We start from the raw sequence: 43,803 nt of genomic DNA, 5'->3' as shown, positions 1-43,803 counted from the left end.
AGCGTTCTAGCCCACTGGCGCAGAATGACTGCGCGGCGTGGGCTACGCCTCGTCTTGCCGCCCATAGTCAATTTTATTGAGCGCTTGGCGCGGGCTCGCATGAAACGGCAACAGGCCCTAGACACGAAAAAGCCGGCACGCGGCCGGCTCAATCGTTGCACGCTTTGACGTGGATCAGCTCATCAGGTGCGCCACGGCCTCGCGCTCTTCGCGCAGCTCGTTTTCGGTGGCCTGCATGCGCTCACGGGCGAAGTCGCTGATCTCCAGGCCTTCGACGATCCTATAGCCGCCGTTTTCACAGATCACCGGGTAGGAGTACATGATGCCCGGGGCGATGTCGTAGCTGCCGTCGGAGGGAATGGCCATGGACACGATCTGGCCGTTGGAGCCGGCTACCCAATTGCGCATGTGATCAAGCGCGGCACTGGCCGCCGAGGCCGCCGACGAGGCGCCGCGGGCTTCGATGATCGCGGCACCGCGCTTCTGCACGGTCGGGATGAAGTCGTTGGCGTACCAGTCCTGGTCGACCAGATCGAGCGCGGCCTTGCCGGCCACCTTGGCATGCGACAGGTCCGGGAACTGGGTCGAGCTGTGGTTGCCCCAGATCGCCAGCCCTTCGATATCGGTGACCTGGCGATCGGTCTTCTGTGCCAGCTGCGTCATCGCGCGGTTGTGATCCAGACGGGTCATGGCGGTGAACTGGCCGTCGTCCAGATCGGGCGCGTTGTTGGCCGCGATCAGGGCGTTGGTGTTGGCCGGGTTGCCGACCACCAGTACTTTCACGTCTTTCGAGGCATGGTCGTTCAGCGCCTTGCCCTGGACCGAGAAGATATCGCCGTTGGCCTTGATCAGATCGGCGCGCTCCATGCCCTTGCCACGCGGCTTGGAGCCGACCAGCAGCGCATAGTCGACGTCCTTGAAGGCTTCTTCAGGCTTGTCCGAGCCGTGGATCTCGGTGACCAGCGGGAAGGCACAGTCATTGATCTCCATGATCACGCCCTTGAGCGCGTCCATGGCCGGCGGGATCTCCAGCAGCTGGAGGATGATCGGCTGATCGTGGCCCAGCATTTCGCCGGTGGCGATACGGAAGATCAGGGAATAGCTGATCTGACCGGCACCGCCGGTGACGGCGACGCGAACGGGATCTTTCATGACAGCTCCTCGTGAAGAACCAGATAAAGGACGACGCAGCCCATTGAGCGTCAATCGGCGACGTCCGTGTGAAAACGCGGAGCCGAGCATAGCCCAAACATAAAAACCGACACAAAGTCTTTTCCTATGGCGTGTGCAGACAACGCGACCGTGCTGCGCGTGGCAACATGGGCTGGATTTGTATTCAAACGAGTGTGCGACATGTCGCGAATCGCGATCATCGGTGGCGGCATCGCCGGGTTGGGGGCGGCCTGGCTGCTGCGTGATGCCCACGAGGTCACGCTGTTCGAGGCCGAGCCGCGCCTGGGCGGTCACGTCGTGACGATCATGGACGGCGAGCAGGCCGTGGATACCGGCTTCATCGTCCTGAACGATCGTAACTACCCGAATTTCAGCGCTTTTCTGGATGCGCTCGGTGTGCCTACCCAGGCCAGCGACATGTCCTTCGGCGTGACCATCGGCGCCGGCAAGATCGAATGGGCCGGAGATTCGTTGACCAAGCTCTTCGCCCAGCCGAAGCTGGCAGCCAGCGGGGCCCACTGGCGCATGATCGCCGATATCGCGCGCTTCAACCGTCAGGCCAAGAAGCTCATCGCGCGTGATGTCTTCGTCGACCAGACGATCGGGGCGTTTCTTGATGACAACCGCTACGGCCAAACCTTTCGCGCGCGTTATCTGTTGCCCATGGCGGCCGCGATCTGGTCCACGCCGACCGCCGGCATCCTGGATTTCCCGCTGGCCTCGTTCCTGCGGTTTTTCGATAACCACGGCCTGCTGGATATCAAGAACCGCCCGCAGTGGCGCACGGTCACCGGCGGCAGCCATACCTATGTCAACGCAGTGGCCGCGGTGCTGGGAGATCGGGTACGCGTGGCCGATCCCGTGGCCCGCGTACGGCGAGAAAACGAGGGCATCACGCTGATCACCGAGCGCGGCACCACCGAGCACTACGATCAGGTGATATTCGCCTGTCATGCCGATACCACCCGCGCGCTGCTGATCGATGCCGACGACGCTGAAACCGACGTGCTCTCGGCCTTCGACTACCAGCCCAACCGGGCCGTGCTGCATTCCGATCCGCGCTTGATGCCGCAGCGCCGCCGCGTCTGGTCATCCTGGAACTATGCCGCCGATCGCGCGGATATCAGCAATCAGCGGGTGGCGGTGACTTACTGGATGAACCGGCTACAGGCGATACCGGGCGATAAATCGTATTTCGTCAGCCTCAACCCGCTCTACGAGCCGTTGCCCGAACATGTGATCGCCGAGATCCATTATGCCCATCCGGTATTCACCCGCCGGGCGATGCACGCGCAGGGCGCGCTGGCTGATATCCAGGGCCGTGGCGGGGTTTTCTATTGCGGTGCCTGGACAGGTTACGGCTTTCATGAAGACGGGCTGAAAAGTGCGGTACGCGTGGCCGAGCGTCTGGGAGTGAGCCCGCCGTGGGCGGGTTAGACGTCGGCACCTGTCTCTATCGTGCTCGGGTGACCCATCGTCGGCCCGGGGCACCGGCCTATCGGTTTGCCTATCGCGCGTATTACCTGCTCTTCGAGCTGGATGCGATCGATACCGCCTGCGCGCGTTCATGGCTTGTCTCGCGCAACCGGTTCAATGTGTTGTCGTTTCGTGACGCGGATCATGGCCCGCACGACGGGCGCGATCTGCGCGGCTGGGTGGACGGCGTTCTCGCCGAGCACGACATCGATCTGGGTGGCGGGCAGGTATGGCTGCTCTCCATGCCGCGGGTGCTGGGCTATGGCTTCAACCCGATCAGCCTGTATTACTGTCTTGACGTACACGGCGCGTTGATGGCGGTGCTGGCCGAGGTGCACAACACCTTTGGTGAGCATCATGTCTATGTCGTGCACGAAAACGGCGGCGCCATGACCTGGCAACGGGCCATGACCAAGACCAAGCGCTTTCATGTCTCGCCGTTTTTTGATCGCTCCGGACGGTATCGCTTTCATTTTCTTGCCCCGGAGCATCGGCTGGGGCTTGGCATACGTTTATACGACGAGGCCGGGGCCTTGCGTATCGCCACGGCCCTGGCCGGCGAGCGCCGTGCACTGACCACGGTCGAGATCATCAAGGCCGTCATCGCCGTGCCTTGGATGAGTGTGAAAGTGACCGCAGCAATTCACTGGGAGGCGGTCAAACTCTGGCTGCGCGGGGCGGTGTTTCACCGCAAGCCGACACCGTCGCGGCCGAACCGGTCGTAGTATGCTAACGAATAACAGACAGGGATCATCTTTGCGGGCGATCAATTCGAGTCAGGACAGCGAGGCAAGCAGCGTGGGGGCAACGATCACAGCGGGCAGTCCCGGCGATCTGAGAACCCGGATGCTCGTGCGCCAGCTCGACCGGCTGGAATACGGGCGGGTGGTGCTGAAACTGCCGAACGCCAGCCAGGCTGTCTTTGAAGGCCCGTACGAGGGCCCGGCGGCCGAGGTGCACCTGCACAACGCGCATCTGCTCGACCGTTTGACCAAAAGCGGCGCGCTGGGCCTGGCCGAGAGTTACATGGCCGGCGAGTGGGACAGCCCGGATCCGGCCACCGCCCTGCGCCTGTTCTTGTTGAACTACGACGCGGTGGCGCCGCGGCTAACGCACCACAAGTGGGTGTTTCGCGTACTCACCAAGCTGCGCCATCGCCTGCGCGAGAACAATCGCCGGGGCGCCAAGCGCAACATCGCCTATCACTACGATCTGGGCAACAGCTTCTATGCGCTTTGGCTGGATACGACCTGGACCTACTCCTCGGCGATCTTCGCTCGCGCCGATCAGTCGCTGGCCGAGGCCCAGGGGGCCAAGTACCAGCGCCTGCTTGACCGGCTGGACGTCAAGCCCGGCGACCATATCCTGGAGATCGGCTGTGGCTGGGGCGGATTTGCCCGGCATGCGGCCACACATGCTGATGTATCGGTCACCGGTATCACACTGTCTGAAGAACAGCTGCGTTTTGCGCGCTCGATGGCAGCCGAGGCCGGCCTGGCTGACCGGGTGCACTTCGAGCTGCGCGATTATCGCGATGTGCGCCAGCAATATGATCATGTGGTCTCGATCGAGATGTACGAGGCCGTGGGCGAGGCCTACTGGCCGGATTACTTCGGTGCGATCCAGGCCTGTCTGAAACCCGGCGGCCGGGCAGCCATTCAGGCCATCACCATTGATGAATCGCGCTACGCCGCCTATCGCCAGGACGTGGATTTCATCCAGCGTTATATCTTTCCCGGCGGCATGCTGGCCTCGCCCACGGTGTTCGGCCAGCAGGCCGGCGCGGCCGGTCTGGCCGAGCGTGAGCGGGCGTTCTTTGGCAGCCACTATGCCCGTACGCTGGCGCGCTGGGACGCGCGCGTGGTCGCGCAGCAAGCCCCGATCGTGGCTGAGCGGGGCGAGCGTTTCTATCGTATGTGGCGCTATTATCTGGCCTACTGCGAGGCCGGTTTCGCCGGTGGCAATATCGATCTGATGCAGATCGTGCTCGAGCGGCCCGTTGGCTAGCCCGCGCTATCCGCTGAAACAACTCCTGCCCTATGGCGCGCTGGGCCTGCCGCTGGCCGCGCTGGGCCTGCCGTTGACGGTCTTTTTGCCGCCGTTCTATGCCGCCATGCCCGGCCTGAACACGGCCATCGTGGGCATCATGATCTTTGCAGCGCGCTTGTTCGACGTGCTGACCGATCCCGTGATTGGCACGTTGTCCGATCGCACCACGGCCCGCGCGGGCCGGCGCCGGCCTTATATCGCGCTCGGCACGCCGATCCTGATGATCGCGGCCTGGTTTCTGTTCGTGCCCGGCCCATCGGCCAGCGCGGCGTATCTGCTGCTCTGGAGCGTGGTGGCTTATCTGGGCTGGACGTTGATCTATCTGCCCTATACGACGATGGGCGCAGAGATGTCGGCCGACTACGACGAGCGCAGCCGTATCACCGCCTGGCGCGAGGGGTTTTTCGTGCTGGGCACGATGGTGGCTATTCTGGTGCCCGCTGGCGTATCGAAAATGGCCGACGGCCAGGCCGCGGGACTCGAAGCCATTGCCTGGTTTCTGATTGTGGCCTTGCCGGTGGCGGTGGCCTGGTTTCTCTGGGCCGTGCCCGAGCCGGCCGGTCAGGCATCCAAAATTCGTTGGAAAGACAGCGCGAAGCTTCTGGCCGCCAACCAGCCGTTTCGCAAGCTGCTGCTGGCGTATCTGCTCAACGGCGCGGCCAACGGTTTGCCGGCGGCACTGTTCCTGTTCTTCGTGCAAGCCATTCTGGGCGCGGATCAAGCCACGGCCGGGCTGTTTCTGGTGGTGTATTTTCTCTCGGCCGTGGCCGGCCTGCCGGTGTGGTTCTGGATCGGCCGGGCCTGGTCCAAGCATCGGCTGTGGTGTGCCTCGATGGCGATGGTCGCGGCGGTGTTCATCTTCACCGTCACGCTATCGGATTCCACTTACGGCTACGTCGGCTATACGCTGATCTGTGTCCTGGGCGGCTCTTGCCTGGGCGTGGATCAGGCCACCGCGGCCTCGATCCAGGCCGACGTGATCGATGAAGACACCGCCGCCGGCGGCGATGGCCGCGCCGGGCTGTATTTCGGGCTCTGGGGCATGGCCACCAAGCTGGCTTTCACGCTGGCTATCGGTATCGCTTACCCGGTGCTCTGGCTGGCCGGTTTCGATGCCGGGGCCGACAATGACGCCACGGCACGTTGGACGCTGATTGCTCTCTATGGCCTGGTGCCGGTGATCATCAAGATCGGCGTGATCTGGATGATGTGGGATTTTCCCCTGGATCGGAATCGTCACGCACGGCTCCAGAACGCGCTGTCGCGCGCTGATGGGCAAAGGCAAAGCGCATGATCACGAGCGTGCCGATCACGCTCATCATCGCCGGCGGTATCCAGGTTAAGAGCCCGCCGATCTGTTGATCGATGGCCGCGGAGACGCCGTGGGCGCGCTCGGCCACTGCGTAGCCCGGATACAGGCCCACCGGCGATAACGTGATCATGGCGCCAATGGCGATCTGGGGCGGCATGACCGCCCAGAGCACGACGATTCGTGTCCCGAAACCGTGGGTCGTGGTTGAGGCGCCCGGAGGGCGCGGATCGAGCATGAACCACCAGAACGCCAGCCCCTCCACGGCCATCGAGCCGTTCATGAGCCAGTAGCCGGCGCGGCTGGCCATCGCCCAGTGATGCACGGCCGGCGTTAGCCAGAGCGCAATCAGGCCCACGAACAACGCGCCACCGACCACCGGTTGTTGTACCGTGCGATAAGACAGGCGCAAGAGTCGCGGCGCCGATGCGCGGGCCAGCCTGCGTCGTAGGCCCGCGGGCAGCCCCGCGGCCAACACCGCCGAGGGCAGCGCCAGGGCGATCAGAAACGGCGCCAGATGATGCAGTACGAGATGCTGCAGGCGGTGGACGAAAAACAGCCGCCGCCCGAGGCCGTCCAACCCGGTCTGGGTGAACAGATACAGGCCGATCAGGCCGCCCATGAACGCGATGGCCGGGGCGATATCGGTGCGACGTCGACGCCGGATCACCCCGCGAGCATAGACGATCACGACCAGCGCGTAGACCGCCAGCAGCGCGATTAACGGGTCGACCGGTACGAAAAAGCCGGCGATATCGACAAGCCAGGCCGGCGTGTTCTCAATCACCGTTTGCCGAGTGGGCGCCAAGATCGGCAAAGCGCGTGGCCGAATGATTTGGATCCTGAAGTGCGGCCACGGCCCGATCCTTTTCAGTCCACAGCTCGCCCAGCCATGCCTTGAATTGATCGCGATAGGCATCGTCGGCGGTGTAGTCGCCGCGCGCCAGCTCGGGCGGCACGGATATATAGCGGATCCGTACCACCACCTCGGGGATTCGCCCACACAAGAGATCCCAGAACGCGGGCTCGGGCGTATTCACGTAGGCCATGGTGACGTCGAGAATACCGTCCAGCACGTCGGCCATGGCGTTGACGGCAAACGCGGTACCGCCGGCCTTGGGCGGTAGCAGCGTGTCGTACGGGCTGTTCGCAAGCGCGCGTTTGTCCGGCGTCGAGCGTGTGCCCTCGGCGTAATTGACGATCGAGACCGGTACGTCTCGAAACACGGCACACACCCGCTGGATCGTGTCCATATCGTCACGGCGCAGCTGGGGGTTGGCCGCAAGAGCCGCCCGGCTGTGGCGCTTCATGAACGGAAAATCCAGCGCCCAGCAGGCCAGGCCGATTACCGGCAGCCAGCGCAGTGGTTCCTTGATGAAAAACCGCGGGAAGGGCAGCTGCGGATAGATCGCGGCGATCAGCAGCATGATATCCGCCCAGCTCTGATGGTTTGCGATGAGCACATAGCGCCCACCCGGATCATCGGCCATGTCCTGGGCCACGATCACGCGGGTGCCTGAAATCCGCCGGATCAGGGTATGCGTGGCCTTGGCCCAGGTAGAGGACACCCAATAGACCACACGCCCGGCCGCGCGTCGGGCGCCGCCCGCCGGCAGGGCGATCTTCACCACGGCGGCCGGTATCAGCGGAATCGCGCCGGCGATCGTGACCAGTACCACGCTGAGGATGATCGTGACGGCGCGCGCTATGCCCATATTCGATTAACGCGCCGAGAACTCGTGCACGGCCTCCACCAGCGCCTCGACGTGCTCGGGCGGCACCTGCGGCGTCACCCCGTGGCCCAGGTTGAAGATATGGCCGGGCGTATCGCCAAAGCGCGTGAGAATATCGGCCACCTCGGTCCGGATACGCTCCGGCTTGGCATAGAGGATCGCCGGGTCGGCGTTGCCTTGCAGGGCAACGCGATCGCCCACACGAGCCACGGCCTCGTCGATGTTGATGGTCCAGTCCAGACCGATCGCCGTGGGCCCGGCATCGGCGATCGTCTCTAGCCAGGCACCGCCGCCTTTGGTGAATACGATGGTCGGCACATGGCCGTCCGGGCCGGGTTTCAGATCGGCGATGATGCGCTGCATGTAATTCAGCGAGAACTCACGATAATTGGCCGGCGAGAGCACGCCGCCCCAGGTATCGAAGATCTGTACCGCCTGCGCGCCAGCCGCGATCTGGGCGTTGAGATAAGCCGCGGTCGAGCGGGCCAGCACGTCCAGCAGCTGATGCATGGCGGCCGGTTCGTTGAACATCAGAGCTTTCAAGTGCTCGTAGTTCTTCGACGGCCCGCCCTCGACGATATAGGTCGCCAACGTCCAGGGGCTGCCGGCAAACCCGATCAGCGGTGTCTTGCCGTCCAGCTCGCGCCGGATGAGCTTGATCGCGGCCGGCACATAGCCCAGCTCGTCCTCGATATCCGGCACGGCCAGCTTGGCGATTGCCTCGGGCGTGCGCACCGGGTGCTCGAACTTCGGGCCTTCGCCGGCCACGAAATGCAGGCCCAGGCCCATCGCCTCGGGAATGGTCAGGATATCCGAGAACAGGATCGCGGCATCGAGATTGAAGCGCCGCAGGGGCTGGAGCGTGACCTCGCAGGCCAGCTCCGGGTTCTGGCAGAGACTGAGGAAGCTGCCGGCTTTTTCACGCAGCGCGCGGTATTCCGGCAGATAGCGCCCGGCCTGGCGCATCAGCCAGACCGGGGTCGCGTCGACAGGTTCGCGCGAAAGTGCGCGCAGGAAACGATCGTGGGCCATGAGCGGCGTATCGCCGGGGGTTAAGTGTTGCCCGCGATTCTACCGGCTGGCCAAGCGCTCTGCGACAGCGGCCGCGATCTCGGTCTGGATCGCCTCGGCCGCGGCTTTTGGATCGGCGGCCTGACGGATCGGCCGGCCCACGACGAGATGATCGGCACCGGCGAGAATCGCCCGGCGCGGACTCATTACTCGCTTCTGGTCATCCGGCGGTGCATCGTTATCGACCGGGCGAATGCCCGGCGTGACCGTCACCAGCGTGTCGGGGGCTTCAGCGCGCAGGCGCTCCAGTTCCAGCCCGGATGACACGACGCCGTCGCAGCCGGCGGCCAGCGCGCGTCGGGCGCGCGAGAGCACCAGATCGCCGATATCGCAATCAAAGCCCAGATCCGTCATGTCGCCCCGGTCCAGGCTGGTCAGGGCGGTGACCGCCAGAATGCGGGTATCGCCCGTGCGCGCTGCCGCGGCGGCTTCCATGATCGACTGGTTGCCGTGGACGGTCACGAAATCCACGTCGCGGGCGTTCAAGCGTTTGACGGCCGCGGCCACCGTGGCCGGCACATCAAAAAGCTTCACATCGACGAAGACCTTCTTGCTACGCGCCTTGAGCCAATCGATCAGCTCGAAGTAACCGGGCGCCATGGCCAGTTCCAGGCCCACCTTGTAAAAGGTCACCGCATCATCCAGCTGGACGACGAGCGCACGGGCCGCATCGGCATCCGCAACGTCGAGGGCAAAGATCAACCGGTCGCGGTCGTTATCGATACGGGCCATGACACTCCTGTCAAAAAATAATGAAACGGTTAACGGCCAAGCCGTGCCGCGGCTCTCGAGACGAGCGGCGCACGATGGGCCCAGCCCTGAAACGCCCCGCGTGGCAAGGCACGAGTCAGCGGGTTGCGCGCCAGACGCGCCATGCCCTTGGCCTGGGGCTCGGCGTACCAACACGCCGCGGCCCAGAACAGTGCCAGCAACCCCGAAAACTCGGGCTCGGGATAAAGCCGGTACTCACGATTGGCGGCCCGCAGACGGGCCAGCCAGGCCTCGGCCCAATCGAGATACGCCTCATCCGGCCGGTCGCCGGCTTTCTTCAGCCGGCGCAAACGATAATGGCCGTTCAGATCGGCATCGGTGTAATGGATGCCCAGCGCATCGAGCTGCCAGGCAAAGATACGGCACCGAAAATACCGATCGCGGGCCACGTTCTCGGTCGTGGCCTGCTCGGCGTGTGCCCGCCGGTCGACCAACAGATGCGGCAGGCTGGCCACCGGATGATCTCGGGCGATACGTGCCCACAGGTCGTAGTCCGAGCCCACCACCAATGATTCATCGTGCGGATAAGCGCGCAGCACCTCGGTGCGGGCCATCGCCGTGGAGTTCTCGATGCCGGATCGAAACAGCCGCTCGGCCGCGATCATGCGATACGTGCGCGGCTTGCGCTTGATGCGCGACAGCCGCTTGCCGTCGTCATCGATCCAGCCGATCCAGGCCCCTACGCCGGCATGATCGGGCCGGGCGTTGAGAAACGCATGCTGTGCGGCCAGCCGCTCGGGCCGGGCCACATCATCGCTATCCAGAAACGCCGTATAGGCCCCGCGGGCGGCGGCGATCCCGCGGTTGCGCGCCGAGGCGATACCGCCGTTCGCCTTGGCCTCGAGCACCCGTATGCGTGAATCGCCCAGGGCGGCCACGCGGGCCAGCGAGTCATCGGTCGAGCCATCGTCGACGATCAGCACCTCGAAATCCGGCGCCCCGCGCTGATCCAGCACACTCCGAACCGCGCTCGTCACATAGGCCGCGCGGTTATAGACCGGAATGAGGACAGAGATTTCAGGCATCGGGCAGGGTCGAAAGGATATCAGTCTGCGAACGAACGCGACGATACGCTAATCAAGACAGTTTATCCGCAGATGAACGCAGAAAACGCAGATGGCGGTCGCGCCTGTGCGACATGGCAGGATCGGTGGCGCCACGATTACGATTGGCCAGGGGTAGGCTTTAAAAAATTAATAAAAGACCATCGAAAAGAAAATTTTCCGCAAATGAACGCCAATGCACGCGAATAAAGAATTGTTGTCCGTAGACAGGCGTCGTTGAGCGCGGTTAGTTGGAATAAACCAGTTTTGGAGAGTTCGTAATGGAATGGTTAGTTGTCGCAGCACTCGCATCGCTGGTAGGGCTCTAGTTTTAGCTGTACGAGCGTAAAAAACCTAAAGAATTCTTGGCGCGAACCGCCCAAAACGCCGTCATGGTTCATGGCGGCGCCACAGACTGCTGCCGTTCCGGCGGCGATTGAGCTTCGGCGATAGACGACAGATAAAGCGTATTTTGGCGCACCTTCCGCCATAGCTCACGCAACCCGGCAATCGTTTTCAGCCGGAAGGCGGCGACGTATCGCCCAGCCCACATCTGCGTAATCTGCGCCCATCGGCGGACAAACCGTCTTCATTCGCGCTTATTTGCGTTCATTCGCGGACAAAAGTTTTCTTTGGGAAACGACGCCCGAGTCTTGCCTGTAATCAAAAGCAGCTTTCACAGCCTGTCTTTTCGGCTCACGCAACCCGGCGAGCGTTTTTAGCCGCGATACGTCGGCGCATCGCCCAGCCCACATCTGCGAAATCGGCGCCCATCTGCGGATTGTCTTAAACAAGATCCGAATCGTTCCCGGGCCCAGAAATGACGAAGCCCGGCAAGCGCCGGGCCTCGATTTACACGGTCGGGCGTAAGGTTTAGACGCCCAGGTAGTCCAGGATGCCTTTACCGGCTTCGCGGCCTTCGAAGACGGCGGTGACCACGAGATCGGAGCCGCGGACCATGTCGCCGCCGGCAAAGATCTTGGGGTTGGTGGTTTGGTGCTTGAAGCGCCCTTTTTCCGGGGCGATCACGCGACCGCCGTCGTCGCAGTCCACGCTTTGCGTATCGAACCAGTCCTGCGGATCGGGGCGAAAACCAAAGGCGATGATCACGCGATCGGCGGGGATGACTTCTTCCGTGCCGGGCACCGGCTCGGGCCGGCGACGGCCACGCTCGTCGGGCTCGCCGAGCTGTGTGGTGACCATCTTGATGCCCTCGACCTTGTCGTCGCCGACGATCTCGACCGGCTGGCGATTGAACAGGAACTGCACGCCTTCTTCCTTGGCGTTTTCGACCTCGCGGGCCGAGCCGGGCATGTTGTCTTCGTCGCGACGATAGGCACAGATGACCTCGGTCGCGCCGTGGCGCAGCGACGTGCGGTTACAGTCCATGGCCGTATCGCCACCGCCGAGAACCACCACGCGCTGATCCTTCATGTCCACAAAGGAGTGGGGTTGATCGGTCAGGCCGATTTCGCGATTGATGTTGCCAACCAGGAACGGCAAGGCTTCATAGACGCCTTCGAGATCTTCACCCGGGAAGCCGCCCTTCATGTAGGTATAGGTGCCCATGCCCATGAAGACCGCGTCGTATTCTTCCATCAGGTCTTCGATCTGGATATCGCGGCCGACCTCCACGCCCAGACGAAATTCCACGCCCATGCCTTCCATGACCTCGCGACGCGTCTCGACCACGTCTTTTTCGAGCTTGAAGGGCGGGATGCCGAAGGTCAGCAGGCCACCGATACGCGGATATTTGTCGAAGACCACGGCCTGTACGCCGCTACGCACCAGGATATCGGCGGCACCCAGACCGGCGGGGCCGGCGCCGATGACGGCAACCTTCTTGTCCGTCCAGACCACGTTGGAGACATCCGGACGCCAGCCCTGCTTGAAGGCCTCGTCGGTGATGTATTTCTCGACCGAGCCGATCGTGATCGCGCCCAGGCCGTCGTTCATGGTGCAAGCACCTTCACACAGCCGGTCCTGCGGGCAGATCCGGCCACAGATCTCCGGCAGGGTGTTGGTGGCGTGCGACAGCTCGGCGGCCTCGAAGAGATTGCCCTCGTTGACCAGCTTCAACCAGTTGGGAATGTAGTTGTGCACGGGGCACTTCCACTCGCAGTACGGGTTGCCACAGGAAATACAGCGCCCGGACTGGGCCTGGGCCGTTTCCTTGTCGAACTGGCCGTAGATTTCGGCGAACTCGTGAATCCGTACCGGCACGGCCACTTTGGCCGGGTCCTGGCGCGGGGTCTCGAGAAACTGCAGATGATTCTTTGCCATCGAAAAACCTTGTCGATGTAGTCATGCGCGGGCAGCGGCTGCTGCCCGCAACACGAGAAAGTAAGCGCCGATCAGGCCGCGCGGGTGAGCGTGTCGATCACGGTCTCGACCGATTCGGCCTTGGGCTTGACCAGCCAGAACTGGCCGACATAGCCACGGAAATCCTCGAGGATCTCCTGCCCCCAGGCGCTGCCGGTGGCCTCGACATAGGCCTCGATCAGCTCACGCAGATAGTTGCGATGGGCTTCCATGTTCTCCGAGACCACGCGATGGATATCGATCAGCTCGTGGTTGTAACGATCCACGAACTCACGTTTTTCATCCAGCACGTAGGCCGCACCGCCGGTCATGCCGGCGCCGAAGTTGATGCCGGTGCCGCCGAGCACCACGATACAGCCACCGGTCATGTACTCACAGCCGTGATCGCCGATGCCCTCGACAATCGCCGTGGCCCCGGAGTTGCGCACGCCGAAGCGCTCGCCGGCCTGGCCGGCCGCGTAGAGCGTGCCGCCGGTCGCCCCGTAGAGACAGGTGTTGCCAATGATAGCGGCATCACGCGTGACGAAATCAGACTCGGGGTGCGGTCGAATCACGAGCCGGCCGCCGGCCATGCCCTTGCCGACGTAGTCGTTGGCATCGCCGGTGAGCGCCATATGTAGCCCGCCGGCGTTCCATACGCCAAAGCTCTGGCCGGCCGTGCCGGTGAGCTTGAGCGTGATCGGGTGCTCGGCCATGCCGGTATTGGCGTGGCGCAGGGCGATCTCGCCGGACAGGCGCGCGCCGATCGAGCGATCGCTGTTACGCACCGTGTACTCGAAGGTGCCACCGGCCTTGTTCTCGATGGCCTCCAGCGTATCGGCGACCATCTGCTCGGCCAGCTCGCCCTTATCGAACGGCTCGTTGCGCTCGGCCAGGCAATGCATCGGCTTGTCGCTGGCCAGGCCACCGGTGGAGAGGATCGGGCGCAGATCCAGGCCCTGCTGCTTGGGCGTATCGCCCGGCAGGATTTCGAGCAGCTCGGTGCGCCCGATCAGATCCTCCAGCTTGGCCACACCGATCGAGGCCATAATCTCGCGCGTGTCCTGGGCGATGAACTTGAAGAAGTTCTGCACCATTTCCGGCAGACCGATGAAATAGCGATCGCGCAGAATCTCGTTCTGGGTGGCCACGCCCGTCGCGCAGTTGTTCAGGTGACACACGCGCAGGTATTTACAGCCCAGAGCCACCATCGGCCCGGTGCCGAAACCGAACGACTCGGCCCCCATGATCGCGGCCTTGATGACGTCCAGGCCGGTCTTCAGGCCGCCGTCGGTCTGTACCCGGACTTTCTCGCGCAGATCGTTGGCCCGCAGGGTCTGGTGGGTTTCCGACAACCCAAGCTCCCAGGGCGTGCCGGCATGGCGCACCGAGGTGAGCGGCGAAGCGCCGGTGCCGCCGTCGTAACCGGAGATCGTGATCAGATCGGCATAGGCCTTGGCCACGCCGGCCGCGATCGTGCCGACACCCGGCCCGGCCACCAGTTTGACCGAAATCACGGCCTTGGGATTGACCTGTTTCAGGTCAAAGATCAGTTGCGCCAGATCCTCGATCGAGTAGATATCGTGATGCGGCGGCGGGGAGATCAAGGCCACGCCCTGCTTGGCACAGCGCAGGTAGGCGATCATCTCGTTGACCTTGTGCCCGGGCAGCTGGCCGCCTTCGCCGGGCTTCGCGCCCTGGGCGATCTTGATCTGCAGCACTTCGGCGTTGACCAGATAATGCGGCGTCACGCCAAACCGCCCGGAGGCGATCTGCTTGATCTTCGACATCTTGTCGGTGCCGAAGCGCTTGGGGTCTTCGCCGCCTTCGCCGGAGTTCGAGCGCCCGCCCATGCGGTTCATGCCCTGGGCCATGGCTTCGTGGGCCTCGGGCGACAGCGCGCCCAGGCTCATGCCGGCCGAGTCGAAACGAGGCGTGATGTCCTCGATGGACTCGACCTCGTCGACCGAGATCGGTGTCTGGTCATCGCGCAGCTGGAACAGATCACGAAAGACCGACACGGGGCGGCCCTGCACGATATCGGCGTATTCCTTGTACTTGGCGTACTCGCCCGAGGACACGGCTTCATGCAGCGTGGCGATCACGTCCGGGTTGTAGCAGTGATACTCCTGGCCATAGACGAACTTGAGCAGGCCGCCCTGATCGATGGCGATGCGCTGGTTCCAGGCGTTGCCGGCCAGTTTGGCCGTATCGGCCTGTAGATGCGCAAAGCTGGCCCCGCCGATACGCGAGACCGTGCCGGTAAAGCACAGATCCACGACCTCGTCGGCCAGGCCCACGATCTCGAACAGCTGGGCGCCGCGATAACTGGCCACGGTCGAGATGCCCATCTTGGACATGATCTTGTACAGGCCCTTGTTGATGCCCTTGCGATAGGCCGCACAAAGCTCGTCGGCGGTCTTGTCCTTGACCTGGCCGACGGTGATCAGATCGTTCAGGCACTCATAGGCCAGATACGGATGTACGGCGGTCGCGCCGTAGCCCAGCAGGCAGGCGAAGTGCTGGGCATCGCGCGCGCTGGCGGTATCGATGATCAGGTTGGCATCACAGCGCAGGTTCTCGCGCGTCAGCCGATGATGCACGGCCCCCGTGGCCAACAACGCCTGGATCGGCAGCTGACCGCTCTCGACGTTGCGATCGCTCAACACGATAACGGTCTTGCCGTCGCGTACGGCTTCGACGACGTCATCACACAGGGTTTCGATCGCCTGGCGCAGATCGGCGTTGGCCGGATACGTCAGGTCGAAGGTGATATCGCCGTAGTTTTCGTCGTCCAGAGCCAGCAGGCGACGGAACTTGCCGGTGGAGAGCACGGGCGAGTCCACCACGAGACGCTTGGCACGTTCTTCGGACTCGTCGAAGACGTTGCGCTCGCGGCCGAGACAGGTCTCCAGCGACATCACGATACGCTCACGCAGTGAGTCGATCGGCGGGTTGGTGACTTGGGCGAACTGCTGACGGAAATAATCGTAGAGCACGCGATCGTGGCGCGAGAGCACGGGAAACGGCGTGTCATCGCCCATCGAGCCGGTCGCTTCCTGGCCGGCCTCGGCCAGCGGACGCAACACCTGATCGCGTTCCTCGAAGGTCACGTGGAAAAGTTTTTCCAGCGACTTCAGGCGTGGGCGCTCCATCCAGGCCTCGTCGCGCGTGTCGGCCAGGCGCGACTCGAGCATCCGGGCATGGCGCTTGAGCCATTGCTTGTAGGGCTTGCGGCTTGCCAGGCGACCGTCGATGTCCTTGGGCTGGAGCAGCTCGCCGGTTTCGGTATCCACAGCCAGCATGTCGCCGGGCTTCAGGCGGCCCTTGGCCACGACCTGATCCGGCGTGTAATCCCATACACCGATTTCCGAGGCCAGCGTGATGTGCCGGTCCTTGGTGATGACATAGCGCGCCGGGCGTAGGCCGTTACGATCCATGCAGCAGGCCGCATAACGACCGTCGGTGAGCACGATGCCCGCCGGGCCGTCCCAGGGCTCCATGTGCATGGAGTTGTATTCATAGAACGCGCGCATGTCGGCCGACATGTAATCCACGTTCTGCCAGGCCGGCGGCATGAGCAGGCGCATGGCATAGAAGATATCCATGCCGCCAGCCAGCAGGATCTCCAGCATGTTGTCCAGGCTGCAGGAGTCCGAGCCGTCCATGGACACCAGCGGCAGGATCGAGGCCATGTCCTCGGGCAGCTTGTCCGAGGCGAACTTCGAGGCCCGCGCGGTCGACCAGTTGCGGTTGCCGGTGATCGTGTTGATCTCGCCGTTATGGGCCAGATAGCGGAACGGCTGAGCCAGGCGCCACTGCGGCAGGGTGTTGGTCGAGAAACGCTGGTGGAATACGCAAAGTGCGGTTTCCAGCCGGTCGTCGGCCAGGTCCTTGTAGAAGGTGGTCAGGTAGCTGGGCATGACCATGCCCTTGAACGACAACACGTGCGCCGAGAGCGAGGGCACATAGAAGGTGTCGTCGTTGGTCAGTGCGTTTTCGGTGCGTCGACGCGCAAAGACCAGCCGGGCCTCGAACAGCGCCGCTTCCATGTCGGCCGGGGCATTGACGAAGATTTGTTCCAGCCGCGGCAGGGTTTCCATGGCCTCGACGCCGCAGGCGGACTCTGCATCGATCGGCACATCGCGCCAGCCGGCGACCGTCAGGCCACCATCTTCCAGCTGGCGGACCAGCTCGGCCTTGGCGAGCTCGGCGGTGTCTTTATCCTGCGACAGGAACACGATACCGCTGGCGTAGTGATCGGCCAGTTCGATGCCGGCCTCATCTGCGATCGTGCGCAGGAACGCATCCGGTTTTTTCATCAGGATGCCGCAGCCGTCGCCCGTCTTGCCGTCGGCCGCCACCGCGCCGCGATGGGTCAGGCGCTCCAGCGCGCCGATCGCGGTATCCAGGAGCCAGTGGCTGGGCTTGTCGTCCATGTTGGCGATCATGCCGAAGCCGCAAGCGTCTTTTTCGAACTCCGGAGAATAGAGTCCGCCGGTCAATTTATGCATAGGTTTTCGTCCCCTGGCTGGGCGGGGTCGCCGCCACGCGTCGATAGGCTTGCTCTTGAATACGAGACAGGCACATCAACAGTTTCGGCGACGACTGGGCGCAGCATGGCGTCAAAGCGCGGCACGGTGCGTCGCTCATCAATATAAAAGGCCGGCGCGCGACAATCAATCGAGCGGCCCGGGTAGCCTTGGGCAGGCTTATGCCGCCAGATACCGCTCTAGGGTGGCCGCGAGCGTGGCGCCGTAATCGCGCTCGAGCACGGCGTGGCCGATGTCCTTGAGCAGCACCAGGCGCAGCGCGCCGGCGCTCATCTTCTTGTCGCGATACATCAGATCATGAATACGCGCCGCCGATACCTCCGGCGGCGGTATGATCGGCAAGCCGGCCGCGGCGATCACCGCCTCGATACGCGCCACTTGTGCATCATCGAGCCAGCCCAGCCGGCGCGAGGTGTCCGCGGCCATGCACATGCCGGCGGCCACGGCTTCCCCGTGCAGCCAGACGCCGTAGCCCAGCTCGGCCTCCAGCGCGTGACCGTAGGTATGGCCCAGGTTGAGCAGGGCGCGCTCGCCGGCCTCGCGCTCGTCGGCCACGACCACCTCGGTCTTGTTGGCACAGGAACGCCGGATGACTTCAACGATACAGGCCGGGTCGCGCGCCATGATCGCGGGCATGTTGGCTTCCAGCCAGTCGAAGAACGCCGGGTCGCGTATCAGCCCGTACTTGATGACTTCGGCCATGCCGGCCGAGAACTCTCGCGCCGGCAATGTGTCGAGCACGTCGATATCGGCCAGCACCCGGCGAGGCTGGTGAAACGCCCCGATCATGTTCTTGCCCAGCGGATGATTGACGCCGGTCTTGCCGCCCACGGAGGAGTCCACCTGGGCCAGCAGGGTGGTGGGCACCTGGACGAAATCGATCCCGCGTTGATAGATCGCGGCCGCAAACCCGGCCAGGTCGCCGATCACGCCGCCACCCAGCGCCACGATCGTGGCGTCGCGCCCACAGCGATTTTCCAGCAGCCGCGTGGTGATGATGTCCAGCGTGGCCATGGATTTCGTGGCCTCACCGTCGGGCAGCACCAGCGTGTCCACCTCGTGCGCCTCGGCCAGTGTTGCCATGACACGCGCCTGATAAAGCGGGGCGACCGTTTCGTTGGTCACGATCAGCACGTGACGCCCGGCAATCGCCCCGGCATAGGCGGCCGGGGCATCGATGAGACGGCTGGCGATATGGATATCGTAGGCTCGGGTATCGAGCGCCACGGGCAGGGTGGTGACGTCAGAACGCGGCATGCAATTCACTCACGGTGCGAGGTGGTGCCGAAATCATCGGCCGGGCGCGTCGCCCCTGGGCGACGAATGACCACGGTGGCGGCCAGCTTGTCGTGCCAGCCCTGTTTGCGGCGATCGATGCCGACCCAGGCCAGGCCCAGGCATAACGGCAGAGTGGCCACGTAATAACCCAGATAGCGCAGCACGAGCTGACCGGTACGCGCAGGCTGGCCGGTGCGCGCATCCACGATACGTGCGCCGATCAGCATCTTGCCGGGCGTGGCCTCGCGAAAGAACCAGAACAACAGCACGACGAGTGCCGGCAGGACCCAATAGACCAGAACATGCACCGGCCCGGGCAGGGCCGCGCCGGTCAGCGTCAGCGCCTGATAATCGATACGCCCGTCGGGGGCGACAAGCGCGCCGGAGGTGAGTGCCGGGCCGTGCGGGCCGGGAATCAACCAGCCCAGGATCGGAAACACCACGATCAGCAACAGGAACGAATCGATCACCGCCGCCCATACCCGGCTCCAGAACCCGGCATAGACCCAATCAGCGCCGATCGATTCGCCGTCTGTGCTGTCGTCGTGTGCGGCCATTACGCCGTGCCGATGGCCTCCAGCTGCTCGACGATCTCCCGGGCCAGCTTGCGCGCCTGCTGATCGCCGGTGGCGATGACCACATCGGCGATCGAGCGATACAGCGGATCGCGCTCTTCCATGAGGGCCGTGAGCGTGGCCTCCATGTCATCGCTGCCGGCCAGCAACGGCCGATCCGTGGATTTGCGCGTGCGCGCCAGCTGTTGCTCCAGCGTGGTTTCCAGATACACCACGACGCCGCGTGCCGACAGCAGGTTGCGCGTGGCGTCATCCAGCACCGCGCCGCCGCCGGTGGCCATGACCGTGTTCGGCTCCTCGGAGAGCTCGGCGATCATTTCGCGCTCGCGCTTGCGAAAACCGTCCTCGCCTTCCATGTCGAAGATGAAGGAGATATCGACGCCGGTGCGCTTTTCGACTTCCTGGTCCGAGTCGACGAAATTCATGCCCTTGAGTTCGGCGATGCGTCGACCAACAGTGGTTTTGCCGGCGCCCATGGGGCCGACGAGATAGATATTCGGGTTAGATGCCATGTACGTACTAAAAACGAGTGGTAGACATTGAACCGATCCGGGCCGAAACGGTGCCGGCCGGGATCAAACCCGTGCAGTGTACCGTAGTCGGGAAATGAAAGTCTGTGTTCTAGTCAGAAACAGCCTCCACGACCGTGGCGGTGTCACGCGAAATGGTATCGCTCGGTGTTGTAACCGTGACACGAAACACGCCCTGACCCTCCGAGCCGGAAGGCTCGAGCCGAAACGAGGCGACGTACGGCGTTTTCTGGTTCGTGGCCGGCACGGTGAAGGAGCTCGGGCCCTCGATCGTGCCCTGTGTGGTGGTGGCGGCCACGGTCGTGCCAGACGGCGGCACCTGATCGTTTGAATCGCGCACCGCCACGTTGATCGTGGTGGCGTTATCGCCAAGCGATATCATGGCCGGCAGATCGATGAACAGCGACGAGCCCGACAGCACGATGACCAGATCATCCCGGACGGCGATCGTGTTGCGCTCGGCGCATTCATCGTCGGCGTTGCACAGTAGACCGTTGAACGTGCCGGATTTGAGGTCGTACTGGCCGTTGTTGTTGAAGTCGATGTAGGGCTCGTCAGGGTCACGCGCGTTGTCGTAATCGATGTCCAGAAACGCTTCTCTGGTATCCGTGAATGCCTCGCCGGCATTAAAGCGTCCGTTCGAGGGGTTGGTGTCTTCAAAGCTTTCCTCGCCGGTGGCGGTAGCCAGCACGGTCACGCGGCCGTCATCGGGCCGCGGATTCTGGCTGACGAACGTCACCGAGCAACCGCCGTCCGTGGTCTGACACGCGCCGGGAATCGAGCCGCCTTCGGTGCGGAAATTGATCGTGGTGCCGTCGGGAACCGGGTTGTTGAAGCGATCGGCGGCGCGCACGCTGATAGCCGTGGTTACTCCGTCGCGGTCCAGGCCCTCGATATTCAATGACTCGGCGCTGATCGAGAAACTGTCCTGATCGGCCAGGCCGGTGGTTACAACCAGCGCACGCGACTGGCCGGATACGACACGGCCATCGCTACCGGTCGTGCGGGCATCGATCTGCAAGGTCGTGGCCTGCGTGCCCGAGGTGACCGTGGTCGATACGTCGCCCTGGGCGTTCGTGCGTGCACTTTGGGGCGAAAGCGTGATGCCGCCGACCCGGGTTTCGGGCTCGAACATCACGCGTTGGTTAGGCACGGGCATGCCCTGATCGTCGGTCACGCGAAACGTGATCTGCGACTGGGGCGGCAGAATGCCGGTGCCCTGTATCCCGATCTGTGGGTTGCTGGTTGCCACGAACGCCAACGCCGCGGCGGTCGTTGCCCGCGGCGAGAGCGTGACCGAGGCCTCCAGCGTGCGGCCGTTGATACTGGTTCTGGCGGTGACGGTATCCGAGGTGTTGCAGCCACGCGGCGTGTACGTTGTGGTAATCGTGTCGTTGATGTTCTGAACCACGCTCGGCGTGATATCGGCATCGCCGGCCTGGGTGCAGGGGGAGGAAAAGAACACGCTGGTGGCCTGGGCGCTGTCGCCCGCGTCGCCGTCGCGTAGGCGCAGCGTGAGTTCACTTGATTGACCGCTCGTCAGCGTCGTCTGGCTGGCTGCGATCACGCCGGGGCGGAAGTCGCCGTTGGCATCGAAACTGCCAAGCCGGGCCGGGGTGTCGGCGACGTTATCGCCGGTGTCCGCGGGCGTATCGTCGTTGTTGGCGTCATCGCTGGAATCGTCGCCGCTGGTGCAGCCGAACAAGGTGATGGCGAATGTGGCGGCCAGCACGATGCGGGCCCAGCTGTGGTTTTCGGTCATGGTTCCCCCTTTAAGGCGTGTCGTCATCGTCCCCCGACGATGATCGGTTTCAACGTGATTGCAGGCTGGCCTGATTTTCCAGAATCTTCGGCGTGACGAAGATCAGGAGCTCGCGCTTCTGACGTTCCAGGCTGCGATTGGTGAACAGCGCGCCGATCAGCGGGATCTTGCTGACAAACGGCACCGAGCCGGTCTGGTTACTGTCGTTCTGCTCGAAGATACCGCCCAGCACGACCGTGTCGCCGTTATCCACGAGAACTTGCGTGGTCAGGCTGCGGGTATCGATCGAGGGCACCTGGCCGCCCTGAGAGGTGGGCACGAATTCGCCGACCGAGTCCTGGGTGACGTTGAGATTCATGATCACTTTCTTGTCGGGCGTGATCTTGGGCGTGACGTTCAGGCCCAGCACGGCTTTCTTGAACTCGACCGTGGCGCCGGCCAGCCCGCCGGCGGTGCCGGACTGATACGGAATCTCGCGGCCCTGTTCGATATTGGCCTCGCGCCCGTCGGCGGTGATGATGCGCGGCGAGGAAATGATCTCGCCGTTGTTTTCCATCTCCATGGCCGTGAGTTCGAGGTTCAGGCTGAAGGTGTCGGTCACGATCGAGGTCGAGAGCAGGCTGGTCGCGCCCTGGGCCGGCAGGGCCACGGCATAGCCGCCGTTGTTGGCGTTATAGGCGTTGCCCAGCCCGTCGCCGGCGCCAAGCGCGTTGTTGAGCCGTGAGTTGTCCACCCCGGTCTGGGACACGCCCAGATTGCGCGTGAAATCCCGATTGGCCACCACGATGCGCGATTCGATCAGAACCTGGCGTACCGGGATGTCCAGCCGGTTGATCAGGTTGCGGATCTGCTCGATCTTGGCCGCGGTATCGGTGATCAGCAGGGTATTGGTGCGATCGTCGACCGTGACGTGCCCGCGGGGTGACAGCAGGGAGTGCTCGTCGCGCTCGGAATCGGTCGAGGTATTGACCGTGCGCTGGGCCCGCGTGCTGGTGCGGCTGAACGGCGAGACCGCGCCGGCCAGGTCATTGTCGCCCCCGGCGAAATCCAGGCCCGGCGTGGCGCGCGTCGGGGCAACGAAGCTCTGGCGCGTGGTCACCGTGTCGGATTGCACGATATTGGCCATGTCGGCCGCGCTGGCGTAGTTGATCTGAATGATCTCGGATTGCAGCGGGGCCAGCTCGCGGGTCGCCCGGCGGGCCTCGGCCTTGGCGGCCTGACGCGCGGCGATCTCGGACAGCGGTGCCACGCTGATGACGTTGTTCTGGCGCTGCATGCCCAGGTTCTTGGCGTCGAGCACGATATCCAGCGCCTGATCCCAGGGCACGTCATCGAGCTGCAAGGCGATGGTGCCGGTCACGCTGTCGGCGACGACCATGTTCACGCCGGCGGTCTCGGCCATGATCTGGAGCACCGTGCGTACGTCGATATCCTGAAACGACAGCGAGATCTTCTCGCCGTCGTAGCGTGGCTGACGGGCCGCGTTGTCGGCGCGCTCGGCCCGGTCCAGGCCACGCAGCTCGATCACCAGATCGTTGCCGGTCTGATAGGCCAGACGCTCGTAGACGGCCTCGGCACGCGGCGTGATCACGATCTGCGTGTCCGCGCCCTGATCGCGGGCATCGATCGTGGCCACGGGGGTGGCGAAATCGGTGACATCCAGACGCCGGGATAGACGCGCCGGCAGCGCGATCCCGGACAGCCGGGCCACCACGCGTTGGCCCTGGCGCCCGATATCCACCGGCGCCTGGGTGCCGTCGAGCGTGATCTTGATCCGGCCAGCGCCGTTGTCGGCGCGCCGGAAATCGATGTCGGTGATTGTCTGTGCGGCTGCCCCCGGTGTCGCGCCGGATGGCTGGTCGGCGCCGAAAAACACCAACAGCGCGCGCGGCTTGCGCTGTATGTCGTAATCGACCAGGCGCGTCAGATTGACGACGAGCCGTGTCTTGTCGCCGGTTTCGGCCGCGGCCACGGATTCGATACCCCCCCGCTCGATGGTTCGATAGCGCTGTGTCAGGCCGAGATTCGTGCCCGGCATGTCCAGTGTCAGACGCGCGGGATCCTCGATGGTGAAGACCGACGGCGTGGGCGGGGTGTCGTCGAAGACCAGCCGCAGGCCGTTTCGCGCGCCGTCGCTGGCCGGCTGAATATCAATCAGCGCCGCAGCTGCGGCGGTACTGATCAGCGACGTGGCCAACAACAAGACGAGCGCGAGCCCGGCCCGCGATTTGTTTTTTACCAGACGAGGCATCAACACCACTCAAGAACGTGAATCGGAGGACGCGACAAGTACCGTGTCGCGCTGGGTATAACCGCCCTGACCGTCGGGCACGATCTCGACCAGAGACACGCGCTCAGCCGCGATGGCGGTGACGCGGCCGTCGTGCTGGCCGAGATACGCGCCGACGCCCACGCGATGCACGATGCCGCCCGGGGTCTTGATCAGCGCCTGGCTGGCGCCGCGCATGCGCAATACGCCAACGAGCGTGAGGGCATCGAGCGAATAGGCTTCGAGCGGTTCGGCCGGGCGTGAACGATCCGGGCGCAGGCCATCGTTGCCGGCGGCCGACGCCGGCGTGCTCGGGGTGAAAATCGCGCGTCGGCCGCCCGGTGTGTAGCGATAGGGCACATAAGGCGCCGGCTCGGGAATCGCGTCGATCGCCGGCGCGGGCCGGGCATCAACACGCTCGACGTAGCGCACAAGATCCGGCGATGCGTCGCTGCCGCAGCCGGCCAGCCCGACAACGAGCACACAGGTTGCATATCGCCATCGCGGCCCTGTCATCACCGTGTTTTCGCCTTGGCGTTGGCCGGCGCCGTCTCGCGTTCGTCGGGCTCGAGATAACGATAGGTCGTTGCAGTCAGGCTCATGCGCAGCAACGGACCGTCGCCGTCGGCTTCGCTCGTCGGCGGCGTCACCGGGGCGATCTGGACGTTGTTGAGGGTCACGATGCGTGACAGGGCCGCCACGTCCGAGACGAATCGGCCGAAGGCATGATAGCCACCGGTGACCACCAGCTCGTTGGGCAGTTCGGCATAAAAGGCCCGCTTGATCTCGGGCGCGGGTTTGAACAGCTGCTCGTTCAAGCCGTTGGCGGCCCGGGCGGCCGAAATATCGCGCAGCAGGCTTGGCACCTCGGTCTGGCTGGGCAGCTGATCGAGCAGGGTGGCGAAATCGGCGCGCATATCGGCCAGCTGGGCGCGATAGGCCGCCAGATTGGCCACCTGGGCCGCACGGCTGGCATACCGCTCGCGCAGCTCGATTTCATGCTGCTCGGCGCGTTCGACATCGGCGCGCTTGGGCAAGACGAAATACCACCCGGCGATGAAGACAACCACGAGTGCGACCACGCCCATCACCACGCCATAGGCCCACAGCGGCCAGCTGCCGATATTGTGCTGATCCAGGCTCTTCAGCTCGTCAACATAGGTTCGAAGCGATCTCATGGGCCGGCCCCCGGCGGCTGTGTGGCGGTGGGCGGGGGCGTGTCGACCTGTAGCGTGAAATCCGAACGCGCATTGACGGTGTTGTCTGTGCGCTTGATCACGACCAGACGCGGGTTGTCGAACCAGGCGGAGCGATCCAGGGCGGTCATGTATTCAGACACGCCGGCATTGGCCTCGGCCAGGCCGTCGATCGTGGTCGTCGTATCGGTCTCGTGAATGGCCGTCAGCGTGACGCCTTTGGGCAACGTGGCGGCCAGCTGATCGAAGTAGTGCACGATCGCCCCGCGGGACTGCTGTAGATCGGCGATGATGTTCATGCGTTTGATCAGCGCGGCGCGGTCGGCCTTCAAGGTCTTGATTTCGGCCAGACGCGCATCGGCCTCGGCGATATGGGTCTCCAGATAGGCGTTGCGTTCGCGCTGGTGATCGAGTGCGTGCTGGTAGTAGGCCAGCGGCAGAACCCCCACGAGCACCACGCTGAGCACGACCACGCCGGCCAGGAGGGCGGCAAAGCGTCGCTGTTTGGCCAGGCGTGCCTCCCGGCGCCAATCCAGGAGATTGATGCGGATGGCGGTGCTCATGCCAGCCCGCGCAGGGCCAGACCGGCGGCGATCATCAAGGCCGGCGCTTCGTCGTCGACGTGATTGCGTCGGGCATGTGCGTTGACCGACATATCCGCCAACGGATTGCCCAGCGTCACTCGCCAGGGCAGCTGCTCGCCGAGCGCCTCGGCCAGGCCGGGATAGCGCGCCACACCGCCGGTGATCACCACGCGATCGATGGCTTGATCGTTTTCGGCGTTGGCCGACAAGAAAAAACGCAGGCTCTGCTCGATCCGTGTGGCCAGGTTCCGGGCAAAGGCGGCGATATCCTCGGCCAGATCCGGTTGCGACAGCTCGCCGGTGCGCAGGTGCGAATGCAGCTGTTCGATATCGGCCAGGCCGTGACGGCTGATCAGTCTCTCGGCGATCGCCTGGCCACCGAACTCGATACTGCGGGTATAACGGCTACGCGAGCCATGCTGCACCGTCAGGCGCATATCCAGTGCCCCGACGTCGAAGACCGCGAACCAGCTCTGCTCGGATCGCGTCGTGCGATCGAGCAGTGAACAGGCGTTCTGCAGAGCGTATTCCTCGACGTCGACCAGACCGACCGACAGCCCGGCCATCTCCATGGCTGCGATCCGCAGCTCGACGGTTTCGCGACGACAGGCCACGAGCAGCACACGGTTGAAACGTGGGTCCCGCGGGTCGCGTTCCAGAATCTGGAAATCGAGAAACACGTCGCGTAACGGCTGCGACAGGTGAATCTCGGCGTCGACCTCGATCTGTTGTTCGATCTCGGTCTCAGAGAGATCGGCCGGCATGCGGATGGTCTTGCTGATCACCGACGGTCCGGACACGGCAACCGCCACGCGCCGGGTACGCGTCGCGCTGCGGGCCAGCGCCCGGCGCACGGCACGGGCGACATCCTCGGCGTTCTGGATCTGGCCGTCATGGACAGCATCCACGGCCAGGGGCTCGCTGGCATAGGCCGCAATCCGCGGCTGGCCGGCCTCAAGCGTCAGCTCCAGGAGTTTGACGCGACGCGCGCTGATATCCAGACCAAACATGCCTGTGCGGCGTTTTGGCATGAATTTGGAAATCAGCCCTGTTCGAGCCGCCGACCCCGGTCCGAACGTGTCAGCGATCGCGTTTGTCATGCGATATCCCCCCCTTTTGGCGAATGGCCGCCACCGCGTCACTCGTGCCTCACGCACAACGCGCCACGCCCCCGGCAAGTCCGATCGCGTCTAACCCCTGACAAAGACAGCGAAAAGACTCCGGCCGACTATACCCGAGGTGCCGATCGGTGCAATCTGTCTAGGGGCCTGCTGCCGTTTCATGCGAGCGCCGCTTTCGTCGAGAGTCCGCAGTGTGTCCTGCAAGGCGTGAGTCGCCGCATCGTGGCGTGCCACGATCAAGACTCGCAACGCCGCAGGGCGCCCATCTTCAATTTTTATGGGCGGCCCAACCCTTCGGGACAAGCGCGCTGAAATTAACGACACGTCGGCAATACAGCGTTCCAGCCCACTAGCGCAGAATGACTGCGCGGCGTGGGCTACGCCTCGTCTTGCCGCAAAACAGCGCTTGGCGCGGACTCGCATGAAACGGCAACAGGCCCTGCCAGCGACGACCGATCGGGTTCGGCAGACAACGCATCGCCCGGTATGATGCCGCTGGTTCATGGCCCACCGCCGATTCAGGTGTTTTGATGTCGATAGCTTCGCGCAGCATGAAACTCGTCGTCGTGCTGCTGGCCGGCCTGTTGTCGGCGGCCACGCTGGCCGTGATCGTCGCGGTCGGGCTTTATCTGTATTTCGGGCCCCAGCTGCCCGACGCCGGGGATATCGGCACCACGCAACTCAACGAACCGCTGCGGATCTATACCGCCGATCACGAGCTGATTGGCGAGTACGGCACGGAACGCCGTATTCCGCTGACCTATGACCAGATCCCCAAGCGCCAGGTCTATGCGTTCGTGGCCGCCGAGGATGATCGGTTCTTCGAGCATCCCGGCGTGGATTATCAGGGCCTGATGCGTGCCGTGGTGCATCTGATCGAGACGGGCCGCAAGACCCAGGGCGGCTCGACCATCACCATGCAGTTGGCGCGTAATCTTTATCTCACGCGGGATCGAACCTATACCCGCAAGATCAAGGAGATGATGCTGGCCCTGCGCATGGAGTCGAAGTTCTCCAAAGAGCAGATCATCGAGCTGTATCTGAACAAGATCTATCTGGGCGAGCGTGCCTATGGCGTGGGCGCGGCGGCCCAGGCTTATTACAACAAGCCGTTGGACGAGCTCACGCTGGCCCAGGCCGCGATGATTGCCGGGCTGCCCAAGGCGCCCTCGGCGTTCAACCCGATCGCCAACCCGGATCGGGCGCGCCAGCGCCGTGATTATGTGCTGGGCCGGATGCACGACCTGCGCTTCATCAGCGATGCCCAGTACGAGGGTGCCCTGGCTGCCCCGGTGACCGCGGGCCAGGACCACGGCAACAACAAGACCAATCCCGTGCGCTACGAGGCCCAGTACGTCGCTGAAATGGTGCGTCAGGAAATCGTGTCTCGTTACGGCGACAAGGCCTACACCGGCGGTTTCACGGTCACCACGACGTTGTCGAGCAGCCGCCAGGCCGCCGCTGATCGTGCGCTGCGCCGCGATCTTCTGGCTTATGACGCGCGCCACGGCTGGCGGGGCGCGGAAACGACCATCGATACCGGCCTGCTCGACGATGCGACCAAGCGACGTGGCGCACTTGACGAGATCGCCACCCGCGGCGGCCTGGTTCCTGCGGTCGTGCTGGGCACGAGCGGCTCGACCCTGCGCCTGGCGACGGCCCAGTACGGCGAAATCGATCTGGCAGCCGCTCAGATGCCGTGGCTGTCGGCCGGTCAGTCGGCCTCGAAACTGGGCAAGCGGGGCGATGTTGTACGCTTGGCCTATACCGGCTCCAAGGACAAACCCTGGACGCTCGCCCAGATTCCCAAGGTGCAGGGTGCGCTGGTGGCGATGGATCCGCATACCGGGGCCGTGCAGGCGCTCGTTGGCGGGTTTGATTACAACCTGTCGAAGTTCAACCGGGCCATACAGGCCCGCCGCCAGCCGGGCTCATCGTTCAAGCCGTTTTTATACAGTGCTGCACTGGCCCACGGTTTCAGCGCGGCCACGATGGTCAACGACGCGCCCGTGGTCTACGACTCGCCGAATCTGGACAAGGCCTGGCGACCCCAGAATTACTCCGGTCGGATCTATGGCCCGACGCGGCTGCGTGAAGGGCTCGTGCACTCGCGCAACCTGGTCTCGATTCGTGTGCTGCGACGAGTCGGTGTCGGCAACACCATCGACTATGTCAGCCGCTTCGGGCTGCCGGCCGACCAGATGCCGCACAACCTGTCGTTGGCGCTGGGTACGGCCTCGTTCTCGCCGCTGCAGATGGCCCAGGGCTATTCGGTCTTTGCCAACAGCGGGTTTCGTATCGAGCCGTATTATATTCAGACCATCGAAGACGGTCGGGGCGACACGGTCTATCAGGCCAAGCCACAGATGGCGTGTGACGATATCTTCGACTGCCCCATGATCGATGAGAACGGCCAGCCGCTGGACAGCTCGAATCTGGCGCCCCGAGTCATCGATGCCGACAATGCCTATATCGTGGGCGACATGATGCGCGACGTGATTCGCCACGGCACCGGGCGCGGCGCGCTCAAGCTGGGTCGCGACGATCTGTCGGGCAAGACCGGCACCACCAACGATCAAGTTGATGCCTGGTTCGTGGGCTTCAACGCCAATCTGGTCGCGATCAGCTGGGTGGGCTTCGATACGCTCACCCCGATGGGCGACGCCGAAACCGGTGGCCATGCCGCGCTGCCCATGTGGGTGGATTTCATGGGCCAGGCCTTGAAGAACACGCCCACGGCCATACCCCCCAAGCCCGAGGATCTGGTCACGGTCATGATCAACCCGGACAACGGCCAGCGCTCGCTGGACGGCTCGGGTATCGCCGAGATCTTCCGGCCCGATCGGATCCCGAGCCGGGAACAGGCCGAGCGCGCCGGCCCGAGCAATTCCACGAGCGAGGTCGAGCAGCTGTTCTAGGTGTTTGGTCGGGTTGTTGGGTCTAGTCGTTTGTTCTGACCAGCCGGCCCGCGCGCCGCGAGTTTCAACCGTCACCGAGGGAGCGTTCATCATGGCCAGTGCCCGCAAGCAGACCGCACAACGACAACAGATGGCCCAGGTGGCGGCAAAACTCATGGCCGAGCAGGGCATTCGTGATTTTCGTGTCGCCAAACAGAAAGCCGCCCAGCAGCTGGGCATCGACGTGCGTAACTCGATTCTGCCCAAGAACGCCGAGATCGAATCGGCGCTGGCCGAGCATCAGCGCTTGTTTGCCGGCGAGGATCAGCCGGCCGAGCTCGAGGCCATGCGCCGGGCTGCGCTGTCGGCGATGAAACTCATGGCAGCGTTCAAGCCGCGCCTGGTGGGCGATGTGTTATCGGGGCTGGCCAACGCACACTCGGATATTCAGCTGCATGTGTTCGCCGAGCACTCCGAGAGCTTTGATCTGTTTCTCGATCAGCAGGGCATCCCGTTTGAAATCGCCGAGCGGCGCTATCGTTTTGCTGACGGGTATCGTTTCTATCCGGCGTTTCGTTTCGTGGCCGGCGAACACGGCTTCGAGGCGACGCTGTTTGCCGATACCGAAATCCGCGAGGCCCCGCGCAGCCTGGTCGACGGCGCGCCCATGGAGCGCGCCAATCGGGCGCGCGTGGCCGAGCTGGTCGAACAAGCCGAGCTGGAGGCGCGTCTGGCGCGTTTATAGACCGGCCGAGACAAAATGCCCGTCTGTCGTGTTAAATCAGGGGCAGGCTTTCAAGACGCGGGCGTTTGTCATGCAGCACTTCAAAACGATCCTTCTGGCCTATGACGGCAGCGATCAGGGCCGTATCGCGCTACAGCGCAGCCTGGCGCTACTGCAGGGCCCGGGTGTGGCCGTCACGCTGCTGGCAGTCGTGCCGCTGACGGGGGCGGTGGCTGCGGCCGAGGGGTTCTATACCGAGAGCATGTATCAGTCCGAGCGCGAGCGCGTGGAGCGGATTCTTGCCGAGGGTGTGGCCGCGCTGGCCGAGGCCGATATCGTGGCCGATGGCCAAATTCGCGTCGGCGAGCCGGCCCACCAGATCGCACGCTATGCCGAGGAGATGGGCGCGGATCTGGTTATCGTCGGCCACCAGCGCCGCGGGGTGCTGTCACGCTGGTGGCAGGGCTCGGTTGGTGCCTCGCTGCTCGATCGGCTGGATTGCAGCCTGCTGATCGCTCAAGACATCGCCGCCGATTGACAGGCTGGAAGCCTATTTCGGCACGTAGGCCTGCCAGTCGTGGGTGGCGTCGCCGAAGGCCAGGAACCAGTCGTTCAACAGGCTGTCGGTTTCGTTATAACGCAGCGGGCGCCCGCGTGTATCCACGACCTGGCCACCGGCGGCGTCCAGCACGGCATGCCCGGCCGCGGTGTCCCATTCGCTGGTGGGCCCCAGGCGCGGATAGAAGTCGGCCTCGCCCTCGGCGATGACACAGAACTTCAACGATGACCCCATCGACACGGGCTCGTAATCGGGCATGCGCGACAGCAGTTGATCGATCGCTTCGCCGCGATGCGAGCGGGAGACCAGCACCCGTGGCTTGTCGGGGGCCGCGGTGGCGCAGGTGATCGAGGCCAGCACGGAATCGCTGGCTTCGCGCTTGAACGCGCCCAGGCCATCGGCGCCGCACCACAGCGTATCCAGCGCCGGGGCATAGACCACGCCGAGTACCGGGCGGCCATCACAGACCAGGGCGATATTGATCGTGAACTGGTCGTTTTTCTTGACGAACTCACGGGTGCCGTCGAGCGGATCGATCAGCCAGTACTCACGCCACTCGGCGCGGGTGTCGTAATCGATATCCGCGGCTTCCTCGGACAACTGCGGCGTGTCGGCAAATGCTGCGCCCAGCCGATCGCTGATCACGCGATGCGCGGCCAGATCGGCCTGGGTCAAGGGGCTGTCATCGTCCTTGGTCTGAACGTCGAAGTCACTGTGATAGATCGGCAGCGTTGCCTGACCGGCTTCGACGGCGATCTCACAGATCGTGTCGAGCAGTTCGCGTGTGATGTCCATGTCGGAGCAGTCTCCATAGATTCAAAGCCGGCATTCTACGGATGCGGCGCGCCTCGTCTAGCGACGCCGATCATTGCGACGACGGCCCCGGCCGCGTGATTTCTGGCGTGCCGGTGCGCGGACGTAATCGTTGGCGAAGCGGTCATCGGCCGGCATTTCGGCGGATATCTTGTGCTCGATATAAGCCTCGATATCCGGCAGGGAATAGACATATTCCTCGCAGGCGAAAGACACGGCGTGCCCGGTGTTGCCCGCGCGTGCGGTCCGCCCGATACGATGGACATAGTCCTGGGCGTCCTGGGGCAGATCGTAGTTGATGACGAAGGCCACATCGGGAATATGCAGACCCCGGGCCGCCACATCGGTAGCCACCATGATCGGCAGCTCACCGGCCTTGAAGGCCTCGAGCAGACGCAGGCGTTTGTTCTGGGCCACGTCACCGGACAATGTCGCCGCGTTGAAGCCGTTGGCGGCCAGCGTGTCATCGATACGCTCGGCGACCCGTTTGGTGTTGATGAAGATCAGCGTGCGTGCATCGCCGATCTCGCGCAACAGGCCGATCAGAAGCGCCATCTTGTCGTCCTTGGAGACGTGATAGAGCGTCTGTGTTATCGCGCCGATATTCACGCGCTCGGTATCGCTCTTGACGGTTTCCGGCGCATTCATGTGTTCGTAGGCCAGCTCCAGCACGCGGTGCGACAGCGTGGCCGAAAACAACAAATTCTGGCGCTCACCGGCCGGCGGCATCTTGCGAAACAAGTAGCGCACGTCATCGATGAAGCCCAGATCGAACATGCGATCGGCTTCGTCGAGTACCGCCACTTCGATCGCGGCCAGGGTATAGATCTTCTGCTTGTAGTAATCGATCAGCCGGCCCGGCGTACCGATGAGCACGTCGACACCGGCGCCGATGGCCTCGCGCTGCGATTCGTAACCGGTGCCGCCATAGCAAACCACGCACTTAAGCCCCGTCTGCTCGGCCAGCGGCAGGGCATCCTGATAGATCTGCTCGGCCAACTCACGCGTGGGGGCCAGGATCAACGCGCGCGGCCGCGCCGCACCGGCCGGTGTCTCATCCACCTCGCGGGGCGTGTTGCGCAACAGGCGATCAAGTGTTGCCAACAAAAACCCGGCGGTCTTGCCGGTGCCGGTATTGGCCTGGCCGGCGATATCACGCCCGTCCAATGCCAATGGCAGGGTATCGGCCTGAATCGGCGTGGCCTGGGTGAAGCCACGAGCATTGAGACCGGCCACGATGCTGGCATGCAGCCCCAGGCTGTCCAGGCGCGTATCGGTAACCAGGCGGGCAGGGGTGGCATCGGGCGCTTGTTCGCGTGTCATGGCAGCTCGCGGATCACCGGCGGCATAAAACGATTTACACGGATCGGTGATTAAAGGGGTTGAAAAAGCGCGATGGATACGCTCAAATGACGGCTAAGGCCACAGGCGTGAACACGCCGGATCGTGGTTTTTTCGCATTCGAGCTTTATCGACAAGCGCTCGTTTTGCGCAATCCGCACTATAACAGTTCGATGCCTCGCCGACGCGTATTGCGGGCCCGGGTCACTGCTTGCAAGCGTTTTTCGTTGCCCCAAGTGTCAGGCCCGAGCAGCAGCGTGGCGCCGCGGCGCCTGTGCTTTTCGATCAATCTACTTTCTCATCCGTTTCACGGATCAGTTGAGGCCATGTCTCATGAGTGAAAACACCGTCAAGGTCACTGACGATACGTTCGAATCCGAGGTGCTGTCGGCATCCGGTCCGGTTCTCGTGGACTACTGGGCCGAGTGGTGTGGCCCGTGTAAACAGATCGCCCCGATGCTCGATGAAATCGCCGATGAGTACGAGGGCAAGCTGACGATCGCCAAGCTCAACGTCGACGACAACCCCGAGACCCCGCCGCGTTACGGCATTCGGGGCATCCCGACGCTGATGCTGTTCAAGGATGGCGAAGTTGCCGGCACCAAGGTCGGCGCGGTCTCCAAGGGCCAGCTCGCCGAGTTCATTGATCAGCACATCTGATATGACCCGAGCCGATCGGGTCCCGACAGTGTCGTGCAGTCGTCCGGCACTGTCTTTTTTCCTTCCTTTTCATTGCTGCGGCGCGACAGCTGCGGTATCCCGAGCAAGCGTGTGTAGCCGTGTCTGAAGAAACCGTTGACGATCGCAAGGCCCAGGAGTCGAAAGACAGCTCGAATAACAATTCGGGCAAGAACGACGACAAGAACCCCAATAACAACGGGGGCGCAGGCCAAGGCAACAAGGACAACAACAACCGCCGCGGCCGCCGCCGCAAGCCGAACAACAACAACGGCGGTGGCAACAACGGCGGCGGGAACAACAATAAAAAGGGCGGCGGCAACAACCGCGGCCGGGGCAACAACAAGGGCCCGAACAATCCGCCGAACGAGGATATCGACGAGGCCGAATTCGAAGCCTATGCCGGTGTCGCCGGCGACGGCCCGATTCTCAACCTGACCGAGCTCAAGCGAAAGACCGCGGCCGAGTTGATGGAGTCGGCGCAGGAGATGGAGCTGGAAAACATCTCCCGTCTGCGCAAGCAGGAGCTCATCTTCGCCATGCTCAAGGCGCACGCCAAATCCGGCGAGCGTATCTACGGCGACGGCGTGCTCGAGATCCTCTCCGACGGCTTTGGCTTCCTGCGCTCGAACGAAACCTCCTACATGGCCGGCCCGGACGATATCTATGTCTCGCCGAGCCAGATCCGGCGCTTTTCCCTGCGCACGGGTGACAATATCCGTGGCCGGATTCGTCCGCCCAAGGAATCCGAGCGTTATTTCGCCCTGCTCAAGGTCGACGACATCAACGAGGACCCGCCCGAGAAATCCAAGGGCAAGGTCCTGTTCGAAAACCTCACGCCGCTGTTCCCGACCGAACGGCTGCATATGGAGATCGGCAACGGCTCCACCGAGGACATCACCGCCCGCACCATCGATCTGGTCTCGCCCATCGGCAAGGGCCAGCGCGGCCTGATCGTCTCGCCGCCCAAGGCCGGCAAGACGATGATGATGCAGAACATCGCCCAGTCGATCGCCTACAACCATCCCGACTGTCACCTGATCGTACTGCTCATCGACGAGCGGCCCGAGGAAGTCACCGAGATGGAGCGCGGCGTACGCGGCGAAGTGGTCTCCTCGACCTTCGACGAGCCGGCCTCGCGTCACGTGCAGGTCGCCGACATGGTGATCGAAAAAGCCAAGCGCCTGGTCGAGCACAAGAAGGATGTGGTGGTACTGCTGGACTCCATCACGCGTCTGGCCCGTGCCTACAACACCGTGGCCCCGTCCTCGGGCAAGGTGCTGACCGGTGGTGTCGATGCCAACGCGCTACAAAAGCCCAAGCGCTTCTTCGGCGCGGCCCGTAACGTCGAAGAGGGCGGCAGCCTGACGATCATGGCCACCGCACTCATCGAGACGGGCTCCAAGATGGACGAAGTCATCTACGAGGAGTTCAAGGGCACCGGCAACATGGAGATCCACCTGGATCGTCGTATTGCCGAGAAACGCATTTACCCGGCCATTCATGTCAATCGCTCGGGCACGCGCCGCGAAGAGAAGATGGTGCCGCAGGAAGAGCTGCAGCGGATGTGGGTGCTGCGCAAACTGCTCCACGGTATGGACGATCTGGCAGCCATGGAATTGCTCATCGACCGCATGAAGCAGACCAAAACCAACGCCGAGTTCTTCGAATCGATGAAGCGCTGATCAGTGATCGGCTGGTGCATAGAAAAAAGGCCGCTTTTGCGGCCTTTTTTCTATCCGGCGATGCGGCCTGTTCGATCAGTGCATCGACTGGCCTTGTTCCGTGTTGCCGATATGACCGGAACTCGTGGTTGTATCCTGTTTTTGTTCATCGGCGGGTCGGGTGATCTTGAAACGCGCGCGGGCGGCCTTGCCGGAAGGTTTCTTCATCACCGCGTGATCGGCGGTCTCGCCATAGGTTTCGTCATCGCCCGGGCCGTTGGTATGCAGCATGGCCACCAGCGTATCGCCGGCTTTGACCGGAGCGTTCAGGCCGATGGTGATGTTTTCATAATGCCCGGCCTGCAGGCGTAGCGCACCGATCGGATCCCCCGAAATTTCGCCGTTCTTGTTGCGATAGTGAATCACGATCCAGCCGCTTTCCGGCAGATCGGCCGAGCGGACCAACAGCTTGTTATCGGCCACGCTCTGGCTGGTCATCCGGATGCCGGCCTTTGATGCTGAGGCGTTCGAGGCCGGCGTATCGTCGGTCCTCGATGTGCTCATGGCACTGGCGTTGGTCACCGGGCTGTCGGCCGGCGCGTCACTCTGGGCGAGCGCCGGTGCAGCCAAGCACAGCGAAAGCCCGGTGATCGCCAGGCCGTATCGGTAAAAACCACGATTCGTCGTCATAGGGGCACCTCTGTGATGCACGAAAAGATCTGGATATTGACTAGGGCCTGTAGCCGTTTCATGCGAGCGCCGCGTTGGAGACCGCAAATCGTGTCCTGCCAGGCGCGAGTCGCCGCATCGTGGCGTGCCACGATCAAGGCTCGCAACGCCGCAGGGCGCGATTTGCGGCCCAACCCTTTGGGACAAGCGCTGTTTTGCGGCAATACAGCGTTCTTGCCCACTAGCGCAGAATGACTGCGCGGCGTGAGCTACGCCTCGTCTTGCCGCAAAACAGCGCTTGGCGCGGGCCCGCATGAAACGGCAACAGGCCCTAGCGCTGAGACAGGCTCGCCGCGATCGGCGGGCTCATGTCGGCGGCAATGCTCTGCCAGCCTTCGGACAGTTTGGCCACCAGCTCGCCGTAGCCGTCCTGATCAAGGGCGATTGCCTGGTCGAAATTCTCGCGGCGCAGGGGCGTGCCCTGGTCGTCGACCAGTTGCCAGACGCCGGCGACGTGGGCCTGGCCGTCATGACTGCCATAGAATTTCTCGACCCGGGTGACCAGCGCAAACGCGGTATCGCCGCGCGCGCGGCCCCGTTGTACGTTGATCTGGCGCAGCCGACGGCTGAGCACGTTGTAGAGCGTGTCGGTCAGCTGGCCGGCCAGTGGCGCGGCCCAGCGATTGTTGTTGGCGATCACGACCTTGTAGGGCGCGGTTTGGAAAACGATGCCGCCCTGGTTGAGATAATCCGCGATGACGACCGGGTCGACGCTCAGCGTGGGTGCGCCGGGAATCGGCGCGCCGCTTGCCGGTTCCGGCCCGTCGTCGAGCACGAACAGCGCCGAGTCGCCCGGCGCCGAGGCACAGCCGGCCACAAGGCCGGTGGTGAAAAGCATCAGGACAGCGACGAGTCGTGGCATGTTCATCATGGCTTGGCTCTCGGAACCGGGTCATCGCCTTCGGGCCGGCCGAAGAGCAGTGCGTTGGGATGATCGCGCAGGGTACGCGTAAGTGGCGCGGCATCGTCGAGCATACGATTGAGCCGGTCCAGCGTGTCGTTGAACTGGCGATAGGCCGGGGCGCCTTCCTGGAAGTTGCCAAGCGTGCGCTGCATTTCCTCCAGCGTATCGCCGATCTCCATCGGTATGTTCTGGGTTGCCGGCTGGCGCAACAGCGCGTTGACCTCCTCGGTCGTGTCGTGCAGCGAGGAGATCGTGGCCTCGGCTTCAGAGACGCTGCTCTTGAACTGACGAACCATGGGGCCAACGTCGATCTTGTTGAGCTTGTCCATCACGTCAGAAATCTGCTCCTGAATACTCGTGATCTGGCTGGGCACGCTCGGAAAGACGGTATAGCCGCCGACTTCGGTTTTCTCGTAATCGTCGTTTCGATCATCAAACGACAGATCGATGAACATCGCACCGGTCAACAGATTGGATGACTTGATCGTCGCTCGGAGCCCGTTCTCGAAGAACTGCAGCTGATGTTTCCGCCATTCCTCGTCGCTCCAGTTGGCCCAGGCCAGGCTCTGGCGCTGGGGCTCGATGGCGATCAGCACCGGGATACGAAAGCCGGAAAAGCTGGAAAGTTCGAAGCCGTCCATATAGAACGGTACTTCCTCGACGGTGCCGACCCGCAGGCCGCGATACTCGACCGATGCGCCGGCCGACAGCCCGCGTACCGAATCGTTGAGCAGCACCACGTATTCGAGCCGACGATCAAAACGATCCTGAATGGCGGCATCCTGTGTGGTATAGAGCTTGAACCGGTCCCCTTTGGCGACGGTATCGCCAGCGGCCACGCCGTCAGGCAGGCCGAACGTCACGCCGCCGGCCAGCACGCTCTGCAGCGAGCCGAGCTGAACGTTGACCCCGTCCGAGCCCAGATGCAGATCCACCCCTGAGCGCAGCCAGAACTGGGTGGCGTCGGTCACGAGATCAGAAAACGGTTTACGAATGAACACGGTATAAACCGTCTGCCGATTCTCGACCGAGAACTCGCCGGCCTCGATCTGGCCGACGTTCTGGCCCTGATAGACAATGGGATCACCCACCGAGAGCGTGTTGTCGCCGTCGTTGACGAGTTTGATGCTCACCCCGGGCTGACTGGTCGAGCTCGGCGGCGGATTGTCCTGAACCTGAAAATGACGCTTGTCCGAGCGTTGCTTGGCCGGGCGCAGCTGCAGATAGGCCCCGGAGAGAATGGTGTTCAACCCGGAGATGCCCTGTGGGCCAACCCGCGGTTTGACCACCCAGAACTTGGCGTCCGGGCCCAGTAGCTTGGCCGTATCCGGGTTCATCTGTACCGTCAGCTTGGCGCCGTTGTAATCGTCGGCCAGCGTGATCTTCTCGATCTTGCCGACATCCACGCTACGCACCTTGAGCTTCGTCGAACCGGCCTCGAGGCCCTCGGCGGTGGGGATCGAGAGGATAACCTCCGGGCCCTGATCGCTGAAGCTGTCGTAAAGCAACCAGGCGCCAATCAGCACCGCGGCCAGCGGAATCAGCCAGACCGGCGAGATAGACCAGCCCGAATGCTGTTCCATGTCAGCCGTCTCGTTGTTTGTGGGTCGGTCGTTATCGCTCATGCAGAATGCGAGATCTCGCTCGGTGATGGATCAGTGCTCACGCCGAAGGTGTGGGTGTGGGCGCTCCAGAGTAGCCGGGTATCAAACGTATGGGCCGCGATCATCGTCAAGATGACGACCAGCGCGAAGGCCACAGCGCCCGGGCCCGGCGCGATCGACATGAGGCTGCCGGCCTGCACCAGCGTGGTCAGCGTGGCGACCACGAACACATCGATCATCGACCAGCGGCCGATCTTTTCGGTGATATGAAACAGCCGCGTGCGTGACAGGCTGGCACGGGCCCGTGGCCGACGGGCGGCCAGACACAGCCAGGCAAGTGCCACGATCTTGGAAATCGGCACCACGATACTGGCCACGAAGATGACCAGCGCGATCGGCCAATCACCGGCGTGCAACAGGTGCATCACGCCCCCGGCGATCGTCTGTGGCTCGGCGTTGCCCAGCTGGATGGTCGAGAGCACCGGATACACGTTGGCCGGAATATAAGCCAGCGTGGCGGTGATCAGCAGGGCCCAGGTGAGCTGGATACGATTGACGCGATGTAGCACGTGGCGTTTGCCACAGCGCGGACAGCATGGTCCTCGGTCGGCCATGAACGGCGTATCACAGCCGTGGCAGGCCACCAGGCCCTGGGCACGGCCGGTGGCGCCGGGCCGTATCTTTGTCGGCAATGATCCCCGCGGGGCCAGCACGTCCCACAGGCTGGTCCAGTCGATCAGTGTGACCGTGCGCAGCATCAGGACCGAGAACAGACAGAACGCCACGAAGCCGGTATGGATATGAATACTGGCCAACGAGATGATCTTGATAAGAGCCACAAGCACGCCAACGATGAAGACGTCCGACATCATCCACGGCTCGATCGGGCGCAGCGCACGGGCGATGACCACCTGACCGGGCAGGGTGCGCCCCAGCTGGACGGCGCTGCACAGATAGATCAGTGCGGCCAGGTATAGGCCGGGAAACAGGGCCGTGAAGGCCAGCAGAATGACCGCCAGCTCGGCGTAGTCATCGGCGATCAACGCGTGCAGCGTATCGCCGAACGCCATGACGTGGCCCACGCCATAGGCTGAAAAACTCAGAAAAGAAAAACAGAACACCAGGCCGAGCGTAACCAGCGTGGCGATCCCCCACGCCAGGGGGCGCTGGGCATCACGCTGGGCCGCTTCGGTCAGATGATGCCGACAACGCGGGCAACGCGCCGCCTGGCCGGGCGCCCGGACTGGGAGCGTGACCACCCAATCACAGGCCCGGCAGACGACCAGTCGCTCGGCGTGGCTATCCGCGTTTGTCGATATCGACATAGTCACGCAGATCGTAGCCGGTATACACCTGTCGCGGACGCGCGATACGCATTTTCGGATCGGCCATCATTTCGCACCAGTGCGCGGCCCAGCCGACGGTACGGGCGATAGCGAACATCGGGGTGAACATGTTCACCGGAATACCCAGGGCCTGATAGATGATGCCGGAATAGAAGTCGACGTTCGGGTAGAGCTTGCGCTCGACGAAATACTCGTCTTCCAGGGCCACGCGCTCGAGTTCCAGGGCCAGCTCGAACAACTTATTGTTCTGCATGTTGTAGTGCTCGAGCACCTGATGACAGTAACCCCGGATCACCTTGGCCCGCGGGTCGAAGTTCTTGTAAACGCGATGACCAAAGCCCATCAGCTTGAACGGGTCGTTCTTGTCCTTGGCCTTTTCCAGATACTTGGGCACCTGCGAGGCATCGCCGATCTCGGCCAGCATGTTGAGCACGGCCTCGTTGGCGCCGCCGTGGGCCGGGCCCCAGAGGGCGGCAATACCCGTGGATAGGGCGGCATAGGGGTTGGCCCCGGTCGAGCCGGCCATGCGCACGGTGGAGGTCGAGGCGTTCTGCTCGTGATCGGCGTGCAGCATGAACAGGACATCCAGCGCCTTGGCGGCGACCGGATCAACCTCGTACTCTTCAGCCGGTACCGCGAACATCATGCGCAGCAGGTTCGAGGTGTAGTCCAGGTCGTTCTTCGGCCCGATCTTCGGCTGGCCGACCGAATGCTTGAAAGCGGCCGCGGCGATCGTCGGCATCTTGGCGATCATGCGATGGGCAAAGATCTTGCGATGCTCGGGATCACGCACATCGGTCGTGTCGTGATAGAACGCCGACAACGAGCCGGTGATGCCGGTCATGATGGCCATGGGATGGGCATCGTAATGGAAGCCATCGTAGAACTTGACCAACGATTGGTTGATCATCGTGTGATGCGTGATGGCATCACGAAAAGCTTCCATCTCGTCGGCCGAGGGCAGCTCGCCGTTCAATAGCAGATAACAGACTTCCAGATAGCTGGAGTGCTCGGCCAGCTGCTCGACCGAGTAGCCGCGATACATCAGCTTGCCGGCTTCACCGTCGATGAAGGTGATATCGGAATCACAGCTGCAGGTGGCCGTGAAGGCCGGGTCATAGGTGAACACGCCCTGCTTGCCGGCCAGGCCGCGCACATCGACTGCCGGCGTACCGAGCGTCGGCTGGATGAGATCCAGCTCGGTGCTGGCGCCTTCGCCATCGCTGATCTGATAATTCTTGGCCATAGTGCTATCTCCCGAATGATATCGCCGCGGACCTATTGATCGTTTATATCGATCGCCGGCTGCGGGTAATGCGAAGGGGTGTCGGATCGTGCCACGCCGGTCTCGATCGCTGCCGCGGCCACCGCCGGCGGGATGAAATCGATCAGGCGTGGGTCGAACGGGCTGGGGATGATGTAATCCGGGCCAAAGGCCAGGGCATCCTTGTCGTGGGCCTCGAGGACGGTCTGGGGCACCTCGCGCCGAGCCAGTTCGCCCATGGCACGTGCTGCGGCCACGCACATCGGCATGTTGATGCGCTTGGCACGTACGTCTAGCGCGCCGCGAAAGATATACGGAAAGCCCAGCACGTTATTGATCTGGTTGGGATAATCCGAACGACCGGTGGCCATGATCAGATCATCGCGCACGCTTCTGGTGTCTTCCGGCGTGATTTCCGGGTTCGGGTTGGACAAGGCAAAGACCACCGGCTTGGCCGGCATCAGCCCGATCTGTTGCTTGGAAACCGTATCCGGCCCGGACAGGCCGATGAAGACATCGGCGATAGCCATCGCATCATCGACCGTGCGTTTATCGGTGGTGGTCGCGAACTTCGCCTTGTATTTCGACAGATCATCGCGGCCGTCGTGGATGACGCCGCGGCTGTCGCACATATAGATGTTCTCGCGCGCCGCGCCCATCTCGATGAGCAGATCCATCGAAGCGATGGCCGCGGCACCGGCACCCATGCACACGATCTTGGCATCGGCCAGGGTCTTGCCCTGTAGCTCCAGGGCGTTGATCAAGCCCGCGCCCACGATAATGGCGGTGCCGTGCTGGTCATCGTGGAAGACCGGGATGTCCAGGGCCTCGATCAGCGCGTTCTCGACCTCGAAACAGGCCGGGGCGCCGATATCCTCGAGGTTGATGCCGCCGAAGGTCGGCGCGATACGCTTGACCGTATCGATCATCGCTTCGACCGAATCGGCATCGACCTCGATATCAAAGACATCGACATCCGCGAATTTCTTGAACAGGACGGCCTTGCCTTCCATGACCGGTTTGCTGGCCAGTGCGCCCGTGTTGCCAAGGCCCAGCACAGCCGTGCCGTTGGAGATGACGGCCACGAGATTGCCCTTGGAGGTATAGCGATAGGCATCCTCGGGGTTGTCGCGGATCGCCTTGACCGGCTCGGCGACGCCCGGCGTATAGGCCAGCGAGAGTTCGCCGTAGGTCGAGAACGGCTTGGTCACCGAAATACCCAGCTTCCCCGGTTTCGGGTGCTCGTGATAATCCAGTGCTTCCTGCTTGCGTGAATATTCAGCCATATAGCTCGGGCAGTCGCCGTCGTGCGTATCCCGAAACACGCATCGATCGACAAGATGTGACGATAGTCGAGTATAGACGGCCACTCGGGCGGGGGCCAGCCTACAAAACAGGCTTTTGAAACACCGGGCTAGCCGTTTTCCGGCTTGGCGTCGATGGAACCGATCTCACCGCCGGGCTCGATCTCGATGGCCAGATCGATCGGCTGGCAGCACACGAAACAGTCCTCGACGTAGCGCTGGCTGCCGGCGGTGATATCCACCACGATCGTAATGGCTTCGCCGCAGTAAGGACAGCCCACCGTGGGTTCTTCGATCATCAGACAAGCTCCGAGAGAATGGCATCCAGCAGCGGCCAGCCGCGCGGGCTGGTCTTCAGGCGCTGATCGTCCATGGCCAGTAACGATCTGTCGAGCATTGGGGCCACGTGTGCGCCCAGATCGGCCCAGGCCAGCCCCGTGCGGGCCTCGTAATCGGCCCGGGTGATGCCTTCACGCAGGCGCAGCCCGTTGAGCAGGGCCTCGAAGCGGGCATCCTCGGTGCTCACCGTATGGGCCTCGGTGATCGCGCGCGGCGTGCCGGCCGTCTGCATATAGCCGGTTGGCCAGCGCATACGCGCCTCACGTCGGATTTGCCCGTCCCGGGTCGTGATCTTGGCGTGAGCCCCGGCGCCGATCGCCCGATAATCGCCAAAGCGCCAATAGTGCAGATTGTGGCGACAGACATGATCGCCGCCCCAGGCCGAGACTTCATATTGGCTATAGCCGGCCGCGGTCAGCCGCTGGCCGGCGGCCTCGTAAAGATCGATGATCGTATCGTCGTCGGCGCGCGCCGGCGGGCGTTTGGCAAACGGGGTCCCCGGCTCGAAGGTCAGCTGGTAATACGAGATATGGCCGGGATCGGCGGCGATCATCGTCTCGACGTCGGCCAGCCCGCGGGCCATGTCCTGGCCGGGCAGGCCGAACATCAGATCACAGTTCAAGGCGTTGATGCCGGCCGCCTTGACGTCGGCGATCGCCCGATGCGCCTCGGCCGGGCCGTGGATACGGCCCAGTGCCTTCAAACAGTCGGCGTCGAAGCTTTGTACGCCCAGCGATATCCGATTCACGCCCGCGCCGGCCAGGTCGGTGAAGCGCCCGTATTCCGTGGTGCCCGGATTGGCCTCCAGCGTGATCTCGCAATCCGGGGCCAGGCCCGGGCGCT

Annotated in this window: 37 protein-coding genes; 9 read left to right on the top strand and 28 right to left on the bottom strand. The window is 63.4% G+C overall.

The features are described 5' to 3' along the window. Positions 1-174 precede the first annotated feature (174 nt). Positions 175-1,152, bottom strand: a complete 978-nt coding sequence (locus SAJA_RS08820) for a malate dehydrogenase (RefSeq protein ID WP_123658304.1) — start codon at positions 1,150-1,152, stop codon at positions 175-177. 201 nt (positions 1,153-1,353) lie between these two features. Here SAJA_RS08820 and SAJA_RS08815 point away from each other — a divergent pair, with 201 nt between their 5' ends. The 4 genes from SAJA_RS08815 to SAJA_RS08800 all read left to right on the top strand — a co-directional run bounded on the left by SAJA_RS08815 (position 1,354) and on the right by SAJA_RS08800 (position 5,992). Continuing rightward, positions 1,354-2,610, top strand: coding sequence for an NAD(P)/FAD-dependent oxidoreductase (locus tag SAJA_RS08815; RefSeq protein WP_123658303.1), 1,257 nt, complete (start codon positions 1,354-1,356; stop codon positions 2,608-2,610). Beyond that, positions 2,598-3,374, top strand: coding sequence for a DUF1365 domain-containing protein (locus SAJA_RS08810; RefSeq protein ID WP_123658302.1), 777 nt, complete (start codon positions 2,598-2,600; stop codon positions 3,372-3,374). The genes SAJA_RS08815 and SAJA_RS08810 overlap by 13 nt, the downstream gene beginning before the upstream one ends. 73 nt (positions 3,375-3,447) lie before the next feature. After that, entirely contained in the window at positions 3,448-4,656 is a 1,209-nt protein-coding gene (locus SAJA_RS08805) for an SAM-dependent methyltransferase (protein ID WP_245963275.1), read from the top strand. Beyond that, positions 4,649-5,992, top strand: coding sequence for an MFS transporter (locus SAJA_RS08800; protein WP_123658300.1), 1,344 nt, complete (start codon positions 4,649-4,651; stop codon positions 5,990-5,992). Before SAJA_RS08805 ends, SAJA_RS08800 begins: the two co-directional genes overlap by 8 nt. Here the strand turns inward: SAJA_RS08800 and SAJA_RS08795 are convergent. The 17 genes from SAJA_RS08795 to SAJA_RS15130 form a co-directional block, all read right to left on the bottom strand. After that, positions 5,883-6,794: a cytochrome c oxidase assembly protein gene (locus tag SAJA_RS08795; RefSeq protein ID WP_245963274.1), complete on the bottom strand. Its 912-nt coding sequence runs from the start codon at positions 6,792-6,794 to the stop codon at positions 5,883-5,885. The genes SAJA_RS08800 and SAJA_RS08795 overlap by 110 nt on opposite strands. Further along, positions 6,787-7,722, bottom strand: coding sequence for an acetyltransferase (locus SAJA_RS15370; RefSeq protein ID WP_123658298.1), 936 nt, complete (start codon positions 7,720-7,722; stop codon positions 6,787-6,789). The genes SAJA_RS08795 and SAJA_RS15370 overlap by 8 nt, the downstream gene beginning before the upstream one ends. Positions 7,723-7,728: 6 nt before the next feature. Beyond that, entirely contained in the window at positions 7,729-8,772 is a 1,044-nt protein-coding gene (gene hemE / locus SAJA_RS08785) for a uroporphyrinogen decarboxylase (protein WP_123658297.1), read from the bottom strand. A gap of 39 nt (positions 8,773-8,811) precedes the next feature. Further along, a complete protein-coding gene (gene pyrF / locus SAJA_RS08780; protein WP_123658296.1) occupies positions 8,812-9,543 on the bottom strand; it encodes an orotidine-5'-phosphate decarboxylase in 732 nt (243 codons plus the stop codon). A 29-nt stretch (positions 9,544-9,572) separates the two neighbouring features. Next, positions 9,573-10,607: a glycosyltransferase family 2 protein gene (locus SAJA_RS08775; RefSeq protein ID WP_123658295.1), complete on the bottom strand. Its 1,035-nt coding sequence runs from the start codon at positions 10,605-10,607 to the stop codon at positions 9,573-9,575. Between the two features lie 891 nt (positions 10,608-11,498). Beyond that, entirely contained in the window at positions 11,499-12,908 is a 1,410-nt protein-coding gene (locus tag SAJA_RS08770) for an FAD-dependent oxidoreductase (RefSeq protein WP_123658294.1), read from the bottom strand. 71 nt (positions 12,909-12,979) lie between these two features. Beyond that, positions 12,980-17,440 carry a glutamate synthase large subunit gene (gltB, locus tag SAJA_RS08765; RefSeq protein WP_123658293.1) on the bottom strand — a complete coding sequence of 1,487 codons (4,461 nt, stop codon included), beginning with the start codon at positions 17,438-17,440 and terminating at the stop codon, positions 12,980-12,982. Positions 17,441-17,638: 198 nt separating this feature from the next. After that, positions 17,639-18,736, bottom strand: a complete 1,098-nt coding sequence (gene aroB / locus SAJA_RS08760; protein ID WP_123658292.1) for a 3-dehydroquinate synthase — start codon at positions 18,734-18,736, stop codon at positions 17,639-17,641. 5 nt (positions 18,737-18,741) lie between these two features. Next, positions 18,742-19,314, bottom strand: coding sequence for an RDD family protein (locus tag SAJA_RS08755; RefSeq protein WP_123658291.1), 573 nt, complete (start codon positions 19,312-19,314; stop codon positions 18,742-18,744). After that, positions 19,314-19,844, bottom strand: a complete 531-nt coding sequence (gene aroK, locus SAJA_RS08750; protein ID WP_123658290.1) for a shikimate kinase AroK — start codon at positions 19,842-19,844, stop codon at positions 19,314-19,316. The genes SAJA_RS08755 and aroK overlap by 1 nt, the downstream gene beginning before the upstream one ends. A gap of 109 nt (positions 19,845-19,953) precedes the next feature. Then, the gene (locus tag SAJA_RS08745; protein ID WP_184999820.1) at positions 19,954-21,624 is read right to left on the bottom strand and encodes an Ig-like domain-containing protein; all 1,671 of its coding nucleotides are present in this window, start codon (positions 21,622-21,624) and stop codon (positions 19,954-19,956) included. Positions 21,625-21,673: 49 nt separating this feature from the next. After that, the gene (locus SAJA_RS08740; RefSeq protein ID WP_123658288.1) at positions 21,674-23,875 is read right to left on the bottom strand and encodes a type IV pilus secretin PilQ; all 2,202 of its coding nucleotides are present in this window, start codon (positions 23,873-23,875) and stop codon (positions 21,674-21,676) included. A gap of 9 nt (positions 23,876-23,884) precedes the next feature. Further along, positions 23,885-24,409 carry a pilus assembly protein PilP gene (locus SAJA_RS08735; protein ID WP_123658287.1) on the bottom strand — a complete coding sequence of 175 codons (525 nt, stop codon included), beginning with the start codon at positions 24,407-24,409 and terminating at the stop codon, positions 23,885-23,887. Then, a complete protein-coding gene (locus SAJA_RS08730; RefSeq protein WP_123658286.1) occupies positions 24,409-25,071 on the bottom strand; it encodes a type IV pilus inner membrane component PilO in 663 nt (220 codons plus the stop codon). Before SAJA_RS08730 ends, SAJA_RS08735 begins: the two co-directional genes overlap by 1 nt. Beyond that, positions 25,068-25,652: a PilN domain-containing protein gene (locus SAJA_RS08725; RefSeq protein ID WP_123658285.1), complete on the bottom strand. Its 585-nt coding sequence runs from the start codon at positions 25,650-25,652 to the stop codon at positions 25,068-25,070. Before SAJA_RS08725 ends, SAJA_RS08730 begins: the two co-directional genes overlap by 4 nt. Further along, on the bottom strand, positions 25,649-26,683 hold the full coding sequence (gene pilM, locus SAJA_RS08720) for a type IV pilus assembly protein PilM (RefSeq protein WP_184999819.1): 1,035 nt from the start codon (positions 26,681-26,683) through the stop codon (positions 25,649-25,651). Before pilM ends, SAJA_RS08725 begins: the two co-directional genes overlap by 4 nt. Before the next feature lie 460 nt (positions 26,684-27,143). Beyond that, complete coding sequence (locus SAJA_RS15130; RefSeq protein WP_184999821.1) at positions 27,144-27,347, bottom strand: hypothetical protein; 204 nt, start codon at positions 27,345-27,347, stop codon at positions 27,144-27,146. Between SAJA_RS15130 and SAJA_RS08715 the strand changes: the two genes are divergently transcribed. From SAJA_RS08715 to SAJA_RS08705, 3 genes are all read left to right on the top strand, one after another. Then, positions 27,346-29,712, top strand: coding sequence for a penicillin-binding protein 1A (locus tag SAJA_RS08715; RefSeq protein ID WP_245963273.1), 2,367 nt, complete (start codon positions 27,346-27,348; stop codon positions 29,710-29,712). The genes SAJA_RS15130 and SAJA_RS08715 overlap by 2 nt on opposite strands. Positions 29,713-29,803: 91 nt before the next feature. After that, entirely contained in the window at positions 29,804-30,436 is a 633-nt protein-coding gene (locus tag SAJA_RS08710) for a hypothetical protein (protein WP_123658282.1), read from the top strand. A gap of 70 nt (positions 30,437-30,506) precedes the next feature. Then, positions 30,507-30,953 carry a universal stress protein gene (locus tag SAJA_RS08705; protein WP_123658281.1) on the top strand — a complete coding sequence of 149 codons (447 nt, stop codon included), beginning with the start codon at positions 30,507-30,509 and terminating at the stop codon, positions 30,951-30,953. Between the two features lie 12 nt (positions 30,954-30,965). On the opposite strand, the gene cysQ is transcribed toward SAJA_RS08705, so the two are convergent. Together cysQ and SAJA_RS08695 are read right to left on the bottom strand one after the other, a co-directional pair. Next, a complete protein-coding gene (gene cysQ / locus SAJA_RS08700) occupies positions 30,966-31,769 on the bottom strand; it encodes a 3'(2'),5'-bisphosphate nucleotidase CysQ (RefSeq protein WP_123658280.1) in 804 nt (267 codons plus the stop codon). Positions 31,770-31,826: 57 nt separating this feature from the next. Continuing rightward, the gene (locus SAJA_RS08695) at positions 31,827-33,110 is read right to left on the bottom strand and encodes a DEAD/DEAH box helicase (RefSeq protein WP_123658279.1); all 1,284 of its coding nucleotides are present in this window, start codon (positions 33,108-33,110) and stop codon (positions 31,827-31,829) included. Between the two features lie 351 nt (positions 33,111-33,461). Here SAJA_RS08695 and trxA point away from each other — a divergent pair, with 351 nt between their 5' ends. Beyond that, the gene (gene trxA / locus SAJA_RS08690; RefSeq protein ID WP_123658278.1) at positions 33,462-33,788 is read left to right on the top strand and encodes a thioredoxin TrxA; all 327 of its coding nucleotides are present in this window, start codon (positions 33,462-33,464) and stop codon (positions 33,786-33,788) included. A gap of 443 nt (positions 33,789-34,231) precedes the next feature. Beyond that, on the top strand, positions 34,232-35,491 hold the full coding sequence (gene rho, locus SAJA_RS08685; RefSeq protein WP_281272403.1) for a transcription termination factor Rho: 1,260 nt from the start codon (positions 34,232-34,234) through the stop codon (positions 35,489-35,491). A 75-nt stretch (positions 35,492-35,566) separates the two neighbouring features. Here rho and SAJA_RS08680 read toward each other — a convergent pair whose 3' ends face one another. The 8 genes from SAJA_RS08680 to hemW form a co-directional block, all read right to left on the bottom strand. Continuing rightward, positions 35,567-36,160: a DUF7282 domain-containing protein gene (locus SAJA_RS08680; protein ID WP_123658276.1), complete on the bottom strand. Its 594-nt coding sequence runs from the start codon at positions 36,158-36,160 to the stop codon at positions 35,567-35,569. A 310-nt stretch (positions 36,161-36,470) separates the two neighbouring features. Further along, a complete protein-coding gene (locus SAJA_RS08675) occupies positions 36,471-37,061 on the bottom strand; it encodes a PqiC family protein (RefSeq protein ID WP_184999818.1) in 591 nt (196 codons plus the stop codon). A 5-nt stretch (positions 37,062-37,066) separates the two neighbouring features. Further along, positions 37,067-38,686, bottom strand: coding sequence for an intermembrane transport protein PqiB (pqiB, locus tag SAJA_RS08670; protein WP_123658274.1), 1,620 nt, complete (start codon positions 38,684-38,686; stop codon positions 37,067-37,069). 38 nt (positions 38,687-38,724) lie between these two features. Next, positions 38,725-40,032: a PqiA/YebS family transporter subunit gene (locus tag SAJA_RS08665; protein ID WP_123658273.1), complete on the bottom strand. Its 1,308-nt coding sequence runs from the start codon at positions 40,030-40,032 to the stop codon at positions 38,725-38,727. After that, entirely contained in the window at positions 40,007-41,299 is a 1,293-nt protein-coding gene (locus tag SAJA_RS08660) for a citrate synthase (RefSeq protein WP_123658272.1), read from the bottom strand. The genes SAJA_RS08665 and SAJA_RS08660 overlap by 26 nt, the downstream gene beginning before the upstream one ends. A 32-nt stretch (positions 41,300-41,331) precedes the next feature. After that, on the bottom strand, positions 41,332-42,603 hold the full coding sequence (locus SAJA_RS08655; protein WP_123658305.1) for a malic enzyme-like NAD(P)-binding protein: 1,272 nt from the start codon (positions 42,601-42,603) through the stop codon (positions 41,332-41,334). A gap of 128 nt (positions 42,604-42,731) precedes the next feature. Then, the gene (locus SAJA_RS08650) at positions 42,732-42,920 is read right to left on the bottom strand and encodes a CPXCG motif-containing cysteine-rich protein (RefSeq protein ID WP_123658271.1); all 189 of its coding nucleotides are present in this window, start codon (positions 42,918-42,920) and stop codon (positions 42,732-42,734) included. Further along, on the bottom strand, positions 42,920-43,803 hold an 884-nt coding region (hemW, locus tag SAJA_RS08645; RefSeq protein ID WP_123658270.1), incomplete at its 5' end, for a radical SAM family heme chaperone HemW. The genes SAJA_RS08650 and hemW, both read right to left, overlap by 1 nt.

The organism is Salinisphaera japonica YTM-1, from assembly GCF_003788585.1.
Taxonomy (GTDB): domain Bacteria; phylum Pseudomonadota; class Gammaproteobacteria; order Nevskiales; family Salinisphaeraceae; genus Salinisphaera; species Salinisphaera japonica.
The sequence above is the reverse complement of the archived record's forward strand: the minus strand, read 5'-3'. Positions and strand labels throughout refer to the sequence as shown.

Bases quoted from the DNA above. Each gene is read 5' to 3' on its own strand.
- SAJA_RS08680 (WP_123658276.1), bottom strand. From the start codon at position 36,160: ATGACGACGAATCGTGGTTTTTACCGATACGGCCTGGCGATCACCGGG.
- SAJA_RS15370 (WP_123658298.1), bottom strand. From the start codon at position 7,722: ATGGGCATAGCGCGCGCCGTCACGATCATCCTCAGCGTGGTACTGGTC.
- SAJA_RS08695 (WP_123658279.1), bottom strand. From the start codon at position 33,110: ATGACACGCGAACAAGCGCCCGATGCCACCCCTGCCCGCCTGGTTACC.
- SAJA_RS08770 (WP_123658294.1), bottom strand. From the start codon at position 12,908: ATGGCAAAGAATCATCTGCAGTTTCTCGAGACCCCGCGCCAGGACCCG.
- cysQ (WP_123658280.1), bottom strand. From the start codon at position 31,769: ATGGACATCACACGCGAACTGCTCGACACGATCTGTGAGATCGCCGTC.
- SAJA_RS08730 (WP_123658286.1), bottom strand. From the start codon at position 25,071: ATGAGATCGCTTCGAACCTATGTTGACGAGCTGAAGAGCCTGGATCAG.
- SAJA_RS08755 (WP_123658291.1), bottom strand. From the start codon at position 19,314: ATGGCCGCACACGACGACAGCACAGACGGCGAATCGATCGGCGCTGAT.
- SAJA_RS08675 (WP_184999818.1), bottom strand. From the start codon at position 37,061: ATGCCACGACTCGTCGCTGTCCTGATGCTTTTCACCACCGGCCTTGTG.
- pilM (WP_184999819.1), bottom strand. From the start codon at position 26,683: ATGTTTGGTCTGGATATCAGCGCGCGTCGCGTCAAACTCCTGGAGCTG.
- SAJA_RS08655 (WP_123658305.1), bottom strand. From the start codon at position 42,603: ATGGCTGAATATTCACGCAAGCAGGAAGCACTGGATTATCACGAGCAC.
- SAJA_RS08820 (WP_123658304.1), bottom strand. From the start codon at position 1,152: ATGAAAGATCCCGTTCGCGTCGCCGTCACCGGCGGTGCCGGTCAGATC.
- SAJA_RS08650 (WP_123658271.1), bottom strand. From the start codon at position 42,920: ATGATCGAAGAACCCACGGTGGGCTGTCCTTACTGCGGCGAAGCCATT.
- SAJA_RS08725 (WP_123658285.1), bottom strand. From the start codon at position 25,652: ATGAGCACCGCCATCCGCATCAATCTCCTGGATTGGCGCCGGGAGGCA.
- SAJA_RS08735 (WP_123658287.1), bottom strand. From the start codon at position 24,409: ATGACAGGGCCGCGATGGCGATATGCAACCTGTGTGCTCGTTGTCGGG.
- SAJA_RS08740 (WP_123658288.1), bottom strand. From the start codon at position 23,875: ATGCCTCGTCTGGTAAAAAACAAATCGCGGGCCGGGCTCGCGCTCGTC.
- SAJA_RS08665 (WP_123658273.1), bottom strand. From the start codon at position 40,032: ATGTCGATATCGACAAACGCGGATAGCCACGCCGAGCGACTGGTCGTC.
- trxA (WP_123658278.1), top strand. From the start codon at position 33,462: ATGAGTGAAAACACCGTCAAGGTCACTGACGATACGTTCGAATCCGAG.
- SAJA_RS08710 (WP_123658282.1), top strand. From the start codon at position 29,804: ATGGCCAGTGCCCGCAAGCAGACCGCACAACGACAACAGATGGCCCAG.
- SAJA_RS08715 (WP_245963273.1), top strand. From the start codon at position 27,346: ATGAAACTCGTCGTCGTGCTGCTGGCCGGCCTGTTGTCGGCGGCCACG.
- pyrF (WP_123658296.1), bottom strand. From the start codon at position 9,543: ATGGCCCGTATCGATAACGACCGCGACCGGTTGATCTTTGCCCTCGAC.
- gltB (WP_123658293.1), bottom strand. From the start codon at position 17,440: ATGCATAAATTGACCGGCGGACTCTATTCTCCGGAGTTCGAAAAAGAC.
- SAJA_RS08745 (WP_184999820.1), bottom strand. From the start codon at position 21,624: ATGACCGAAAACCACAGCTGGGCCCGCATCGTGCTGGCCGCCACATTC.
- SAJA_RS08705 (WP_123658281.1), top strand. From the start codon at position 30,507: ATGCAGCACTTCAAAACGATCCTTCTGGCCTATGACGGCAGCGATCAG.
- aroB (WP_123658292.1), bottom strand. From the start codon at position 18,736: ATGCCGCGTTCTGACGTCACCACCCTGCCCGTGGCGCTCGATACCCGA.
- SAJA_RS08775 (WP_123658295.1), bottom strand. From the start codon at position 10,607: ATGCCTGAAATCTCTGTCCTCATTCCGGTCTATAACCGCGCGGCCTAT.
- hemE (WP_123658297.1), bottom strand. From the start codon at position 8,772: ATGGCCCACGATCGTTTCCTGCGCGCACTTTCGCGCGAACCTGTCGAC.
- aroK (WP_123658290.1), bottom strand. From the start codon at position 19,844: ATGGCATCTAACCCGAATATCTATCTCGTCGGCCCCATGGGCGCCGGC.
- SAJA_RS08660 (WP_123658272.1), bottom strand. From the start codon at position 41,299: ATGGCCAAGAATTATCAGATCAGCGATGGCGAAGGCGCCAGCACCGAG.
- pqiB (WP_123658274.1), bottom strand. From the start codon at position 38,686: ATGGAACAGCATTCGGGCTGGTCTATCTCGCCGGTCTGGCTGATTCCG.
- SAJA_RS15130 (WP_184999821.1), bottom strand. From the start codon at position 27,347: ATGCTGCGCGAAGCTATCGACATCAAAACACCTGAATCGGCGGTGGGC.
- SAJA_RS08815 (WP_123658303.1), top strand. From the start codon at position 1,354: ATGTCGCGAATCGCGATCATCGGTGGCGGCATCGCCGGGTTGGGGGCG.